Consider the following 55,530-nt stretch of genomic DNA (forward strand, 5'->3'; position numbering starts at 1 on the left):
CGAAATACCTGTGGCTGTATCTGCTTGCCCAGGATCTTGCCCTTTGACGAGATCGTGCCGCTCGTGTCGTCGAACAAGGTGGCGAGACCCGCGCTGGAGACGGTGCCGTCTATGGAATAGTTACCGCCTTCGTAGTGGCTGGAAAATGTCGCCTTGGCCACGGAAAGGCCGAGGAACGACACCGTGTATTCGCCCTTGAAGGACTGTGCGGTGGCTGCGGGCGCGGCAGCAAGGGTTGATGTCGGCAAGGCGGCGACAAGTATGGCGACAATGGCATGTGACGGGCGAAGCATGGCGGGCTCGGTCCTTGATTTTTTTTAACCGGAGGCGGGCGACTCCGGCTTGAGATGTCCCTGTCCGACCGCTTATAGGCTGAATTCCGGCCTTTATGTGAAACGCTCGTCACAGTCGTGGGTAAGCCGGAGCTTGACGCATTGGCGAAATGCAACTATGGAACGCCAACTTTTCCATAAGGCCGCCTGACTGAAACCGCGCGCCACCCGGCGCGGGCGAACAAGGTTTGGCAGGCTAGACAGAACTGAAGGTTAGAACCATGTCCCGCACCTGCGAACTCACTGCCAAGGCAGTCCAGACCGGCAACAATGTGAGCCACGCCAACAACAAGACCAAGCGCCGCTTCCTGCCGAACCTCGTCAATGTGACGCTGATTTCGGAAGCGCTGAACCAGAATGTGCGCCTGCGCATTTCGGCCAACGCGCTGCGTTCGGTCGAGCATCGCGGCGGCCTCGACGCCTTCCTAGCCAAGGCCGACGCCAAGGAATTGTCGCAGCGCGCGCGCCTGTTGAAGAAGCAGATCGCCAAGAAGCTGGCTGACCAGCCCGCCGCTTAACGATATCAAGGCGGGGGACGACCGCCCTGAGCATCGGAGCAATCCGATGCTCAAAACATTAAAGGCAGCAGCATCGGAGCAATCCGATGCTCAAAACTTGCAAGGCAGCGCGATCCGGATTTCGGCTAGCGCCTGGCTGGTTCCATTACCCAGAATAAAAAAATGACTTCCTTCTCGCGATATCTGCCCTTTGTGGCCGCCATGGCGCTTGTCGTCGTGGCATCGAACATCCTCGTGCAGTTCCCGATGCAGGGCCAGGCCGGCGGTCTGTCGCTGGGCGACATCTTGACCTGGGGCGCCTTCACCTATCCCTTCTCCTTCCTGGTCACCGACCTTGCCAACCGCCGCTACGGGCCGACCGTGGCGCGCCGCATCGTCCTTGTCGGCTTCATGACCGCTGTGGTCTGCTCGATCCTCGTCCCGCCCTTCCTGTTTCGCCACGGCCTGATCGAGTTCGAGACATCAGCCGACCGGCTGGTGCGCATCGCCGCAGCTTCCGGCGCGGCTTTCCTTTGCGCGCAATTGCTCGACGTCACCGTGTTCAACCGGTTGCGCCGGCAGAGCTGGTGGCGCGCGCCGATCGTCGGCACGCTGGTCGGCTCGGTGCTCGACACCCTGGTATTCTTCAGCATCGCCTTTTCGGCCGCCTTCGCTTTTGCCGGCCCGAACGACAGCTTTGCGCTGGAGACGGCGCCGCTGATGGGCGTGCTGCCGGTCGAGACCATGCGCTGGGTCTCCTGGGCGCTGGGCGACCTCTCGGTGAAGCTGATCATCGCTGTTGTGGCCCTGATCCCCTACCGGCTGCTCGCCGCCCACTGGAGCCAGCCGACCGTGGCTGTCTAGGCCGTGATCCCTTGGGTCCAGCTCGGCTCGGCCAAAACGCCTGACGGCGGACAGGAACTGCGCCTCAAGCAGCGCGGCAGCGAATTCTCGATCATGCTCGGCACCAATGAGCTGATGAACAGCCGCCTCAGCGGCTCCGAAGAAGCGCTGGCCAAGCTCTCCTGTGAAAAGATCGGCGGCCGCGCCCAACCGAAAATCCTGATCGGCGGCCTCGGCATGGGTTTTACGCTGCGCGCTGCGCTTGCCCAATTGGGCGCCGACGCAGGCATCACGGTTGCCGAGCTTGTCCCCGCCGTCATCGCCTGGGCGCGCGGCCCCATGGAGGCGGTCTTCGCCGGCTGTCTCGACGATCCCCGTGTGACGGTTCGCGAAGCCGACGTCGGGCACATCATAAGATCCGACAAGGCAGCCTGGGACGCCATCCTGCTCGATGTCGACAATGGCCCCGAAGGCATCGTCTACAGGGGCAACGACGCCCTCTATGGCGCTGCCGGCCTCGGCGCGGCGCGTGCAGCGCTCAGGCCCGGGGGCGTGCTGGCTGTTTGGTCGCAAGGCCCCGATGCCGGCTTCACACTTAGGCTCAAGCAGGCGGGCTTTGTCGTGGACGAGGTGAAGACGCGCGCCAATGGCAAGCGCGGCGCGCGCCACGTCATCTGGATCGCCACCAAGCCTTAGGGCTCTCAATCCTGGTGCAGGATGAATTCCAGATAGAGGTTGCGCTGCAGGATCGAGTGGTTGTCGTCCGAGATCAGCGACACCATCAGCGCTCCGTCATCGCGGGTCCAGACGTCGAGTCCTTCCATATTGTCGATCTGGTAGCCCATGTCGGCTTCCATCAGCACCGGCCCGTCGGCAACCGCGCCCTTCTCGACGCTTTCGCCATAGATGCACCTTAGCCGCATCCTGACACCGCCGGCCATCGAGAAACTGCGCTCCAAAAGCAGCAGGTCGCCATCCGGCAGGAAGGCGCCGTCAGTGATGTCGAAATCACCGTTGCGCTTGACCGTGAAGACGCCCTTGTGCGGCCCTTCGATGATGGCGGCATAGATGTTGCCAGCCTTGTCCAAGCTCTTTTCCGAGACCACGACGAGGCCGCCCTCGTGCTGGCCGCTAGGATTGGCGTGGGTGACCGTCTCGAAACCGCGGTTCTGTCGCAGTTCGCGGGCTGGAATCAGAAAGTTCAGTTGCTTGAAAGGCGCCGTCATGTTGCTGGGGTCGATCTTGAACTGGGCGACGCGGTGATCGCGCTCGAAGCCGACGGTGGCGATGCCGTCCTTGACTGCAAGGCCCTCGGCATCGACTTCCCATTTCCTGTCGATCGGCCGGCCCTTCTCATCGACCATCTGCTGCATGCGGAAATTCTGGATGCCGGACGGCCGCTTGTCGGCATCATGGGTGATCGAGCCGAAGAACCAGAAGCCCGTATCGGCGACGCCGATGAAATCGCTACCGGGTTTGACGAACCGAAATGCCGACAGCGCGCCGAAATCGCGCGTCGTCGAGTTCATCTCAAGACCGCCGACGAATTCCAGCGGCCCAAACTGCTTGTCGGCGCTGCCGATATGGAAGGTGGTGATCGGCCGCGCCGAGACTTCGACCGGCTCGACCGCGCTTGGGCCGGCGGCGATGGCCGGCGCAAACGCCATGCCGGACAAGGCAGTGACCGCGAAGAGCATCTGCCGAAACCCGCCGCACAAAAAAATCATCCGGCGCGCCGGTAGCCGCCGCGGCGTGTATCGCGCACGTTTTCCTCGGCGAACAGCGAGGCCAGCTGCTCGGTCATGGCGCCGGCCAGTTCCTCGGCATCGACGATGGTGACGGCGCGCCTGTAATAGCGGGTGACGTCGTGGCCGATGCCGATGGCCAGAAGCTCGACCGGCGAGCGCGTCTCGATCAGCTCGATGACGGCGCGCAGGTGGCGCTCGAGATAGTTGCCAGGATTGACCGACAGCGTCGAATCGTCAACCGGCGCGCCGTCCGAGATCATCATCAGGATCTTGCGCTGTTCGGGCCGGGCGATCAGCCGGTTGTGCGCCCATAACAACGCCTCGCCGTCGATGTTTTCCTTGAGCAGGCCCTCGCGCATCATCAGGCCGAGATTGCGCCGGGCGCGGCGCCACGGATGATCGGCGGATTTGTAGATGATGTGGCGCAGATCGTTGAGCCGGCCGGGGTTCGGCGGCTTGCCGTCCTTCAGCCATTTCTCGCGCGCCTGTCCGCCCTTCCACGCCCGCGTGGTGAAGCCGAGGATCTCGACCGAGACGCCGCAGCGCTCCAGCGTGCGCGCCAGAATGTCGGCACAGGTGGCGGCAACCGTGATCGGCCGGCCGCGCATCGAGCCCGAATTGTCGAGCACCAGCGTCACCACCGTGTCGCGGAATTTGGTGTCGCGCTCCTGCTTGAACGACAAGGGCTGCATCGGATCGATGACGACACGAACCAGGCGTGCCGGATCGAGATAACCCTCTTCGAGGTCGAAATCCCAGGAACGGTTCTGCTGCGCCATCAGGCGGCGCTGCAGCCGGTTGGCGAGCCGGCCGACGACGCCGGAGAGATTGGCCAACTGCTTGTCGAGGAAGGCGCGCAGCCGGTCGAGTTCTTCCTCCTCGCACAGCTCTTCCGCACCGACCGTCTCGTCGAAGGCGGTGGTGAAAACCTTGTAGTCGATCTCTTTCGGCAGATTGGTGAAGGGGTTGTCGTTGCGGCGGGCTTCGCCCGGCGTTTCGGCGTCCGCATCGTCATCGTCGGAAAGATCGTCGGCGGTGGCGTCGGACGCCTCCGTCTCGGACGACTGTTCGTCGTCGGCCGAGGCCTCGGCATCCTCGGACTGCGACTGCTCGGAGCCGGAATCCTCTTCGCCGCCCTCCTCGCTCTGCTCCTCGCCTTGCGGCTGGTTGTCGTCATTGTCCTCGGAGTCTTCGGTCTCCTGATCGTCGCCGAGTTCCTCGGCCATCTCCATGGACGCCAGCATCTCACGCACGACGCGGGCGAAGGCCTGCTGGTCGCCGAGCTTGGCCGACAGTCCGTCGAGATCGGCCTTGGCCTTCTCCTCGACCCAGGGTCGCCAGAGGTCGACCAGACGCTCGCCGCTCTTCGGGATCGGCCGCCCGGTCAGCTTCTCGCGCACCATCAGCGCCAGCGCTTCCTCGATCGGCGCGTCGGCCTTGTCCTTGACGTCGACAAGGTTGGCCTTGGCGTATTTGTCCTCCAGCATCGAGCCGATATTGTCGGCGACGCCTTGCATGGCGCGGCTGCCGATCGCCTCGACGCGGGCCTGTTCCACGGCGTCATAGATCGAGCGCGCCAGCTTGCCTTCCGGCGCCAGTTTGGTGTGGATGCGCTGATCGTGGCAGGCGCGCTTCAGCGCCATGGAATCGCCCAGGCCACGAGTAATCGCGATGTCTGTCTTGGACGCTTTCTTCGGCAGTTCGGGCAGTCGGGCGCGGCTGCCGGCGAGCGCCGGGCGGTCCTTGGCGAAACCGACTTCGAGCTCCTTGTCGCCGGCGATGGCGCGCATGCAGACGGTGACGGCACGCTTGAAGCTGTCGGCTTCAGACCCCGTCTTCGACTTGTTGCGCGTGTTGTCGCCCGGACCCGCCATCGAGGCTCAGCTTACCCCAGCACCACGTTGGCGGCGCTCTCGGGCAAATCCTCGCCGAAGGCGCGCTGGTAGAACTCGGCCACCACCGAACGCTCCAGCTCGTCGCACTTGTTGAGGAAGGTCAGCCGGAACGCCATGCCGATATTGCCGAAGATCTCGGCATTTTCGGCCCAGGTGATGACGGTACGCGGGCTCATCACGGTCGACAGATCGCCATTGATGAAGGCCGAGCGCGTCATGTCGGCGACGCGCACCATCTTGTTGACGATGTCCTTGCCCTTGCCGTCGCGATAGTGCTTGGCCTTGGCCAGCACGATGTTCACCTCATTGTCGTGCGGCAGGTAGTTCAGCGTGGTGACGATCGACCAGCGATCCATCTGCGCCTGGTTGATCTGCTGCGTGCCGTGATAGAGGCCGGTGGTGTCGCCGAGGCCGACCGTGTTGGCGGTCGAAAACAGCCGGAACGCCGGATGCGGGCGGATGACCCGGCTCTGGTCGAGCAGCGTCAGGCGGCCCGACGATTCCAGCACGCGCTGGATGACGAACATCACGTCCGGACGGCCGGCATCGTACTCGTCAAAGCAGAGCGCGACATTGTGCTGGTAGGCCCAGGGCAGGATGCCGTCGCGGAATTCGGTGATCTGCAGGCCATCCTTGACGACGATGGCGTCCTTGCCGACGAGGTCGATACGGCTGACATGGCTGTCGAGGTTGACGCGCACGCAGGGCCAGTTAAGGCGGGCGGCGACCTGTTCGATGTGCGTCGATTTGCCGGTGCCGTGATAGCCAGACACCATGACGCGGCGGTTGTAGGCAAAGCCGGCAAGGATCGCCAGCGTCGTCGCCTTGTCGAACAGATAATCCGGATCGATGTCCGGCACATGTTCCGAGGTTACCGAATAGGCCGGCACCACCATCTTGGACTCGAAGCCGAATTTGTCTTTCACCGACACCGTCGTGTCGGGCAAATTGGCGATGTCGCGATCGACCTTGTTCATCTCTATCCAAGTCTCCACGGGCGAAATGCCTGATTTCGCCGGCAATCGATTTTGTCCGGGGGCGGTCTTAGAGCCTTTTCCACCCTTATGAAAGTTGGAAAACGACACGAACCGTTAGGTTGCTCAGCACAAACCCGCCTGCTTGAGCACGCGATAGGCCTGCAGCACATCGCGGAACCGGTCTTCCGAACCTCTATCGCCGCCATTCGCATCCGGATGGTGGCGCTTCACAAGTTCCTTATAGCGCGCCTTGATGTCCTTGCCAGTCGCCTTTGTATCAAGGCCAAGCGTTTCCAGTGCCTTGGCCTCAAGCGGCTTGGCCTTGCGTTCGCGCGCCTCGCGCGGGTCCTTCGGCCCTTTGAACAGATCGAAGGGATCGCGCATGCGGTTGTAATAGCCGGCGCGACCGGAACGCTGCTGGGCGAAATCGGGCGAGGAGCGCGTCGAGGCGCCGGCGACGCCCATCTTCCATGTCGGCCGGTGGCCGGTCATCGCTTCCTTCTGGAAGCGGGCGATCTCGGTGTCCGGCACGCCGGAGAAGTAGTTGAAACCCTTGTTGTATTCGCGCACATGATCGAAGCAGAACTGAAAATACTCGCCTTCCTTCATGCGTCCGACCGGCGCCCGGTGAGTACCGGCCTCCTTGCAGCCGTCCCACTGGCAGATCGGCGAGTGCGACTTCAGCTCCGCATCCTTGTCGGGACGGACCCGAATTTTCTCGAAATATTTGGGGTACGGTTTCATCTCACCCATTTATGGGCTGTTCGCACGTGCGAAACAAGAATTGACATTTTCGCGATCATCGCCCTAACCGCTGAATCGCGGCATAAAGCAGGGCGAATGGCGATTTTTGAGGCGGCCCGGCGGGATCGATCCCGATTTCCCGATCACGCCTTGCAGATATGGTGAAGGGAGATGGCGATGTCCATACAGGCGACGATGGAAGACAAGCTGAACAAGGCGTTTTCGCCGGAGCGGCTGGCGATCGTCAATGAAAGCCATCTCCATGCCGGTCATCACCACCACGGCTCCGACCATCACGGTGCCTATGACGGCACTGGCGAGACGCATTTTCGCGTCCGCATCGTCTCATCCGTCTTTGCCGGCATGAGCCGCATCGACCGCCACCGCGCCGTCAACGAATTGCTAGCAGCGGAGTTGCAAGGCGGCGTCCATGCGCTGGCAATCGAACCGGCTGCACCCGGCGAAAAGACCCGCTGGTAAGTCTCTTCCGCCTCAGATCACCGCTTCGATGAGAAACGGTCCCGGACGCGACAGCGCACTGTCGAGCAGCGCGTCGAACCGTTCGCACGTGTCGGCGCGGGCCGCCTCGACGCCCATGCCTTTGGCCAGCGCAACCCAGTCCAGCGCAGGATGGTCGAGATCGAGCATGCGCTTGGCGTTCTCGCCGATTTCATTGACCCCGACATTCTTCATTTCGCCATGCAGGATGGCGTAGGTCCGGTTGGAAAAGATGATGGTCAGCACGTCAAGCTTTTCCCTGGCCTGGGTCCACAGTCCCTGCACCGTGTACATACCGCTGCCGTCGGCTTCGAGATTGATCACCTTGCGGTCCGGGCAGGCGATCGCCGCGCCGGTAGCCATGGGAATGCCGCCGCCGATCGATCCGCCCGTACCCATCATGTAGTCGTGCGGCGCCGCAAAGGCGGATAGCGTGAAGAACCGTCTCGCCGAGGTGACCGCTTCGTGCAGACGATGGCATTGGCCGGAAGTTTGCGCGCCACCGACAGCGCGATGGCATCGCCCGTCAGGCTGCCGCTCAGCGTCGGTTCGTCTGGAAAGGCGGTTGCGGCGGCGAATTGCTGCGTCGGCTTGATGCCGAGCTCGTCGGCCAGCGCCTCCAGCGCCGCTTTCAGATCCTGGCCATGCGCCGCCAGCGAAAGCACCTTGCAATCGTCCCGAACCAGCCGCCCGGGCTTGCCGGGATAAGCGAAGAAGGCAACCGGCTCCTTGGCGCCGACCAGCACCAGCAAATCGATATCCCGGAGCGTGGCCGTCGCCGCATCTACCGGATAGGGAATGCGGGTCGGGGCGAACCGCCCGCGGCCGCGCTGCATGCGGGCGATCAGAACCTCACTGAACAGCCTGACATCGCTTCCCGATGAGATTCTGCCTGCGATTTCAAGTCCATCGGCGCGCGCCGCCTGCCCACGCACCATCATGCCGACACGGCCCGGCGCGGCGCGGATTGCTTCGGCGATCGTGCGCACAACAGCCATGTCGACGGCGGGCGGCGGCTCCAGCTCCACCTTGCCAGGTGAAATCGCAGCAACTTCGCCCCAGGCGGCATCCGCAGGCAGGATCAAGGTCGTGACGCCAGGCGGCGTGAGTGAGGCGCGGAAAGCCGCCTCTGCGGCCGGCACAATATCGGCCGGCCCCTTGACGCGGCCAACCCAGTTCGACATCGGCGACGCCAGGCCTTCTATGTCGCTGGTCAGCGGGGCATCGAGCGGCAGATGGTAAGAAGCATGGTCGCCGACAATGTTGATCATCGGGCTGCGCGCACGCCTTGCGTTGTGCATCTTGGCCAAACCGTTGGCGAGACCCGGTCCGGTATGCAGCAACGTTGCTGCCGGGCGGTCGGTCATGCGCGCATAGCCGTCGGCGGCGCCGGTCACCACGCCCTCGAACAGGCCGAGCACGCAACGCATCTGAGGTTTGCGGTCCAGTGCGGCAACGAAATGCATTTCGGATGTGCCAGGATTGGCGAAGCAGACCGTGACGTCATTGGCCAGGAGCACGTCGCACAGCAGATCGGCGCCATTCATGATTTTCTTTCCCAATCGACAATTCAGGAACAATTGCACCTGTAGGCGCCGGGTCGGCAATGTCCCGCCGGGGCTTTTGGTCTGATCCAGGACGCCTCGCGGGGATCCGGCGATCAACCGATGGTCCATTCAGGAAGGCCAGCATCGCGGCGGTCAACGCGTCGCCGTCCTCGCCGAAGTCGTGATTGATCGACATATGCGTGTAGGCGTTGCCGTCGAACAGCGTCACTTCAGTGCCGATGGCGCGCAGGCGTTTGGCAAAGCCTTCGATTGGTCGTCGCGGCCTTCGGCGCGCGAATAGGCGATGAAGGTCGGCGGATGCTTGTGTCCATCGAGATAGCTGGCCGGCGACAACGCCGCCCATCAGCGCCGCAGCACCGGGCAACCCGCCATTCCAGCCACTCCGAATGTTTCCTCCCAAGCCTTCTACCCGGATTGCAGCCACTCTCCTTCATGTGAAGGGAACCAACAATGCTTTCCGACAGTTGAAGGTGATGAGGCGATTGGAATCCAGATCGGCTCCGAGGGCAGAACATCATGCGTGCAACCCAATCCGACGTCTTCGATCTTTTTTCGGAAATTTATGCCAATGCGGCGGACGAAGAGGTCAGCATCCAACAGTATCTTCTTGCCTGTCGGGAAGACAAATCGATGTACGCTTCGGCGCCCGAAAGGATGGTCGACGCAATCGGCGAACCAAAACTGGTTGACACCAGCAAAGACGAGCGCCTCGGCCGCATTTTCGCGAATCGGACCCTCAAGATCTACCCTCATTTTTCTGACTTCTATGGAATGGAGGATACGATCGAGCGCATAGCTGGATATTTCCGCTATGCCTCGCAGGGGCTCGAAGAACGCAAGCAGATCCTCTATCTCCTCGGCCCGGTCGGCGGCGGCAAATCCTCTCTGGCCGAGCGCCTGAAGAAACTGATGGAGCAGCGCCCGATCTACACGCTGAAGGTCGGCAACCAGATCAGCCCGGTTTTCGAGTCGCCGCTTGGGCTGTTCCATCCCGATCACATGGGTGATCTGCTAGAGGATAAATACGGCATAGCCCGGCGCCGGCTGAACGGATTGATTTCGCCATGGGCGGCCAAGCGCCTCGACGAATTGTCTGGCGACATTTCCAAATTCAGCGTCGTCAAGCTGATGCCTTCGCGGCTGCGCCAGATCGGCATTGCCAAGACCGAACCTGGCGATGAGAACAATCAGGATGTCTCGGCCCTGGTCGGCAAGGTCGACATCAGGCAATTGGAAAATTTTAGCCAGTCCGACCCCGATGCCTATTCCTATAGCGGTGGCCTGAACCGAACCACGCAAGGTCTGCTTGAATTCGTCGAGATGTTCAAGGCACCCATCAAGGTTCTGCATCCGCTGCTGACCGCGACACAGGAAGGCAGCTACAACGGCACTGAAAATTTCGGCGCCTTTCCCTACCAGGGGATCATCGTCGCCCATTCCAACGAGTCGGAATGGCAACAGTTCAAGAGCAACAAGAACAACGAGGCGTTTCTCGATCGCATCCTGGTGGTCAAGGTACCCTATTGCCTGCGGATCACCGAAGAGAGGCAGATCTATGAGAAATTGCTGCGTGAGAGCGAGTTGGCCGCCAGCCCCTGTGCCCCTGAAGTTTTGGACATCCTCAGCCGCTTTGCAGTTTCGACGCGCTTGGCCGAGCACGACAACTCGCCGCTCTACACCAAGATGCGCGCCTATGACGGCGAAAATCTGAAGGAAGTCGATCCCAGGGCAAAGTCGGTCCAAGAATATCGCGACGCCGCCGGCGTCGATGAAGGCATGACGGGCGTCAGCACGCGCTTTGCCTTTAAGATCCTTTCGCAGACATTCAACTTCGATAATGAGGAGGTGGCCGCCGATCCTGTGCATCTGATGTACATTCTGGAGGAGGCGATCAAGCGGGAGCAGTTCCCGAAGGAAACGGAAGCGGCCTATCTTGAATTCATCAAGTCGGAGCTTGCGGCGCGCTACGCCGAGTTCATCGGCCACGAAATCCAGAAGGCCTATCTGGAGTCCTATAGCGAATACGGCCAGAACCTCTTCGACCGCTACATCGCCTATGCGGATGCCTGGATTGAGGACCAGGACTACAAGGACCCCGACACCGGCCAGATCCTCAACCGGGAGATCCTGGACAACGAACTTTCGCAGGTCGAGAAACCGGCAGGCATCGCCAATCCCAAGGACTTCCGTAACGAGGTGGTGAAGTTCACTCTGCGCGCTCGCGCAAGAAACCACGGCCGCAACCCGTCATGGACCAGCTATGAAAAACTGCGCGAGGTCATCGAGAAGCGGATGTTCGGACAGGTCGAGGACCTCTTGCCGGTGATCAGCTTCGGCTCCAAGCAAGACAGCGTTACGGAAAAGCGCCACAACGAATTCGTGCAGCGCATGATCGAGCGTGGCTACACAGAACGGCAGGTACGCCGGCTGGTGGACTGGTACATGCGGGTGAACAAGGCGGGTTGACAGAGCCGGATGGTTCCATGCCGATCTTCATCGACCGTCGCCTGAACCCCAAGGACAAGAGCCTTGGCAATCGACAGCGCTTCCTCAGGCGTGCTCGCGAGGAGTTGAAGCGGAGCATTCGCGATCAAATCCGCACTGGCAGGATCGCCGACGTGGATACCGAGCACGCCGTGCCCATGCCTGAAAGGAAAACGGCCGAGCCGAGCTTCAACGATGACAGGGCCAGCGGACGGCGCCGACACATCCTTCCGGGCAACAGGCATTTTTCCCCTGGAGACCTGCTCCCGAAGCCGCATGGGGGCGGCGCGGCGTCGTCGCCAGGAAACACGGCGTCGGAAGACGATTTTCGTTTCGTGCTGTCACGCGAGGAGGTGCTCGAACTCTTTTTTGAGGATCTCGAACTGCCCGACCTGGTTAAGCTCAATCTCAAGGAAATCCTTGCCTTCAAGCCGCGCCGGGCCGGCTTCGCGGCAACCGGTTCCCCGACCAACATCAATGCCGGCCGCACCATGCGCAACAGCCTAGGCCGGCGCATTGCGCTGAGGCGCCCCACGCAGCAGGAACTGGAGGCGATCCTCCGGGAAATCGTCACGCTTGAGTCGGCCCCGGCCGGCGCGGCGGTGCGCCAGCGCATCGCGGAATTACGCGACGAGCTTGACCGGCTGGAGCGACGGCGCAGGCGAATTGCCTTTGTCGATCCGGTCGATATCCGATTCAACCGCTTCGACGCCCGGCCGGTGCCGAATGCCAATGCCGTCATGTTCTGCCTTATGGACGTGTCCGGATCGATGGGCCAACGCGAAAAGGACTTGGCCAAACGCTTCTTCGTGCTGCTGCACCTGTTCTTGAAACGGCGCTACGAACGCACGGAGATCGTCTTCATCCGCCATACCCATGAGGCGCACGAAGTGGATGAGGACACGTTCTTCTACAACACGCAGAGCGGCGGTACGATCGTCTCCACCGCGCTCGACGAAATGCACCGCATTATCGACCAGCGCTATCCTGCCAGCGAGTGGAACATTTACGCCGCGCAGGCCTCTGACGGGGACAATTTCACCACCGATTCCGAGCGATGCATAGAGCTCATGAACGGCAAGCTCATGCGCCTGTGCCAGTATTTCGCCTATGTCGAGATCATCGACGAACGCGAGAGCCACATATTCGGTGCTACCGAAAACGGGACGTCGCTTTGGCGCGCCTACAGTACGATCGAGCTGAAATGGCCCAACTTCCAGATGAGCCGCATCGCTGCTCCCGCGGATATTTACCCGGTCTTCCACCGGCTCTTCGCCAGGCAGCCGGCGGCCATCAAGAGCGCTTGAGAGAGAGATGGTCAGGCGAGCCAACGAAACGAATTTGTTGTTTTCCGGTTCTGACTGGAATTTCGAGAAATTATCGCGGGCTTTTGAAGAGATCGAGGCGATCGCGGTCGACGAGTTGCATCTCGATACTTACCCGGTCCAGATGGAGATAATCTCCTCCCAGCAGATGCTCGACGCCTACTCATCTATCGGCATGCCACTGATGTATCGGCATTGGTCGTTCGGCAAACATTTCCTTCACCAGGAGCTTCTTTACCGTAAGGGTGGTCGGGGGCTGGCCTATGAACTGGTCATCAACTCCAATCCCTGCATCGTCTACCTCATGGAGGAAAACACCATGGCGTTGCAGGCCCTTGTGACGGCCCACGCGGCGCTTGGCCACAATCATTTCTTCAAGAACAATCATCTGTTTCAGCAATGGACCGACGCCGGGGCAATCCTGGGTTATCTGGACTTCGCCAAGGGCTACATCGCCCGGTGCGAGGAGCGGCACGGCCTTGCAGCAGTGGAGGCCATTCTCGATTCCGCCCATGCGCTGATGGAACAAGGGGTGTTCCGCTACCACCGGCCGCCAAAGCTCTCGTCGGAGCGACAGCGCGAAGGGCTTCGCGAGCGCCTCGAATACGAAGAGCGCTCCTACAACGATCTGTGGCGCACGCTGCCGCCGTCGCAGAACAAAAACAAGTCCGGCAATGAGGATCAAGGGATGGCGGAGCGCAAGAGATCGCTCAACCTGCCCGAGGAAAACCTCCTGTATTTCCTCGAGAAGAACAGCCTGATCCTGGAACCCTGGCAGCGCGAGATCATCAGGATCGTCCGCGTCATCGCGCAATATTTCTACCCGCAGCGACAGACTCAAGTGATGAATGAAGGGTGCGCCACCTTCGTGCATTATACGCTCATGAACATGCTATTCGATCGTGGCCGGATCGGCGAAGGTGCCATGCTCGAAATCCTGCGCAACCATTCGAACGTGATCTTCCAGCCGGCCTTTGACGATCCCCGGTTTTCAGGCATCAATCCCTATGCCCTCGGCCTCGACATGATGCAGGACATACAGCGCATTTCGACCGAGCCGACGGCGGAGGACCGCGACTGGTTCCCGGACATTGCAGGACATGGCAACTGGCGCGAGGTCCTGCTTGAGGCCTGGGCCAACCACCGCGACGAATCCTTTATCCGCCAGTACCTCAGCCCGAGCTTGATCCGAAAATGGCGGTTCTTCGTGCTTGGCGATGGAGCCGACAAACCGCATTTCGAAGTCGCGTCGATCCACAACGAACGTGGCTATCACAAGATACGCGCCCAGCTAGCCCACAGTTACGACCTTGGAGCGAATCGGCCGGACATCCAGGTGATTGATGTCGACCTGCTCGGCGACCGGCAGTTGCGGCTGCAACACAGGGTAAAGGATGGTGTTGTGCTCGAAGGGGCCAGCCGTGACGCGACGCTGCGCCATGTCCGCAGCCTCTGGGGCTACGAGGTCAGCCTGGTCGCAGTTGACGCTCAAACCGGTGCGACCATCCACGAACGGTCTACGAGCCAGATCGCGGCATAAGCTCGGCAAAGAGCGTCATGTGGCGGGCCTGCTCGGTACCTTTAAGATTCGCCCGCCGGCCTGATCCTGATTCTGGCGATCCGGTTTTTGTCGCGCTTCATCACCACGAAGCGCTTGCCGTGGAAGGTGAAAGCCTGCTTTTCCTCGGGGATCGACTGCGTCTCGTGGATGACCAGGCCGGCAATGGTGGTCGCTTCCTCGTCAGGCAGGTTCCAGTCGAGCGCCCGGTTGAGATCGCGGATCGGCACGGTGCCGTCGACGACCACGGAACCGTCCGCCTCCTGCTTGACGCCCTGAATGTCGGCATCGTGCTCGTCGGCGATCTCGCCAACGATCTCCTCGATAATGTCCTCCAGCGTCACCAGCCCTTCGACCTCGCCATATTCGTCGACGACGATAGCGAAATGCGCCTTGGCACGCAGGAAGGCGTTGAGCTGTTCCTGCAGCGTGGTGGTGTCGGGCACGAACCAAGGCTTCGACGCGATCTTCATCACGTCGATCCGGGAAAAGTCGTTGCCGACCTCGTTCAGCGCTCGCAGCAGGTCCTTGGCGTGCAGCACGCCGACAATGTTGTCGAGAGAGCCTTTCCACAACGGCATGCGGGTGTGCGGGCTCTGCAGGATCTCGCGCACCACGGCTTCCGGCCCATTGTCGGCATTGACCGAGCGCATATTGGTGCGGTGGACCATGATGTCGGAGACTTCGAGCTCGGCGAGATCGAACAGCCCGCCGACACGGTCGCGGTCCTCACGCACCATCTGGCCGTCGCGGCGGAAATCGTCGACCGCGCCGCGCAACTCGTCCTGGGTCGAGCGCTGCGGCTCGATGCGCGACAACTCATAGCCGAACATGGCAAGCAGGCGCGTGCGCACGGCCAGGACAAGCAGGATGAGGATGGCAAGGACGGCGACGACGGTCCAGCCGGGCTCGTTGATCATCGCGGCCGGCTTTCCTGGCCCGGGTGGTTTTCGCTGAGGAACGAAAGCACTTCCGACGCCGGTACATCCTTGGCAATAAAAGCCTGGCCAACGCCGCGCGTCAGGATGAAGGTCAGCGCGCCGCGCGACACTTTCTTGTCCTGGGTGATGAAGCCAAGAAGCGCCTCGGCATCGGGCAACTCACCAGGGATGTCGGCCATCCGCCAGGGTAGACCGACGGCGCGAAGATGCGCCTCGACCCGCGCCGCGTCGTCCGGGCTGGCCAGATTGAGCCTTGCGGAAAAGCGGTGCGCCAGCGCCATGCCGATGGCGACGCCTTCGCCATGGACGAGGCGGGCGCCGTCATACTGTGTGGCGCCTTCCAGCGCATGGCCGAATGTGTGGCCAAGATTGAGCAGTGCGCGGTCGCCGGTTTCGAACTCGTCGCGGGCGACGACATCGGCCTTGGCGCGGCACGCCTCGGCAATGGCCTCGGTCCGCTCCGGTCCGCCAGCGAACACCTTTTCCCAGTTCGCTTCCAGCCAGGCGAAAAACGCCGGTCGGTCGATCAACCCGTATTTGGCAAGCTCGGCATAGCCGGCGCGAAATTCGCGGATCGGCAGCGTGTCGAGCACTTCGGTGTCGGCCAGCACCAGTTTCGGCTGGTGGAAGACACCGACCAGATTCTTGCCGCGCGGACTGTTGATGCCGGTTTTCCCGCCGACCGAGGAATCGACCTGCGCCAGCAGCGAGGTTGGAATCTGGACGAAATTCATGCCGCGGCGCACGATGCCGGCGGCAAAGCCGGTGAGGTCGCCGATGACGCCACCGCCGAGCGCAATGACGACATCGCCGCGCTCCAGCTTGGCGGCGAGCACGCCGTCGACCACCTCTTCGAGATGGGCAAAGCTCTTGGTCTTTTCGCCGGCCGGCAAAGTGATGACGGCAGGCTGGATGCCGCCTGTTTCCAGACCGGCCTTCAGCGCGTCGAGATGTGCCGCCGCGACATTGTCGTCGGTGACCACCGCCGCTCTCGTGCCGGGCAGGCGGCGCGAAATCTCGGCGCCGGCGCGCGCCAAAAGGCCGGGACCGATCAGGATGTCATAGGCACGCTCGCCAAGGCCGACCTCGACAGTGACCGGTTCGCTCACAGCCGCACCTCGCCCGGCGCAGTCGGAGCCGGAATGCCGAAATGCCCGCACAGCGCGTCGACAACCTCGGTCGCAATGACCTCCTTGCGGTCGTCGCGTGTCGGCACCGTGATGTTGGACGTGGCATAGACCGGGTAGCGCTCGCCCATCAGCCGCTCGAGCACGGCGCGCGGATCGGCGCTTTTGAGCAACGGCCGGTTCTGCTTCTTGGACACGCGTTCCATCAACAGGTCGATCTCGGCCTTCAGCCACACCGACACGCCATGCCCGGCGATCGCTTCCCGCGTCTGCGCATTCATGAACGCGCCGCCGCCGGTCGACAGCACCTGCGGCCCACTCTCCAGCACGCGCAGGATGACGCGCTGCTCCAATGCCCGGAATTCGGTCTCGCCATAACGTTCGAACAGTTCCGGCACCGTCATGCGCGACACGGTTTCGATCTCCTGGTCGCTGTCGACGAAGGGCAGCGACAGCATCGTCGCCACCTTGCGGCCGATCGCCGTCTTGCCGGCGCCCATCAGGCCGACAAAGACGATCGAGCGGCTGCCCAGCCTGTCGAGCAGCGCGGCATGGCTATCGCCGGGAGGATTTGCTGGTAACGCGTTCATGAGACCATGCTGTTTCTAAGCCGTCTTTGCCGGCGTATCGACATCAAAAGCCCGTTTGCGTCAAGCATAGCGCCTTTCGCACGCAGAGCCCTTCGTCCTTGAATTGACGGAATTAGCGTCCCATAAGGACACGGGCTTGGAATCGCAGAGCAAGAAGACGGGCGAAGATTGATGCCGACACTGTTCCGCTTTGTCGTGACGATGATGATTCTTGCCGGCATTGCCTATGGTACGATGGTGGCGCTGGCGATGTTCGTCGAGCCGAAAAAAGCCGAAATCACCGTGCGCATCCCACCGGAAAAGCTGAACCCCAAGAAAAACTGACCCAAACTGACCCCTGGAACATGAACAGCGCGGCTCGCATCGAAGCCTTTCTCGAGATGATGAGCGCCGAACGCGGTGCCGCTGCAAACACGCTGTCTTCCTACCGCCGTGATCTCGAAGACGCTTCGCAGCAGATTGCCGGCGGGCTTGCCGCTGCCGCCGCAGCCGACATCCGCGCCTATCTCGACGATATCGCGGCGCGCGGCTTTGCGTCGACGTCGCAGGCGCGCAAACTGTCGGCGATCCGCCAGTTCTTCAAGTTTCTCTACGCCGAGGGCTTGCGCGGCGACGACCCGACCGGCACGCTGGACAGTCCGAAAAAGGGCCGGCCGCTGCCCAAGACGATGAGCGAGGCCGATACCGGTCGGCTGCTCGACCGTGCGGCGCTTGAGACAGGCGATGGCGTCAATGGCGACCGGGTGGCGGCACTGCGCCTGCACGCTTTGGTCGAGGTGCTCTATGCCACCGGCCTGCGCGTCTCCGAACTTGTTGGCCTGCCGGTGACCGTCGCCCAGCGCGACGACCGCTTCTTCATGGTGCGCGGCAAGGGCGACAAGGAGCGCATGGTGCCGCTGTCGGCCAAGGCCCGCATGGCGATGCGGGCATGGCTCACGGCCCGGGCGTCGGTGCCGGCTTTCGCCGACAGCCCGTTTCTGTTCCCGGCCGCCGGCGACAGCGGCTTTCTCTCCCGGCAGGTCTTTGCCCGCGACCTCAAAGGCCTTGCCGCGCGGGCCGGCATATCGGCGGCCAAAATTTCGCCGCATGTGCTGCGCCATGCTTTTGCCAGCCATCTCCTGCAGAACGGCGCCGATCTCAGGGCAGTGCAGCAGCTGCTCGGCCACGCCGATATCTCGACCACGCAGATTTACACGCACGTGCTGGAAGAGCGGTTGGTGCGGCTGGTCAACGATCATCATCCGCTTGCCGACTAGGCCTCATATCGCTATGTGAGGGCAACGTGCCCGCGCGGAGCCTACATCTGCGCGATGTTTGCCTTCCGACGCATCGGTCCGCTCAAGAATGTACAATTACCTCGATTTCGAAAAGCCGGTGCAGGACCTTGAACTCAAGATCCTCGAGCTGAAGAAGCTTGCCGAGAATGGCGAGGCGGTCGACGTCGGCGACGAAATCAGCCGGCTCGAGAAGCGCGTGCGCGACGCGCTGCGCGACATCTACAAGGCGCTGACGCCGTGGCAGAAGGTGCAGGTCGCGCGCCACACCGACAGGCCGCATTGCCTCGACTACATCAAGGGTCTGTTCAGCGATTTCACGCCGCTCGCCGGCGACCGCAATTTCGGCGAGGACCAGGCGATCATCGGCGGCTTCGCCCGCTTCCGCGGCGAACCGGTGGCCGTCATCGGTCAGGAAAAGGGCTCCGACACGGCGAGCCGGCTCAAGCACAATTTCGGCTCGGTGCGCCCTGAAGGCTACCGCAAGGCCGTGCGGCTGATGGAACTTGCCGACCGTTTCCAGATCCCACTTCTGACGCTGGTTGACACCGCCGGCGCCTACCCCGGCGTTGGCGCCGAGGAACGCGGCCAGGCTGAAGCCATCGCCCGCTCAACCTCGGCCTGCCTCGGCCTCAAAGTGCCATCGATTTCGGTTGTAATCGGCGAAGGCGGTTCGGGCGGCGCCATTGCGATCGCCACCGCCAACCGCGTCTACATGCTGGAACACGCCATCTATTCGGTGATCTCGCCGGAAGGCGCTGCCTCGATCCTGTGGCGCGACACCACGCGCTCGAAAGATGCGGCGACCAACATGAAGATCACCGCCCAGGACCTTCTGGAAATGAAGATCATCGACGCCATCATTGCCGAGCCGCTCGGCGGCGCCCAGCGCGCGCCCGAAACGGTGATCGCCGCCACCGGCGACCTCATCGCCAAGACGATGAAGGATTTTGCCGGCGCCAACACCGATTTTCGCGAACAGCGCCGCGAAAAATATCTGGCGATGGGCCGCAGCCTCTGATTTTTGCCGGCAGCGCACCGCAATGTGGCGTCAAGGAGCAATTTCGCCACAAAAATGCCGCCGCATTCGGCTCAATAAAAAATCCGTGACACCGAGCGAATTGCCGTGGGGGGCGCCTTCCGATGCTTGCGGTAAGGAATTTTCAAGGTTAACGGGCTTAGGGTCCGTCGGTGTTCAGCATGCAGGCCCGGGCGCTATCCGGCCGTGACGCGAGAAAAAGACATAGCCGTATCCATGTTTACCAAGCTTGCCCGCACTGGACTTCTGATCGCCGCGCTTGGCGTTGCCGGCTGCAACGATTCCTCGATGAAGAATTTTGCGCCGGAAGCCAGCAAGCCGCTGCCGGACAAGATCCTGGCCGACATGAAGGCCAAGGGCATGATCCGCACCTCGTCGGTGATGGCCCGCATCTTCAAGGAAGAAGGCAAGCTCGAAATCTGGAAGGCCAAGACCACCGGCCGCTACGAGATGGTCGCCAGCTACGACATCTGCAAATGGTCGGGCAAGCTCGGCCCAAAATACACCGAGGGCGACCGCCAGGCGCCGGAAGGTTTCTATACGGTCCGCCCGTCGCAGATGAATCCGCGCTCGAACTATCATCTGTCCTTCAACATCGGCTATCCCAACGCCTATGACCGTGCCAATGGCCGCACCGGCGCCAATCTGATGGTGCACGGCGCCTGCTCGTCGTCGGGCTGTTATTCGATGACCGATCCGCAGATCGAGCAGATCTACGCTTTTGGTCGCGATGCCTTCCAGGGCGGCCAGACCGAGTTCCAGATCCAGGCCTTCCCGTTCCGCATGACCGCCGCCAACATGGCGCGCTACCGCAACGACCCGAACTATGAGTTCTGGAAGATGCTGAAGGTCGGTTACGACAATTTCGAGATCACCAAGGTGCCACCGAAGGTCGATGTCTGCGACAAGCGCTATGTCTTCAACCAGGTGGCCCCCGAGGGCACGACATTCGATCCGACCGGCGCCTGCCCGGCGACCACGCAGCCGGATTCGCTGAAGAGCGCACTCAACGCCTATCAAAGCAGCTATGACGCGGCCTTCACCGGCGCGGTCAAAGCCAGCGTGCCGGCGCCCAAGCCGACCATTGCCGGCATCAAGGAAGCCGCCATCGTTTCCGAATGGTCGAAGCGCCGCGCCCGGGGCGAGCGCGTGCCGATCGAACCGCCGTCGCTGAATTCCGACGGCACGCTGACCGAGACGGCGCGCATGGGCCGCATCGATTCGCCCGCCGGCCGCAAGATGGCGGCGCTGGACGCAGAGAAGGAAGCCAAGCGCAAGGCCGAGGAACAGCGGGTTGCTGCCATCGAGGCTGCGAAAGCCGCCAAGGCCCAGGCACTGGCTGAAAAGCAAGCCGCAAAGGCCCAAGCGCTGGCCGAAAAGGAAGCAGCCAAGCAGGCCCCCCAGCAGCCGGTCGCCACTGCGAGCGTCGAGGCGGTGCCTGCAGAACCGCCGGCGGACGAAAGCCGGATGTCGAAGATCAAGAACAAGCTGCTAGGCATGTTCGGCGGCTGAGGTTTTTCGCCTTGCCGATGCATGTCGCCCAAAAGTGCGCAGCGGTTTTGGGACAAAGACATGCATGAAGACAAACAAACAAATCACACCGCGATCTATGACCTCAAGGGCCTGAACTGCCCCCTGCCCGTTCTCAAGGCGAAAAAACGCTTGGCGGCAATGCAGCCGGGCAGCCGGCTTTGGCTGGAGACCACCGACCCGCTGGCGGTCATCGACATCCCCGCCTTTTGCGCCGACGCTGGCCACCAGCTTGTTGAAACATCAGCCGTCAGCGGCGGCCACCGCTTCCTGGTCGAACGCGGCGCATAGCGAGCCTGACAATCAGCCCCCGGCTATCGCCAGCGGATTGCTCTCCAACGCCGCGCGATCCGGCGTGTCGATCGACGGCCGGTTGGTGAAGGCGGAAAACAGCCGGCGCACATAATCTTCCGGCATATCGAGCGTGATCAGCACCAGCCTGGTGCCGCGTTGGCCGTCCGGCCAGGCCAGCAGCCGCGCCGGCGGATGCAGGATCTTCTGCACCCCGTGGACGACAAGCGGCCGCGACGGGTCCTCCGCAAGCTCGATGACGCCCTTCATCCGCAAAAGCTTGTCGCCATGCGCAGAACGCAGCAGGTCGAGGAACATCTCGATCGCCGAAAACGGCACCGGGCCGTCATGGACCAGCGAGTAGGAGCGCACGCGGGAATCGTGGCGGTGGTGGTGCTCATGCTCGCCGTGGTCATGATCATGATGATGGTGGTGCTCATGGGCGGCTTCTTCGCCGAGCCAGCGCCGGACATCGGCGGATTTGGTCGCCGGATTGTAGAGGCCGCAATCGAACAGCGCCGTGACGCCGGTTCGGCCGTCGCCGGCGTCCAGCACCACGGCGCCTGGATTGAGCTGATGGAGTCGCGTTCGCAAAGCATCGACGTCGCCGGGATCGCTGGCCAGATCGACCTTGGTCAGCACGATGCGATCGGCGACCGCCACCTGCTTGACCGCCTCGACATGGCCGTCGAGCGTCGCATTGCCGTTGACCGCGTCGACCAGCGTGATGACGCCATCAAGTCGGAAGGCCTGCACAAGGGCGGGATGCGCCATGATCGACTGCAGCACCGGCGCCGGATCGGCGAGCCCGGTGGTTTCGACAACGACGCGGGCAAGGCGGGCGATACGGCCGGTCTGCAGCCGGTCGACGAGGTCAGCCAGCGTATCGACCAGTTCGCCGCGCACCGTGCAGCACAGACAGCCGTCGGACAACTGGATGATGCCGTCCGAGGCCTGCTCGACCAGCAGGTGGTCGATCGCCACCTCACCGAATTCGTTGATGATGACGGCCGTGTCGACCAGTGCCGGATCTTTGAGCAGCCGGTTGAGCAATGTCGTCTTGCCGGCGCCGAGGAAGCCGGTGACCACCGTGACGGGTATCGGAAAGCCAACCATCGCCTAGTTCGCGGCTTTGACCAGCTGGTCGCCCTGCACCGCGGTTGCCTGACCCACCACGGCCGGTTCGGCGCCCTTTGGCGCCGGAATGTCTGGCCGCCAGCTCGGCAGCGGCACATCGGCGTATTCCTGGCCGCCCTGGTCGCGCATCGCCTTCGGCGCCGGCCCGGTGGCGCCGCCGAGGCCGACTGCAACCAGCGTCGGCACGTGGTCGAGCTTTTCCTGATAGGGCGATTTCGGCACGTCGGCGCCCTTCGCGGCCACCGGCGGAGCCGCCTCGGACTGCTCGTGCGGCGCCTTCTTCCTGCAGATCTCATCATGCATGTCGTTGGGTGACATTGTATCGCCATAGGAAGGCATGGCCGCGACCGTGAGCCAGTTCGGGTCGGGCATGGCAAAGCCCTGGTCAAGCAGCCTGGCGGCGGTCTCGGCACGGCTGATCGCCGATTTTTCGCCGAGCACGACCGCGACCAGCGTGCGGCCATTGCGTGTCGCCGAGCCGATCATGTTGAAGCCCGAGGGACAGACGAACCCGGTTTTCATGCCGTCGGCGCCTGGATAGCGCCCGATCAAGAGATTGTAGTTGGAGATCGCCTTCTTGCCGACGGCAAGGCCTTCGATCGAGAACCAGGGGGCGTATTGCGGGAATTCCTTGCGGATCGCCATCACCAGCAGGGCAAGATCGCGCGCCGTCGTGTACTGCTCCGGCGAAAACAGGCCGTTCGGATTGACGAAATGCGTTCCGGTCATGCCAAGCCGCGCCGCCTCCGCATTCATGCGAACGGCGAATCCGGCCTGCGAGCCGCCTATGTTTTCGCCGATGGCCATGGCGATATCGTTGGCCGATTTGACCAGCATCATCTTCAACGCATTGTCGAGCCGCATCACCGAGCCCGGCTTGAAGCCCATCTTGCTCGGCGGTTCGCCCGCCGAATGCTTGGTCACCTTGATCGGTGAATCGAGCTGGACCTCGCCGGCGGCAATCGCCCGGAAGGTGACATAGGCGGTCATCAGCTTGCTCAGCGAAGCGGGATACCAGCGCTTGAAGGCGTCCTGGTGCTGCAGAACCTTGCCGCTGTTGAGGTCGAACAGGATCACCGGATTGGCCAAAGCTGGCCCAGCCAGCATAGGTAGCGCCAAGCCGCCCGTTAGCAGTAATTTGAGGATATGGCTGTGCCGCATCATGGAATCCGAAATCGCCTCTTGCCGTAGTCGCCCCTGGCTCCGTAAGATTTCGTTACGCGATGGCCAGCATGACCTGATCCGGCCCTCAATTTCCGGATCACATTGTCTGGGGTGCTATTTACCCTATGTGACGCCAAGATGGCAAAGTGCCAAGATGGCAACAAGCATGGCAATCACAATTGCAATCAAGCAGGCCAGATCGTCTGCTCCAACAGCGAGATGGAACCATTATGCCGATTCTCAACCGCGCCGCCGAGATGCAGGATGAAGTTGCCGGCTGGCGACGCCATCTGCACCAGACGCCAGAACTGAATTTCGATGTCTTCAAGACCGCCGCCTTCGTCACCGAGAAGCTGAAGGAATTCGGCTGCGACGACGTGGTGACGGGCCTCGGCAAGACCGGCGTGGTCGGCATCATCCATGGCCGCAAGGGGCAAGGCGCGACCATCGGCTTGCGCGCCGACATGGACGCGCTGCCGATCAACGAGATCACCGGCAAGCCCTATGCCTCGACCGTTCCCGGCAAAATGCACGCCTGTGGCCATGACGGCCATACGGCGATGCTTTTGGGCGCCGCCAAATATCTGACCGAAACGCGCAATTTCGCCGGTTCGGTCGCGGTTATCTTCCAGCCGGCCGAAGAGGGCGGCGGCGGCGGCAACGAGATGGTCAAGGACGGCATGATGGAGCGTTTCGACATTTCGCGCGTCTTTGGCATGCACAACATGCCGGGCCTGCCGGTGGGCCAGTTCGCCATCCGGCCGGGTCCCATCATGGCGGCGACCGCCGAGTTCACCATCACGGTCAAGGGCCGCGGCGGCCATGCGGCGATGCCGCACGGCACGATCGACCCGATCGTCATCACCAGCCAGCTGGTCGGCGCCCTGCAGACGGTCGCTTCGCGCAGCACCGATCCGGTCGAGGCCGTGGTGGTTTCGGTGACGAAGTTCCACGCCGGCGACGCCTACAACGTCATTCCCGAGACCGCCGAGATTGCCGGCACGGTGCGCACACTGAAGAAAGAGATCGCCAAGAAATCGGAAGAGCGCATCCGCACCATCTGCGAAGGAATAGCCACCGCCTTCGGCGCGACGATCACTGTCGACTATGACGCCAACTATCCCGTGACCTTCAATCATCCGGAAGAAACGGTCTTTGCCGGCGATGTCGCGGCAAATGTCGCCGGCGACACCCAGGTCCACCGCGCCATCCAGCCGGTGATGGGCGGCGAAGACTTCTCCTACATGCTGGAAGCCCGACCTGGCGCCTTCATCTTCATCGGCAATGGCGAGACCGCCGGCCTCCATCATCCGGCCTACGACTTCAACGACGAAGTCATACCGCACGGCATGAGCTACTGGGTGAAACTGGCCGAAACGGCGCTGGCAGCCTGACCTGCCCCGACGAAAGGCCGGCCGATTAGCCTTCGGCCGGCCTCTTCATTGCCTTCGGCGAGCCTCTTGGCGAAACGATCGGAAGCGGCTATGTGTCGGGCCGCGTGGTCCCGTAGCTCAGTAGGATAGAGCGGCAGATTCCTAATCTGTAGGTCACAGGTTCGATTCCTGTCGGGATCACCACTCAACGAAACCAATCAGTTCTGGTGATCATGTCGCTTCCATGTTGCAAGCGGCTACCGTTGATTTCCAAGGGTTTCCTGCGAAACTCGGCCATTCCACGCGACATGTGGTGCGACATCAGAAGAGTAGTATGTCAGCGCCGCCGAACTGGCCGCAGCAGAGAGCGTCGTTTTTCAGTGATCTCAACCTATCCTATCATCGATATTGAAGCCGAGGCTGAGATCCCGGAGAGCCTAGGCACGAAAGAGAAATTCTGGGTAGCCCACGGCGAGAAACTGTGCCTTGTGAAATTTGGACGCCCGGATACCGGCGAGGATTGGGCGGAAAAGGTGGTTTGCGAACTCGCAACGCTCTTGGGACTATCCCATGCGCACTACGATTTGGCGACATTTGAAGGCAGACGATGCGTCATCACACCATCCCTCGTAGAGGAAGGCGGTCGTCTAATCCTAGGGAACGAACTGATCAACCAATCCACAAAAAGCGGAGATGGAACCCGAGAATACCTGCAGCGCGAGCACACTGTCGGGCGCGTGCTTGCTGCGCTCGCCGTTAGTCTCCGGCCCTTTTTTCGCACCGCATGGCACAATTTCATTGGCTATCTGCTTCTTGATGCTTGGACAGGCAACACTGATCGCCATCACGAAAATTGGGGTGTTATTCGATCTAGCGATGGAACAGTTCGTCTCGCACCGACATTCGATCATGCCTCCAGCCTGGGCAGGGAGTTATCGGACAAAGAGAGAGGAAGGCGTCTTGCGACCAACGACACCCGATACACGGTCGAAGCTTTCGCAAACCGAGCTCGCTCCGCCTTATTCGCTGAGGTGACGGATCGACGACCGTTGAGCACGATTGATGCGTTCGCGCTGACTGCTAGAGCAAATCGGAGCAGTCGCAACTATTGGCTTAAAAAGCTCGAATCCATTTCTGAAGCCTCCGTCACCGAGATTCTCGACATGGTGCCATCGCTTGTCATAAGTGATGCTCAAAAAGTGTTCGGCCTTCGCCTATTGTCAGCTAACAAGCGTAGACTGCTCGAACTGCGGGAGCGTGCCGGTGAGTGACGTTTTCTTCATCAATTGGCAGGACCCGGTCACTCGGCGATGGTATCCGGTGGCTAAGCTTCAACGAGCTTACGGGCAGTACATTTTTGCCTACACATTCGGAGCGTTGCACTCCCCTAACTTTTCGCCGTTCGCGGGGCTGACCGACCGAAACGCGGTCTATATCTCGAGTGAGCTTTTCCCGATTTTTGCGAACCGTGTGATGAACGAGCGAAGGCCCGAATTTGGCCAATACGCGCGTTGGTCCGGAATTCATGTTGATCAGAGTGCTGACCCACTGTTGCTCATGGCACGGATGGGAGGAGAACGAGCCACAGACACGCTTGAGGTTCATCCCGTCCCGGAGTTGAGTCCCAAAGGACACTACGAAACTGTCTTTTTTTGTCATGGTATGCGGCACGTGCTTGAGCAAGCTCAAGCTCGCACGCTCGCGCTTCGCCCTGGCGAACATTTGTTCCCAATGCTCGACATGCAAAATCCGTTCGATCCTAATGCTATCGCACTCAGATCGAGCGACCCGGCCGCCATGATTGGCTACTGTCCCCGCTATCTCGTTGGTGATCTGAAGAAGCTCGCCGCTGCGACTCAGAACTCCGTAAGACTCTCGGTTCGGCAGGTGAATGCAGATGCACCGGTTCAATTTAGACTTTTGTGCGAGCTAGTGAGCTGGTGGCCGCCAGGCTTTACGCCATGCGACGACGAGGAACATCGAACCATCGCACGCTTCCAGATCGAAGATCTGGACCCCGACCTCCATAAGCGCCTTCGCAATTTCTAGGCTTTGACCGTAGCTCGGCCGAAACGACAATCACGGGTACACTGAAGGGGCGTCTGATCGGAATGGATTTTGATTGGCAAAGCATCAACGCTTCAGGTTCGTTTGCCGAGCGCGACTACGTGACGAACAAGCTTTCGACGTGGATGCCCATTCTTGAACCGCTGCGGGACACGCCCCTTTCGGTTCTGGAAATTGGCTCCATGGAAGGTCGCTCTGCGCTTTTCTTTGCCAGCTATTTGCGAAAGCCGTCATCACCTGCGTCGATCCTTTCCACAAACGGGAGAAAAGGTTCGACAACAATCTGAAGCGCTTCGCCGATCGGGTCACGAAGGTTCGGGACTTCTCGCTGCCCGCGCTGATCAGGCTGCGCCAGGTAGGAGCGGAATTCGACTTGGTTTATATCGATGGTTGCCACCAGCGCGAAAGCGTCTTGATGGACAGCGTCCTGGCATGGGGATGCTCGAGTTTGGCGGCATGCTCATTTGGGACGACTACACCGACTACAAGGACGACAAGGCAAATTGGGAGCGTCCCACGTCCGCCGTCGATGGCTACCTGGTTGCCTACAGCCAGGAGTTTCAAGAGATATCGCGCACCAAACAACTCATAGTAAGGAAGACCGCCGATACACCGCGCTGCCCGGTAAAGGGGAAAGATCGGCTCACGCCGCCTCAGGAACTTTGTGCAATCCTTCCGGGGCTGGCTTTGAGGGCCACACGCCCGAAACCAACCACTCCAGCCACGTTCAGTCCGTGAGGCGCCCACGAAACAACGTGGTGCCGTCGGTCAGCTGCGACCTGGAGATATCCCGGAATCCAGCCTCGGTCATCCACGCGCGATACTGACCTTCTGTGTACGATTCGCCTGCGCGATAGAGGTTCAGGAAGGTGAGATTGAGAAAGACACCCTCAGGCGGGCCGAGGCGGTCGTCATCGACGACACCCCACCCCGCAATTGCGATCTCGCCTCCTTGGGTGAGGCAACGCGCCGCGTTCAGGATCGAACTCCGCGCCTGGTCCGGCGGCAGGACCTGGACGACGGCCTTCAGGATTGCCAAGTCATGCCGGCCGGTCGATGGCGCGACCGTTATGTCGCCTTCTTCGACAACCACATCGCCGGCACCGTATTCCGACAGGATCGCTGGTGCGACCGCCGCGACCGTCGGGAGTTCCATCAAAGTCGCCGCAATATGCGGCCATCGCTCGCGAAGACCGACCAGAATGGTCCCGGCGCCGCCGCCGATGTCGATCACCGAACTGACCGCCGAGAAGTCCAGTTCACGGGCGAGATTTCGGCCGAAAATCACCCCTCCCGGTGCGAGCATGCGGCTGAAGGCCGCTGCGGATTCTGGCCCCGCTTCGGAAAAGTCGTGCAGCGCGGCCGGCCGGTTCTGCCGCAGCGACTCTGCGGTCAAAAGGTCGGCTCCCCAGAGTTCGCGCAGCAGCACATGATCGCCGCCGCGATAGGTCGGCTTGGACGCGTCAAGAAACTCCGACGCTTCGGCTCCGTTGCGAAACTGACCATCCTCGACCTCGAGGAGACCGATGCTGGCGAGCGCGTAGAGGAGCCGCGACAGACGAGCGGGCTCGACTTTGAGCGCTGCCCCAAGGCTGTCGGCAGTCGCAGCATCGCCGCCGAGCCAGGTGAAGATGCCAAGGTCCAGCCCGGCACGAAGCGCCAAGGCGGGGGGCACCCCTGCGATCAGCTTGTCGATCCGATCGGAATCCACCATGTCATATCCCGTTGTGCGATCCAGGATCGACTTTGAACAGCTCGGCCAACCTCGTCAAATCAGTTCGCCAGCGCGCCGCTCTCCGCGTCGAGCAGGTTCAGCTTGGCGGTATCGGGTTCGACGTAAAGGGTATCTCCGGGGCCAGCGCTGATCCTACCAGCGCCCGCGACCGTTGTGCGCCGGCCCGGCATACCTCAAAAATCCGGCTGTGATAATGGCTGGTCGCGCCTTCGGACGCTACGCAGGCAAGGCCAGCAGCGCCAGTCCGGCCAGCGCCGAGCCGGCCAATGTCGGCAGCATGCCGATCCTCAGTTTCAGCATCGCGACCATAGCGGCTGCCGCCAGCAGCGCGGCACGCCAATCCAGCGACGACAGCACCGGCACCTCCATGCCCAGGCCAACGCGGTGCACCGCGCCGAAGACGACATGCAGTGCGAACCACAGCGCAAGGTTCATCACCACGCCGACGACAGCCGCCGTGATCGCACTCAGCGCCGCCGACAGTGCCTTGTTGCCGCGCAGCGCCTCGATGTAGGGGGCACCGAGAAAGATCCAGAAGAAGCACGGCACGAACGTCACCCAGAGCGTCAGCAATGCGCCGAGCGATCCGGCCACAAGCGGTCCCATCGCACCGGCGTGACGATAGGCGGCGACGAAGCCGACGAATTGCAGCACCAGGATCAATGGTCCCGGCGTCGTCTCGGCCAGGCCAAGCCCATCGACCATTTCACCCGGCGCCAGCCAGCCGAACGAGGTCACCGCTGCCTGCGCGACATAGGAGAGTGCGGCGTAGGCGCCGCCGAATGTGACCACCGCCATCAGGCTGAAGAAGCCGCCAAGCTGTGCCCAAACACTGGCAGGGCCGGTCAGCGCCAGGATCAGTACGACCGGCCCGAGCCAGATCGGCAGCCAGATCGCGATGGTGCGCGGCGCGTGCCATTTCGTCGGCTTGGTGTGAGCGAGTTCGCCGCGTTCGAACATGACGTCGACGGCGCCCCTGACATCGGGCAAATTGTCCTTGCCACGTGCGGCTCCGGAAAAACGCGCCGGTGCCAAGCGGTTGCCGATCCAGCCGGTCAGCCCTGCAACCAGGATGATCAGCGGAAACGGCAGCCTTATGACATAAATGGCAAGGAACGCGGCCACCGCGATCGCCATCACCACCCGGTTCTTGAGCGCCCGTTTGCCGATGCGGAGGACCGCCTCGACGACGACGGCCAGCACCGCCGCCTTGATGCCGAAAAACAGCGCCTCGATGACGGGCGCATCATTGTAAAGCACGTAGAAGATGCTGAGGCCCAGCATGACAAACGCACCGGGCAGCACGAACAGGATGCCGGCAACGAGGCCGCCGGCGGTCCGGTGCAGCAGCCAGCCGATATAGATGGCGAGCTGCTGTGCCTCGGGGCCTGGCAGAAGCATGCAGTAGTTGAGCGCATGCAGGAACCGCTGCTCGCCGATCCAGCGGCGATCCTCGACCAATTCCTTGTGCATCAGCGCGATCTGTCCGGCCGGCCCGCCGAAGGAGAGCAGGCCGATCCTTGCCCACAGTTTCGCGGCTTGGCGGAAGGTCGGGACCATCGGAGCCTCGGTAGCCTGTGCATCGTCGTCCGCGGCGAGGGCGCTCATGGCGCTTTGCCCGCGCTGGGCCAATTGTGGGTTTCGTCAGTGGCATCGCGGCACCATCTGAAGAACGCATCGTAGAGCAGCATGCCGGCATCAAGCTGTTCGAGATCGTCGCGGAACATGCGCGACAGCCCGAGCGATGCAGCGAGGAACCCGGCCGCCTGCGGTACGAGATCGAGGCGCGCCGTATCGGCTGCACGCACGATCAGCGCAAGGCGATCGAGCGCTTCGGACCGCAACCCGAACTCTTCGATCATCGTGTCGAAGGTGCAGCGCTCGCCGCGATGGCTCCAGAACACGTCGTCGATGTCGAAGGCAACCGCCCCAAACCGATCGGCGGCCGCCAGCACTTCAGACGGCTCGACAAACAGGAACACCGCCGAGGGATCGACGAAGCGGCGGATCAGCCAGGGACAGGCAATGCGGTCGACCTTGGGGCGGGCACGCGTCACCCAGACCGTGCGGCCCTTGTCGTCGCGGGGCGGTATCTTGTCGGCCTTGACCAGAAGTCCCTTGGCCGCCTGCCACGCCTCGAAGCCGCCTTCAAGGGATTCGGCAGCAATGCCCTCATGGCGCAGCCATGCGGCAACGCCTTGCGAGAGCTTCAGCCCCTTCTGGCAGATGACGACAGCATGAGCCCCCGTGAACTCGGCCGCCCAGCTCGAAACAGACTTGAAGTCGCGCCGGCACGAGGCCGGAAGCAGCCGCGGATCGGCGTCGTAGTCTTCGTCGATGCGGACATCGACAAGAACAGGCGCGTCGGACAGACCGACAAGGCGGGAAAGCTGCGCTACGGTGATTGCGGTTGTTGACGGCATGGCGTCCACCTCCAGAGTGAGAGTTTGGACGCGATCATTGGGCTGACGCCTCACGGGGTCGTCGCGAAGGAACCCCTTGCCACAATGCTGGATTGATCCTTCGTCTTTGTCAAGGAAAGAGCGGCGCCGGGGGACCGCGCCTACTGCGCCGTCCAGCCGCCATCCATCGGCAAAGTCGTGCCGGTAATCTGCCTGGCCGAGTCCGAGCACAGAAACAGCGTCAGCGCGGCGAGCTCCTCGACGGTTACGAATTGCTTCGTCGGCTGTGCCGCCAGGAGCACGTCGCGCTTGACCTGTTCCTCGGTCATGCCGCGCGCCTTCATCGTGTCGGGGATCTGCTTTTCGACCAGTGACGTCCAGACATAGCCGGGCGCGATGGCGTTGACGGTGATGCCGTCCTGCGCGACTTCCAGCGCTACCGTCTTGGTCAGACCCGCTATGCCGTGCTTGGCCGAGACGTAAGCCGACTTGAACGGCGAGGCGACCAGTGCGTGCGCCGACGCGGTATTGATGATGCGGCCCCATTTGCGCGCCTTCATGCCGGGCACCACCGCCTTGATCGCGTAAAAGGCGGCCAGCAGATTGATGCGGATGATGGCTTCCCACTTGTCATCGGGAAACTCCTCGATTGGCGCGACATGCTGTATCCCGGCATTGTTGACCAGAATGTCGAGGCTGCCCAAGGCCTGCTCTGCTTCGTGCACCATGGCGGTCACCGCTGCGCCGTCCATCATGTTGGCGCCGGAGTAGCGGCACCGGACGCCGAAATCCTTCTCGATGCCGGCGCGCTCCTGTTCGATCGCCGCGGCTTCGCCAAGGCCGTTGATCGTGACGTTGGCGCCCTCGGCGGCAAGGGCGCGCGCAATGGCCACACCAATGCCGCTGGTCGATCCGGTGACGAGCGCATTCTTCGAAGACAGGGAACCCATGGAGATCTCGCGACTGTTGTGAGGACTACAAAGGCACATAGTTTGTGCGCCGCAACATGACAATGCCATAACCATATGTCGGCGCCATCACAGCCCTAAAACGCGCTTTGCCGGCCTCGCCGAGCGCCGTCTCAAGGCTGACACGGCAGTGTTATGGTGCGGCGCAACATAGTCGGCCGCGCATTCGCGCAGTCATTCCTGAACCATCAATCCAACGAATCAGGGGGCTGTAGCTTGAAATCGCCGATGTCGTGATGCGTGCCTATGCCATGCCGCTCACCAACCGTCCTTTCCGCCCGGCCCGTATCGCTTCTTCGACCCGACGCCTTGAGCTATCCCGCAATCTCCAGCAGGGCCGATACCAGCAAGCGGCGTTCGTCGGCGGAAAGCACGTCGGAATCGAAGAGGTTCATGCTGCGCAGCCCTTCGATGGCCAGAAAGCAGACCAGCAGCGTCTTCAGGTCCGGCGTCTCGCTCTTCAGCCGCTGCAGCAGCTGCGACTTGAAGGCTTTTATCGGCGTCAGGAAATCCGGATCCTCGGCGATCGCCGAGAATATCCACGAAGCCGTCGGCTTCGGCTCCTCGCAATCATCCGCCGAGAGCCGGATATAGGTGGCGAGCAGGTTCTCACCGCTGGCGCCGGCGACACGGCCCGATTCCAGCGCCAGCTCGAACGCGCGCAGGTAATTCTCCACCAGGCCCTGCATCAGTTTGGCCTTGGTCGGAAAGTTATATAACAGGCCGCCTTTTGACACGCCGGCGCGGCTGGCGACGGCGTCAAGCGACAGGCTGCCGGGACCGGCCTCACGTGCGACATCGGCGGCGGCGGCGAGTATCTTGTCGCGCGAATTTGCCCTTTGGGTCTTCATCGATCCCTTCCCCCGCACCAGCCTAGGCGGAATTGACAAGACCGTCCAGACGGTACAGTAAGTTCGCCGTCATTTGTAATCGGGACCTGGCGTCGATAAGTGTCCCGCTATTCGGCTATTTTGCCGGAAACCGGCCGAGGGGACAGTTCGTGAAGCGCTTCATCTCTATCACCGCAATTCTGCTTCTGCTCGCTCTGGTGTGCGTCGGCGTTGTCGGCTTCAACCTGTTCCGCGACAACGCTATCAAACAGTATTTCGCCACCATGAAGCCGCCGGCGACGACCGTATCGACGGTTGTCGTCAAGCCTTCCGACTGGACGCCGGGCGTCGAGGCGATCGGCACGGTACGCGCCGTGCGCGGTGTCGACCTTACCGTCGAGACCAGCGGCATCGTCAAGGACATCCTTTTCCACGCCAACCAGAAGGTGCCTGTCGATTCGGTCCTGCTGCAGCTCGACGATGCCGTCGAACGCGCGGATCTCGTCGCGGCCAAGGCGCAGTCCGTGTCCGACAAGACGGCGCTCGAACGCGCGCTGGAACTGCAGCGGCGCGGCGTCGGAACGGATGCCACGCTCGACACCGCTCAAGCCGCTGCATCGGCCTCCGCCGCGCAGGTCAACAAGCTGCAGGCCGTGCTTGATCAGAAGCAGCTGACGGCGCCTTTCGCCGGCACCGTGGGCATCCCCAAGATCGACCTCGGCCAATATCTCTCGCCCGGCAACGCAGTGGTGACCTTGCAGGATCTGGACACCATGCGGGTCGATTTCTCGGTACCCGAACAGCAGCTGCCGCTGCTCAAGATAGGCCAGGCCGTGCGGCTCGGCCTCGGCGGCACCGGCGGCGGCGCCGACATGCCGTTTGCCGGCTCCATTCGCGGCATCGATCCCAAGATCGACGCTTCAAGCCGCCTGGTGTCCGTGCGCGGCGAGGTCGCCAACCCCGACGGCAAGCTGACGCCCGGCCAGTTCGTCCAGGTTCGCGTCGAGCTGCCGCAGGAGAAAAACATTCTGTCCTTGCCGCAGACGGCATTGACGTCGAGCCTCTATGGCGACTTCGTCTTCGTCGTCGTTCCGGCGAAGCCGGCGGAAGGCGCCCCAGCCGCGAAACCCGAGGAAAAGCCTGCTGCAGGGGCCGACGCGGCAAAGCCGGCGGCAGATGCAAAGCCGGCCGGCGCGAAACCGGCTGCCGAAGACGCCGCGGCGAAGCCCGCGGACAAGCCGGCTGTCGACCCCGCGAAGCCCGCGGCAGAACCGGAAAAGCCGGCGCTCGTGCTGTCGCAGGTGTTCGTGAAGCCCGGCCGCCGCAACGACGGCATGGTCGAGATCATCGAGGGCATCAAGGCCGGGGACGAGGTCGTCACCGCCGGTCAGAACCGTCTCTTCAACGGCATGTCCGTCGCTGTCGACAACACCATTGATCCCAGCAAGTCGGCTAACCAGCAGGCTCAGCAATGAACTTTTCCGACATCTTCATTCGCCGGCCGGTCCTCTCCACCGTCCTCGCCTGCATGATCCTGCTCCTCGGGTTCCAGGGCATCTTCAACCTGTCGATCCGGCAGTATCCCAAGGTTGACGAGACGGCGATCACCATCACCACCGCCTATCCCGGCGCCAGCGCCGACCTGATCCAGGGCTTCATCTCCGCCCCGATCGCGCGGGCCGTCGCCTCGACCGAGAACATCGACTACGTCACCTCGTCCAGCCGGCCGTCTTCGAGCACTGTGGTCGTCCAGATGAAGCTCGGCTCCAATCCGGATGTCGCGCTGACCGAGGTCCTGTCGAAAGTGCAGGGCGTACGCGGCACCTTGCCGGATGCATCCAAGGACCCGGTCATCGTCAAGGGCACCGGCCAAGAGTTCGCGATGATGTACATCTCGATGCAGAATCCGAACATGAGCAAGGAGCAGCTCACCGAATATATCGAGCGTGTCGTGCGGCCCCGCATGTCGACGGTCGAAGGTGTCGCCGACGTGCAGATCTTCGGCGCCGAGGAATATTCGATGCGGGTCTGGATCGACCCGGTCAAGCTTGCTGCGCGTGGCGTCACCGCCGCCGAAGTGCTGGCGGCGATCAACAACTCCAACTTCCTGTCGGCGCCCGGCAACACCGAGAACGAATATGTCGTCTCCTCGATCACGGTTCGCTCGACGCTGCAGACGCCTGAGGCCTTTGCCGAGCTTCCGCTGCGCTCGACGGACGGCCAGGTGGTGCGCTTGCGCGACGTGGCGCGAGTCGAGCTTGCCGCCGAGAGCACCGACACGAGGGTGAGCTTCAATGGCAAGCCCGGCACCTTCCTCGCCATCTTCCCGACGCCGGCCGCCAACCCGCTGACAACGGCGGAGGCGATCCACAAGATCGTGCCTTTGATTCAAGAGACGCTGCCGAAAGGCATGACCATCGAAATCGTTTACGATTCCACCGAACAGATCAGCGCCTCGATCGATGAAGTGTTCAAGACCATCGCCGAAGCCGTCGCCATCGTCGTCGTGGTCATCCTGTTGTTCCTCGGCTCATTCCGCTCGGTGATGATGCCGATCGTGACCATCCCGCTGTCGCTGGTCGGCGTCTGCTTCCTTTTGTTTGCGGTCGGCTATTCGATCAACCTTCTGTCGCTGCTGGCCATGGTGCTGGCCATCGGCCTTGTCGTCGACGACGCTATCGTGGTGGTGGAGAACATTCATCGCCACATGGAGGAGGACCACATGTCGCCGATGCAGGCGGCCTTCAACGGCATGCGCGAGATTTTCTCCGCCATCGTGGCCATGACCATCACGCTCGCCGCCGTGTTCGCGCCGCTGGCCTTCACCGGCGGCCTGACCGGCGCGCTGTTCCGCGAGTTCGCGGTGACGCTCGCCGGTTCGGTGGTGCTGTCCGGCCTCATAGCCGTCACCATCACGCCGATGATGGCGGCGCGTCTGCTCAAGGCGGGATCGCACAGTCGCTTCCAGCGCGTCGTCGACGGAACCTTCAGCCGTGTCGAGCATGTCTATGAGCGGGCGGTAACCGCCTCCTTGAGAAATCGACCGGTGACGCTGCTGATGGTCGTGGCGCTGGTTGCGCTCACCGGCTTCATGTTCACCAAGACCTCGAGCGAACTGGCGCCGGAAGAGGACCAGGGCTTCCTGTTGTCGATCGTGACGGCACCGCGCTACGCGACCTCGGACTACACCGAGACCTACGTCAACCAGATCCTCGGCCTGGTGAAGGACATTCCCGAAACCAGGGCGCAATTCTCCGCCGTTGCCTTTGGCGGCGCCACCAACGGCGCCTTTGTCGGCTTCGCCTTCAAGGATTGGGCCGAGCGCCAGCGCAACTCAAAGGAGCTTCAAGCCGATATCCAGGGACGCCTCGGCAAGGTGGCCGGCGTCGAGGCCTTCGTCTTCGCGCCGCCGACGCTGCCGGGCTCCGGCGGCGGCCTGCCGATCTCCATGGTGGTGCGCTCGACCGGTGGTTCCGCCGAGGTCTACGAGGCGGCCGAGCAGATTAAGAACAAGGCGCAGGCCTCCGGCCGCTTCATCGTCGTGCAAAACTCGATGTCCTTTGACGCTCCGCAGGTGACGGTGACCATCGACCGCGACCGCGCGGCGGCTCTCAACCTGCCGATCGCCGACATCGGCCAGACGCTGACGCTGCTGGTCGGCGGCGCCGAAGTGGCTCAGTTCGACCGCGACTCCAACAGCTACGACATCATCCCGCAGGTGCCGAAGGAATTCCGCGACAATCCCGAGAAGCTCGGCGAATATTTCGTGCGTAGCGTGACCGGCGAAATGGTGCCGCTTTCAGCGGTGGTGAAGATTTCGACCAACGCCGCGCCGGCCGCGATCGAGCAGTTCAACCAGCTGAACTCGGCGACGATATCAGCGCTGCCGCTTCCCGGCGTCACCACGGGCGACGGGCTGCAGACCCTGGAGAACCTTGCCAAGGAGAGCCTGCCCGATACCTTCTTCATCGATTATTCCGGCCAGTCCCGGCAGGAGAAGGAGCAGGGCAACACGATCCTTATCGCGTTCGCAGCCGCCGTAATCGTCATCTATCTGGTGCTGGCGGCGCAGTTCGAAAGCTTCCGCGACCCGCTGATCATCATGATGGCGGTGCCACTGTCGATCTTTGGCGCCATCGTGCCGCTCAATCTGGGGCTTGGAACGCTCAATATCTACACGCAGGTCGGCCTGATCACACTGATAGGTCTGATCACCAAGCATGGCATTCTTCTGGTCGAGTTCGCCAACCAGCAGCGCGAGCTGCATGGCATGAGGCGGCGCGATGCGATCGTCGCCTCGGCCAAGGTGCGCTTGCGGCCGATCCTGATGACGACAGCGGCGATGGCGCTCGGCGTCGTGCCGCTGATCGTGTCCAGTGGTGCTGGTGCGGCGGCGCGCTATTCGATGGGCCTCGTGATCTTCACCGGCATCCTGGTCGGAACCATGTTCACCCTGTTCGTGGTGCCGATGTTCTACACCTTCATCGCCAGCAAGGACCTGCCGCACCACGCCGAAAAGCCAGACCCGAAGCTGATGCCGGTGCACGCGGACTGAGCTGCGAACGGCGTTAGCGAACAAACGAAAAGAGGCCGGAAATTTCCGGCCTCTTTTTTGACTGGATTGATTTACCGCGAAGCTCTGATGGAGCTTCAGGCGGGAACTTGCGGTGCGGCATGACCTGGCCGGCTGCGCTGCACCATCGCTCCAAACGCAGTCTGCTACTTGACGATGACGATGCTGGTGTTGGTCGGGCCGAAGGTTTCGACCAACTGGTAGAAGTCGGCGGCATTGTCGGGATGCAGCCGCACGCAGCCATGCGACGCCGGCCGTCCCAGCCGCTTGATGGCGTTGGTCGCATGCACGGCGTAGCCGCCGCTGAAGAAGACCGAGTGCGGCATCGGCGCGTTGTCGTATTTCTTCGAATGCCACATCTCGTGCATGCGGGTCGGCTTGAACGAGCCGGTCGGCGTGACATGCGCACTGTCGCCGGTCGAGACCTTCCAGGCGAAAGTCGGCCGGCCATCGACCAGCACTTCCATGGTCTGCTGCGACAGCGAAACACGCGCGACGATCTGGTTTGCCGCGGCATGGGCGGTGCTATTGGCAGCGCCAAGCAGAAGCGCGGCGCCGGCAGCGGCGGCGGCGACGTTGATGAGTTTGGCGGAAATGGCTTTGTACATGATGGCTCCCTTTGCCGGTCCTGCCGGCGTCAATTCGGTGGCCGCCTTATCCCTGCGCCATGTTTCAGACTGACTTCGCTGAGGCTCGTTTGTGTTTCGAATCTGTTTCCTCTGGTTAACAAGCAAGGTGGACAAGGAGCGTGCTCCCGTCTTCGCTGCGCACTCCCGATCACCCACCGCCCCCCAAACGAAAGTGCTGATGTCCTCATATGAAAGAAGATTGGCTTCGCTCGAAACCGACTTGCAACAAAGCGCGGCCTGGGCGGCATGATCTGGTTACAGGCTCGCGGCACAGTCATCCCAACGAGAACAGCCGGCGCCAACGAAAAATGAGCATCAAATCGACAACCCTGTCCTGGCTCTTCAGGATAAGCATCGCCGCATTTGTCGTCGGCGGCATCGGCACAGTAGCCGGCACCCCGATGACGAAACTGGCGGTGATGAATTCGGGTGAGATTTCGACGCTGCATGCCGCGCTGTTCATAGCCTTGGTCTGGATTGTCTCCAGTCTGCGCATCAACCGTCTCAGGGCCCTCTGGCGGGTCGGCCTCGGGTTGAAGTGGATGCGCGGCCCCTCCGGCAACTTGCTGCCGAGAGGACCGAAGGCCCGCGTCGCAACGGGGGGCTCCGTGGGCGACGCGGGCACTTCGGGTTTATCCTGAAGCACCCGCGGTTCTGATTTTTGGGGACACCGATGAAGACGAAATCTGCAGCCTCCGTGCTTTCGGTACTGCTCTATGCACAAGGCCTGCTCGGCTTTGCCGGTCTCGCCACGGTTCTCCTGAAGGACCGCGCGCATGCCGCCAGCGAAATCGTAGTCGCCAGCGAATTGCCGTCGGGACCATCGCTTCTGGTGGTGCGCTGACGCCTATGCATGGCGCCCGAGATTGCGCAGCTTTTTTGGGCGAGCCGAGGAACAATCCAGCCTCCCGACCCTCAGTCGGCGCGCTGCGTCGGCGGGTCGAACCGGTAGCCTGCGCCGCGTATAGTTGTGATGGTTTCGGTGTCGAGCTTGCGGCGCAGCCGCACGATGCGCGAATCGATCGAGCGGTCGAAGGCATCGGCATTTTCGGCGGGCGCCGCCGCAATGATGTCGTCGCGCGTCAGCACCTTGCGCGGGCTGGCCAGAAACAGCCTGAGCAGCGCCACCTGGCCCGGCGACAGCTGTTCTTCCGTACCCGAACGGTGCATGACGATGGCCGACCGCAAATCGACGGTGGCATTTTCCAGCACGATCAGTTCCTGGGCGGACCTGCCGCGCCGCGTCAGCAGGCCGCCGATGCGCGCGGCAAGCTCCCTGACATTGAGCGGACTTTCGACGACATCTGCGGCGCCAAGCTCGAGCGCCAGCACCTTGTCGACCAGATCGGCCGGCCGGCAGATCAGGATGAAATCCGGCCCCGCCTTCCCGTCCGCGCTCTGGCCGCCGCCATAACGCCTGAGCAGGTCCCGCCCTTCCGCCTGGCTGAGGCTGTCGCCGACGATGACGATATCGATGCCTCCGGCCGAAAGCAGGGATTCAGCTTCCCAGGGCTGCCGCGCCTCGCGCACGTCATGGCCGCGCCGGTCGAGATGATCGGCAAGATCGCCGGCCACCACATCGGCGACGGAAACCAGCGCGATGACGGATCGTGCAGCCATGTTTTTCTTCCCGTTCCCCCGCAACCGGATATGAGTGCTGGACATCATGTTTATACCCAATCTACTTTCCGCTGAAAGCGGGAGCGAGGCCATAGTGCGGGCACGGATTGTCATCGTCGAGGACGAGCCCGATCTCCGGGACGCGGTCGCCGAGTATCTCGGCGCCAACGGCTACGATGTGACCCAGGCCGGAAGCGCGGCCGAGGCGCGCGCCTTGCTGGAGACGGAATCGTTTCATTTGGCCATTCTCGACATCGCCATGCCGGGCGAGGACGGACTGTCGCTCGGCCGCTGGCTGCGCTCGAAAATACCGGTCGGCATCATCTATGCCACGGCTGCCGGCACCGCACTCGACCGCATTGTCGGGCTGGAGCTTGGCGCCGACGACTACATCGTCAAGCCCTACGAGTTGCGTGAGGTGCTGGCTCGTGTGCGCAGCGTGCTGCGCCGCGTTCCGCAGCCGAGCCCGCCCCAGGCGGCGAAGACACAAGCCGATGGCGGCCGCCGCCTGACCTTCGGCCCGTTCCAGGCCGACCTCGACGGCAGGCTTGTCACCGGCGCCAACGGCGCCGTCATCGACATGGCCAAGAGCGAGTTCGATGTGCTGGAGGTTTTCCTGACCCGCGCCAACCGGCTGTTGACGCGATCGGCGATCTCCGAGGCGATTGGTTTTGTCGAGGATCCTGAATCGTCGCGCGCCGTCGACATTCGCATCATGCGGCTGCGCAAGAAGATCGAAACCGATCCGGCCAATCCGAAATTTTTGCGCACAGTGCGCGGCGAAGGCTATATCTTCTCGCTGCCGACCGGTGACGGGCACTAGAGCAATTACAGGAAAAGTGTACGCGGTTTTTCCGCCCGGAATGGCGTAAAAACAAAGAGATAGAGCGCTTCTCCGTTTCCGTGAAACGGTGAAACGCTCTAGCAATTCCAGGAACAGTACGTAGCGATTTTCCGTTCGGGATTGCATTGAAACATGGAGCGTTTCACCTTTTTCGTGAAATGCTCCATAGCTGCCTAATCCGACGGCCCTTTACTGATGGCTGACATGACCGCTGAACCAGCACCACGCATGGACCCGCAAGGCGCTCGCCAGAGCGCCGCGATGACGGCTGTGCGAGTCGTCCGCCGGTTGCGCGATGCCGGCGACTGGCAGCGCGAGATGGAAACCATCCTCGAAACGCTCTGCAGCGCCATGAATTGCCAGCGCGGCATCCTGTTCAGGCTGCGCGAATTACCCGGCCAGGGCTTCGCCCAATCGGTCGCCGCCTACTGGATCGATCCTCGCTTCGGCGGCGAACTGGCTTCGCCGACGGTGATCATGCAGTCGATCGTCGATACCGATCCGCTGCTGGAGCGGATTGGAGAGGACGAGCGGCAAGGCAAGATCTTCGCCGGCCATACGCGCGATCTCGACGGGTTCCTCAGGGCCGATTTCGAAAAGCAGCACATCAAGTCGTTCCTGTCGGTATCGGTGTTCGCGCACGGTCATCTGTGGGGCACGTTCGCGGTCAACGACTGCCTAAACGAGCGCGAATGGACCGAAGAGGAAGAGGCGACGATGCACATCATCGCGCTCGCCATCGGCGACGCCATCGAGCACTCGCCGTCCGACGCCCATGCCAGCGAAGTCATCCGCCGCACCATGCTGCAGGCGTCGCTCGACGCCATCATCGTCATCGACGAGACCGGCTCGATCATCGAATTCAATCCGGCCGCCGAAAAGATGTTCGGCTATCAGCGCAGCGACATCCTCGGCAAGGACCTGCTCGATACCGTGGTGCCGGAATATTACCGCAAGGGCTATGTCTCGGGCGCCGAATACATGTCTGGCCGCGGCGCGCCGATGGTTGGCCAGCGGCTTGAGACCGTGACACAGAATGCGGCCGGCGAGGTGTTTCCCATCGAATTGACGGCGACCGAGATGCGGGTGGCCGACCGTCAGCTCATCTTCGGTTCGATCCGCGATCTGCGCGATAAGCTGCGCGCCGAAGAAGAGATCAACCGCCAGCGCGAAAAACTGCACCAGAACGAGAAGATGGCGGCGATGGGTTCGCTGCTGGCCGGTGTTTCGCACGAGCTCAACAATCCGCTCGCCGTGGTCGTTGCTCAGTCGACGCTGCTGCATGAATTCGCCACCGACCCGCAGACCAAGGTTCGCGCCGAGAAAGTGCGCGCCGCTGCCGAGCGCTGCGGCCGCATCGTCAAAAGCTTCCTGTCGATGGTGCGCCTGCATCCGGCGGCGCAGGCCGAGACCGATCTCAACCAGGTGATCCGCGCGGCACTCGAAGTGACCGCCTATGGCGCACGCTCGAGCGGCATCATCATCGACACCGATTTCGCGCCCGGCCCGCTGCTGGCGATGGCCGATGCCGACCACGTCACGCAGGTGGCCGCCAATTTCCTGATCAACAGCCAACACGCTCTGGCCGGTATCGGCGGCGACCGCCTGATCAAGGTGCGGACATTCCGCAGCGATCGCGGCAACCCCGGGTTTTCGGTCGAGGACAACGGACCGGGCATTCCCGAGGCGATCCGCAGCCGCATCTTCGAATCCTATTTCACCACCAAGCCGGTCGGCGTCGGCACCGGCATCGGCCTGTCGATCTCGAAATCGATCGTCGAGCGCCACAACGGCAATATCTGGTTCGAGGAGGTGCTGCCGCGCGGCGCGCGCTTCGTCGTCCAGCTGCCGGTAATCACCGGCGGCGCGGCAGCAGCCGGCGACAGCCCGGCTCGTTCCAGCGGCTTGCGCTATGCGCTGATCATCGACGACGAACCCGACGTCGCCGGCTCCCTCTCCGACATCCTGGAACTGATGGGTATCAAGTCGCGGGTTGTGCCGGCCTGGACGTCGGCGGCGGCGACCTTGACCGGCCACATGCCGCCAGACATCGTCTTTTCCGACTTGCGCATGCCCGGCACCAGCGGCATTGCCATCTACCGCGAATTGCTCGCCGACAACCTGGCGCTGGCCAAACGCTTCGTGCTGGTCACCGGCGACCTGATCGGCGCCAAGGCCGAGATCGAAGCCTTGCCGGCGCCGCAGCGCCCGCAAATCCTGGAAAAGCCGTTCTCGACGCTGGACGTCCGCGGCGTACTCTCGGCAATAGCCGACCAGGTCGCCGCCGCCGGCTAAGTTTTCGAAGCACCCACGTAGGGTCTATCGAGATTCGGGTCAGGCCGAGTCGAGAATGGTGGTTCCCGAGAACCGGAGCGGAGCGTACTTGAAGTACGCGAGCACCGGAAGCGCAGGGAACCTCCATGCGCAGGCCGGCCTCACCCGAATCTCGATAGACCCTAAAAAAGAGGCTCCCGACCGAGGGAAGCGGCGGGAGCCAAGAACGAGCGCGGGAGGAAGCGCTCGGGAGGTTCAGAAAACGTTGGGTGTCGTGGTCAGCGGCGCTGCGTTGGCGATCATGCGGACGGCACGCGCCTTGTGCACGCCGGACTGGGCGGCGATGACGCGCAGGCACTCCGCGCTCTCGGCGCCCCAGGCCTGGCCCTGGCAGGCAAAATCGATTTCCGGCTCCGGCAGCCGGGCGGTCTTGATGGTGGTCAGCGCGCCCTGGACGACATTGGCCGGCGGGTTGAGCGAAGCGAAGGCCGGACCGGAAGCCGGTGTCAGGAACATGACGGCCAGAGCGCAGGCGCCCAGCATGGAGAACATCGCAACCGGATGGTCGCTGGCGCGCTGACGCAGTGCCGGTTTGGCGCGCCGTTCGTTGCTGGTGATCTCGATTTTCGTATGCATTGCTGCTCCCCTTCGTTTTCTTATGAAACGAACCTAAGCGCGCCTGGTAACGGGCGAATGATGCGCTTGGCTTGCCCGCGTAACAGGTTTGAAACAAGAAATTCGGGCATATCCGGACAGATCCGGTCATGTGCCGACGGCAAGATGCATTTGCGAAGCTGTTTCATGCGCGCAATCAAATGTTGACGACAGGCGGGCCGCGAACGCACCAAGCCCGCTTCCTGTCGGCCGCACTATGAACAAGCTCACACTGCGGATCGAATTTGCGGACGCCAGGTATTTTTCGTCTCGGAGCGGGCCGTGTTTGCAAGCTCGGCACGGCCAAATCCGCATGCCGGACAGCTATTTCACGACCCCGGTTAACGCCCGGATATTCCGGGATTTTCTGGCTTTCAGCCGGCCCTGTTGTGCCGACTTGAAAAGTTGAGATTTCTACAAGCCATTGCATTTCAACGCAAAATATGGTTTTATTGAATGAGTATTCAATAAAAGAAGAGCTTTTTTATGAACCCGCACCTCCGTGACGTGGCGATCCCCAATGATTGGGACCGGCGGGGTCTGCCGGGCTGGAGTTATCACTCCGACGCGCTTCTCGAACTTGAGAAGGAATACGTCTTCCGCAACCATTGGCAGATCGCCGGCCATGTCTGCGACGTGCCGAATGCCGGCGACTATCTGACTATGGACGTGGTCGGCGAGCGGGCGCTCATCGTGCGCGGCAAGGACGGCGTCTTGCGCGCCTTCAACAACATGTGCCGGCATCGCGGCAGCCGCGTCGTCGCCGACAGCCAGGGCACCTGCAAGAACGCGCTAGTCTGCCCGTTCCATGGCTGGGTCTACAATCTCGACGGCACGCTGCGCGGCGCCGCCCGGCCGCGCTCCTTCCCCGAGCTCGACAAGACCGAATTCGGCCTGATGCCGCTCGACCTTGAGATATGGATGGGCTTCATCTTTGTCCGCTTTCGCAAGGGGGACCCGCAGCCTTCGGTGGCCGAACTGTTGAAGCCGATCGAGGCCGAGATGGCCCACTACAATGCGGCCGAGATGGTGCCGTCCTGGGGCATCTGGACACAGAAAACGCCGGTCAACTGGAAGTCGGTGCGCGACGTCGACAATGAAGGCTACCACGTCGCCATGGCGCATCCGGCGCTGCAGGATCTCTACGGCTCGACCTATTTCGATGAGCCGTTCATCAACGGCGTGTCGCGCTCGTTTGCCACCTACAATCCGCATGCCGGCCGGCGCTGGAGCGTGCGCGAATACATCAAGCTCACGCCCGATGCCTCACACCTGCCGGAGCATCTGCGCAGGGCCTGGATCTATTACGGCATCTTCCCCAACAACGCGCTGTCGATCATGCCGGAATCGGTGCAGTTCTATCAGGAGTTCCCGCTGTCGACCGGCGAGACGCTGCTGCGCGGCGCCATCTACCGCTACCCCGACGAGACCCGGGAACAGGCGGCCGCCCGCTATCTCGCCTACCGCATCGACCGCGATACCATGAACGAGGACGTGCAGCTTTCCGTCTGGTCAAACGAGTCCATGATCTCGGAGGCCTTCGAGGGTTTTTATCTCTCCGACCTCGAATACGGTGTGCGCACCCACCACGACCATCTGCGCAAGCAGATCCCGGTGCTGGGCCTGGAGACGGCGCCGGAGGAGAAGGACATGTGGAACCTCAATGAGGCTATGCGCTCGCAGGTGTAGGGGCGGAACTGCCAGTCACCCCTGCCACACGCCCTCTTTGCGCAGATCGTCCATGGTCCGCGAAATGCCTTCGCGCAGGATCGCCACCATGTCGTCGATCTGCTCTCGCGTGATGATCAGCGGCGGCGACATCACGCACATGTTGATCAGCGGCCGGACCAGGAGGCCGAGTTCGTGGCAATGCGCGTCGATGCGCTTGCCGACATCCTTGTCGAGCTGCAGCGGATCCTTGCTTTCGCGGTCGGCTACGCACTCGACGCAGCCCATCAGGCCCATGCCGCGGACTTCGCCAACCAGCGGCAGTTCCTCCAGCGTCTTCAACTGCGCCTGGAAATAGGGCGCGACATCGCGCGTGTGGGCCAGCACGCTGTCTTCCAGGATATCGAGGTTCTTCAGCGCCACCGCGCAGCCGATGGGATGACTGGTATAGGTCAGGCCATGGCCGAACATCGCATCGGGATGGTTGGAACGGCGCATTTCCTGAAGCAGCCGCTCCGAGATGATGACGCCGCCAAGCGGGAAATAGCCTGATGTAACGCCCTTGGCGAAGGTGATCATGTCGGGGTCGATGCCGAAGCCATAGCCGGAGGCAAAGACATGGCCGAGCCGCCCGAAGCCGGTCACCACCTCATCGGAGATATAGAGGATATCGTTGTCCCTGCAGATTTCGCGAATGCGCTTGAGATAGCCATCCGGCGGCACGACGACGCCGCCGGATGCCTGCACCGGTTCGCCGACGAAAGCACCGATCTTCTCTGCGCCGACGCGGGCGACCGCATCGCGAAACTGATCGACCAGGAAATCGCAGAAGGCGGCGATGTCAATGCCTTTCGGCCGCCGGAACGGGTCTGGCGAGGACAGTTTGACGACCAGATCGTCGGCGCCGTCCATCCAGTCGCGGTCGCGCGGCCGGCCGTTGAGCGAGGCCGACAGATAGGTCGAGCCGTGATAGGCGCCGCCGCGGCTGAGGATCAGCTTCTTTTCCGGCCGCCCGCGCACATTGTTGTAGAACTGCATGAAGCGCAGTGCCGTCTCGACAGCCGACGATCCGCCGGTGGTGAAGAAGGTATGGCTGAGATCGCCCGGCGCATGATCGGCGAGGCGCTTGGCGAGCTCGGCCGACGGCGCATTCATCGTATACCAGGGCGTGTTGTAGGACAGCATCATCGCCTGGTCGTACATCACCCTGGCCAGCTCCTCGCGGCGGTGGCCGACATTGATGCACCACATGCCGGCCGGCCCGTCGATCAGTCGCTTGCCTGTTACATCGGTGATGTAGATGCCATCGCCCTCGCCAATCAGCGCACGCGCTTCATTGCCGACCGAGCCGGCATAAGGCCAGGGCTGGATGAGATGGCGCTTGGCCAGCTCGACCGCATCGCCACCGTCAGCTATTTCCATCGCTCTTAGGTCTCTTGCAGCCGCCATCATTGCCTCGCATCGTCTGAGCGTAATTTCACCGGACAGAAAGCGAAGCGCCAAGGGCAGGAAAGCCGGCATTCTTCACTTCATTTTGAATGTCCGTTCAATCAATATTACAGAAATAGCGCTTGATTTCAATGCACGGATGCGCTCATGATGAAAGAAAGCCGGCAAGCTTGGAGCGCGCAACCAGCAAAGCGCGCTCCGCAAAAATTGGGAACAGGCAGCCGGCCCGGTGAATGGGAGCATCATGGCGGAACAGTTCGAGCCAGCAACCGAGATCACGCCCGGGTCGCTGCAATGACGGTAGCTGCCGAAGGGGTGCCCACGCGACGCATGACGCGAGCAAGGCGAAACGCCCTTCTGCAGTCCGAATCCGTCCAGGGCCTTGCCCTGATCAGCCCGACCTTGGTCTACGCTTTGATCCTGCTGCTGGTGCCGATCCTGGTGGTCTTCGCCCACTCCTTCTGGACGCAGAACTACCTCACCATCGACCATACATTCACGCTGGAGAATTATCGCATCGCGCTGACCGAGCCGATCTACCGCGATCTTCTGTGGCGCTCGCTCTACATTTCCCTGACGGTGAGCTTTTTCACCGTCATCCTCGCCTATCCGATCGCCTATTTCATCTCGTTCCATGGCGGTCGCCACAAGAGCCTGTGGCTGTTCCTGATTACCATCCCGTTCTGGACCAGCTATCTCCTGCGCGTGATGTCATGGAAAGTCATCCTCGGCTATAATGGCGTGCTGAATTCCGGCCTGATGGGCCTCGGCATCATCGACGAACCATCGACCGCGCTACTCTACAATTCCAGCGCCGTCATCATCACGCTCACACACGCCTGGGCGGCCTTCGCCATCCTGCCGATCTTCGTTTCGCTCGAGAAGGTCGACCGCACCTTGGTCGAGGCTGCCACCGATCTCGGCGACGGCCCGCTGCGCTCCTTCCTGCGCGTGACGCTGCCGCTGTCGGCGCCGGGCGTCATCTCGGCCGCTCTCATCGTCATGATCCCCACCGTCGGCGACTACGTCACCCCAAGGCTGGTCGGCGGCAAGGATGGCGTGATGATCGCCAATGCCATCGAGTCGCAGTTCCATAAGGCCTCCAACTGGCCACTCGGCGCGGCACTGTCCGTGACCACCATGCTGGTCGTGACGCTGATGGCGGGCGCCACCGTGCTCATCATCCGCGCGCTGCAGAGGCTGGCGCGATGACAGCGAGGCGGCGCCTTTTTCCCGGCGGCTGGCTGTCCGCCTACGCCTTCCTCTACGTCGCCTTTCTCTATCTGCCGGTGATCTTCCTGCCGATCTTCTCGATCAACACCGCGCCGACGCCAAAATTTCCTCTCACCGGCTATACGCTGAAATGGTACCAAGACCTGCCGAAGACGCCAGCGCTGCTTGACGCCGCCTGGAACAGCCTGATCGTCGGTATCTCGGCATCGGTGCTGTCGACGCTGCTCGGCATCCTCGCCGCCCGCTCGATCACCCGCTACCGCTATCCCGGCCGCCGCACAATCAATGGCCTGATCATGGCGCCGCTGGTGCTGCCGGAAATCATCCTCGCCATCTCCATGCTGCTGGTCATGCTGCAGTTAGGCCTGAGCCTGTCGCTGTTCACCGTCGTGCTCGGCCATGTCCTGATCTGCATTCCCTATTCGATGACGGTGCTGACCGCCGGTTTCGAGGGCTTCGACCGCAGCCTCGAAGAAGCCTCCGCCGATCTCGGCGAGAGTGCCTTCGGCACCTTCCGGCGGGTGACGCTGCCGATGGTGGCGCCGGCGATCATTTCCAGCCTCCTGGTCTGCTTCACCATCTCGCTCGACGAGTTCGTCATCGCTTTCTTCCTCACCGGCACCGAGACGACGCTGCCGATCTATATCTGGGGCCAGTTGCGCTTTGCCGCCAAGCTGCCGGGTGTGTTGGCGCTGGGCACGCTGCTGCTGGTTGCCTCTTTCGTTTTGATGACCGTTGCCGAGATCCTGCGCCGCCATGCGGCCAGACGCACCCAGAGCGAGGGAGGCCTCTATGCCTGAGCAGTCCCGGGCCGAACGGCCTCAGGATGAGCCATCCAAGCAAGATAAGTCCGAGCGGGCCCAATCTGATCGACCCCAAACCGACCGAGCAATGATCGAAATCCGCAGCGTTACCCGCAGCTATGGGGCGTTCAAGGCGCTCGACGACGCCTCGCTGACCATCAAGGAGGGCGAGTTCTTTTCGCTGCTCGGCCCTTCCGGCTGCGGCAAGACCACGCTGCTGCGCATGATTGCCGGTTTCGACAACCCGACCAGCGGCTCGATCTCGGTCGGCGGCCAGTCGATGGAAGGCATCCCCGCAAACCGCCGGCCGACCAACATGGTATTCCAGAGCTACGCCATCTTCCCGCATCTCAATGTCGAGCAGAATGTCGCCTATGGGCTGAAGCGGCTCAGGCTGGGCGGACCGGAAGAAAAGCGCCGCGTCGAGGAAGCGCTGGCGCAGGTGTCGCTCACCGGCCTCGGCAAACGCCTCGCCACCGAGCTTTCCGGCGGCCAGCGCCAGCGCGTGGCGCTCGCCCGCGCCTTGGTGATGCGGCCCAAGGTGCTGCTGCTCGACGAGCCGCTGTCGGCTCTCGACAAGAAATTGCGCGAGCAGATGCAGGTCGAACTGCGCCGCCTGCAGCAGGCGGTCGGCATCACCTTCGTGCTGGTCACCCATGACCAGTATGAGGCGCTCGCTATGTCCGACCGCATCGCCGTAATGTTCGGCGGCAAGATCGCCCAGGTCGCCTCGCCCAAGGAAATCTACCAGCGGCCGGTCAACCGCCAAGTCGCCGATTTCCTCGGCGGCATGAATTTCGTAAAAGCGCAGATCGTCGAGGAGAGCAGCGCCTCGCTGGTCGTCGACACGCTGGGCTTCGGCCGGGTCAGGACCGACAAGCCGAAGGCCTTCGTGCGCAATGGCGGCGGCGCCACTCTGGGCATCAGGCCGGAGCGATTGCGCGTGCTGTGGGACAATGCGACGGCGAAATTCGAAGTGGCCGGCAAGGTGGTCGAACGCCACTATTTTGGCGAGATCACCCACCTGATCGTCGAGATACCCGGATTGGAAAAGCCACTGTCGGTCACCGAGACCAACGACTTCGGCGCCGACGATATCCCCGTCGGCACTTCGATCCGCCTCGGCTACGATCCCGAGGCCCTGGTGGCGATGGCGGACTGAGCATGATCCCGAAAAGTGGGAACCGGTTTTCGGAATAAGATCATGCTCCACTAACTAAGAATTTTAAGTTCCGTCGCGATCTGTTTGGCTGCGATCCGCCCCATCACGATGGCGCCTTCGACATAGCCCGGGAATGACGGCGACAGTTCCGACGAGGCGAAATGAACCGGGGCAGCGCCGGCACGGATCGTGCGCTCGGCATCCCGTGCCGTCACATCGACAATAAGGTCGCTGTAGGCGCCGCCGCTCCAGCGGTCATCGATCCAGTCGCGCTGGCTGAAATCGATAATATCGGCCGCCTCCGGGCCAAGGGCATCAACGAGCCTTGCCGTGACCTCCGCACGCAGCGCCGCGTCCGCGAGCGGACGCCAACGCAACGCCAGTGGTCCGCCGACGAAGACGACCAGCGCGGCATGTTGCGCATCCTTGCTGGCGTCACAGGCGAACAGGCCCGGCAGGTCGCGCCACATCACCATGCCGCACAGGTCGCGCTCGCGCCAGAACGGCGTGGGATAGCGCACCAGGATCTTGATCATCACACCGCTTTCCCAGACGCCGAGCGCCTTTGCGAGAGCCGGCGGCAGAGCGGGCGCGAAATCCAGCTTCGCGGCCGTCGCCGGCGGCAGCGCGACCAGCACTTTTCGCGCTTCGATGGAGCTGCCTGCCGAGACGGCACGAACCCCTTGCGGGCCGTGCTCGATGCGCGTAACCGGCTCGTTCAGCCAAACCCTGTCGCCGAGATCTCCGGCCATATCCTCGGCCAGCGACTGCATGGTTTCGAGCAGCGAATATTGCAGCTCAGGCACCTCGTTGGTGATGCGCCGGTCATTGTCGATGAGGTACCACAGCGGCACCTTGTCCATCGCCAGGCACCACAGGCCTTCGATCATCGAGCGGAAAGCCGTCTTGGCGTCAGTGGGATCATGCTGGCGTTCGAGCCAGGCGGCAGCGCTCATGCCGGCGATCGAGGGATCGTCCGGCTCGATCGCATTCATCCGCTCGCGGATTGCCATCGCGCCATGATAGGTCCGTTCGGCCTCTTCGACCGACAGCGATGGATGGGTGATGAAATCGCCATTCACATAAGTTTCGACGAAGGCCTTGCCACGGGACGCGGCCAGCGCCGTCACCTCCGGCATGTCTTCGCAGAAAAACTGGCCGCCGCTGTCGATGCGCTCGCCAAGCCCGTTGCGAATAGCCTCGACCCTGCCGCCGACGCGGTCGCGTGCTTCGAGCAGCACGACATTGATGCCGGCCTTTCTCAGCTCAAGCGCAGCCGACAGGCCGGTGAAACCGGCGCCGACGATAACGACATCGGTTCTTTCAGTCCTGTCGCTCAATAGCCGGCCTTGATCTTCTCGAATTCCGTGACCATGCGCTGCTTGAGCTCAGGCGGCACCGGCTGCTGGAACAGCGTCTTGTCCAAGAACTTGTCGAGATTGTCGAAGCCACGGTCGCTCAGCACCTGATGGTCGATCGCGGCCATCCCGGCGCTGTTGCCGTGGCCGTAGCCGAAGGTCTTGACCAAGTAATCGGACACGGCATGCGCGTTGACCGCACTGAGGAAATCATAGGCCTGATCGAGCTTGCCCGGCGCATCCTTCATCAGCACATAGCCGCACACCCAGGTGGATATGCCTTCCCTGGTGTCGCGGTTCATGGCGATCGGCATGCCTTGGCCCTTGAGCGTCACGAAGGTCTCATTCCAGCCCCAGACGAGGTCGACCTCATTGCCGGTAAAGGCCTGGTTGAGGTCGGTGTCGTCGGTCCAGTAAAAGCGGATGTTCTTGTGGACGTCACGCAGGAAGGCGGACGCCTCCTGGAACTGCGCGTCGGTCATCTTGGTCCAGTCCTTGAGGCCGATGACCAGGCTGGCCAGCGCATAGGCGTCATCGACATTGTCGCCGATGGTGACGCGGCCCTTGAATTTAAAATCGGCGAAAATCTTCAGCGACTGCGCTTCCTCCGCCGTGACCTTGTCGGTGCGGTAGAGCAGCGAAGTGTTGCCCCAGTCGAACGGCATGAACCAGGCCTTGCCGTCGGCGGTGACGGCGAGATCCTTCATCGCCATGATGCCGGGATTGAGATCCTTCCAGCCGGCGATCCGGGAGGTGTCGAGCGGTTGCAGAATGCCGGCCGCGCGCCACTTGGTCACGCTTTGCGAGCAGGGGTGGGCGATGTCGGCCTTGAAGCCGGCGCGCATCTTCTGGAACGCTTCCTCCTCGTCGCCGAAGAAAGCAAAGGTCGGCTCGGCGCCGTATTTGGCGGTGTAGTCGGGGTGCAGCAACGGATCTTCATAGCCTGACCAGTCGAACACGACGAGGTCGCCGCCGCCTTCGGCATAAGCAAGCACGGCGCCGGCGCCGACTGTAAGAGCAGCGGCAAGGGCGAGGCGGCGAAGCATGGAATTCATGGCGCGAAACTCCTCATCGCGAAAAGCGGCCGGGCGACGTTACGGAATTTCAGCGGCCTTGGCGAGACCGTCTGCCCGGCGCACTGACAGGCAGACGGAGGAGGCCGGACAGAGCTTTAGTAGCCTGCCTTGATCTTCTCGAATTCGGCGATCATCTTGAGCTTGAGCGACGACGGCACGGGCGATTGGAACAGGGTCTTGTCGACGAATTTCTGCACGTCGTCATAGCCCTTTTCTTTCAGGATCGCCGGGTCGACGCCGGCCATGCCCTTGGCGTTGGCCTGGCCATAACCCCAGTCCTTGACCAGCACCTTGGCGGTCTCGGGATCGTTGATCGCATTGAGGTAGTCATAGGCCTTGTCGACATTGCCGGGTGCGTCCTTGAACAGCACGTAGCCGCAGACCCAGGTCGAGATGCCTTCGTCCGTATCCTTCTTGGACTTGATCGGCACACCGGCAGCGACGGATTGTACCGTGGCATCGTTCCATGCCCAGGCGAGATCGACCTCGCCGCCGCTCAGCAACTGGACGACGTCCGTGGTGTCGGTCCAGTAGGAGCGGACATTCTTGTGCACTTGGCGCAGGAAATCGGACGCCTGCTTGAACTGGTCGTCCGTCATCTTGGTCCAGTCCTTGAGCCCGATGGCAAGGCTGGCCAGCGCATAGGCGTCGTCGACATTGTCGCCGATCGAGACCCGCCCCTTGAACTTGGGATCGGCGAAGGCCTTCAGCGACTGCACATCCTTCGCGTCGATCTTGTCGGAGTTGTAGGTGAGCTGGGTGTTGCCCCAGTCCCACGGCATGAACCAGGCCTTGCCGTCCGAAGTGGTGGCCAGATCCTTCATCGCCATGATGCCGGGATTGAGATCCTTCCAGCCGGTGATCTTCGAGGTGTCGAGCGGCTGCAGCAGCCCCGCCTCGCGCCACTTTGTCACGCTCTGCGAGCAGGGATGACCAAGATCGGCCTTGAAGCCGGAGCGCACTTTCTCGAAGGCTTCGTCCTCGTCGCCGAAGAAGGCGAAGGTCGGCGAGTCGCCGTTCTTCTCGACATATCTGGGGTGGAAGCTCGGGTCCTCATAGCCCGACCAGTCGAACACGATCAGGTCCTTGTCGGCGGCGACCGCAAGCGCAGCGGCCGAAGCCGCCAGCGTCGCCGTCAGCGCCAATGTCAGTGTCAGGCGTCGGGTTATTCTTTTCATGCTGTTCCATCCTCTTTGTTTTTGATTGTTCGCTCCGGCTTGGATCCGCCGGTTGTTGTCAACGTCCGCTGTCTGGCGGGTAGTGCTTCGGAAAGGCGGCCGACAGGAATTCGTTTGCCGCCTGCAGCGCGCTCTCACGGGTGACGTCCTCGGTCCCCATCATCAGCCGCAGCCACAAGCCCTCCAGCATGGCGCTGAGCGCCAGCGCCATGACCTGCGGCTCATAGGCATAACCACCGCCCTGCTTGAGCGTGGCACAGAGGTCGATGAAGATCTTCTGGTAGGCCGCGTCGCGCGCGCCGCACAGCGCCTGGTAGGTCGGCCGCGACTTGGCCTCGCCCCAGAACGCGCACCACGCCGCGAGCTTGCGCTTGTTGCAGATCGAACGGTCGAAATCGGCGGCGACCAGCGCCCGCAGCTGCCGGGCTGGATCCTCGCCGGCCTTGGTCAGCGCGACGCGCCAATGCGCCGCATATTCGTCGGCCATATAGGCAAGCGTGGCGACGAGCAGCTTCTCCTTGCTCTCGAAATGGAAGTTGACGATGCCGCGCGACAGGCCGGCGCCGTCAGCGACATCGGCCATCGTCGTTTCCGAATAACCGCGCTTGGCCAGCGAATCGATGGTCGCTTCGATCAGCTGCTGTTGCCTGACCTCCTTCGACGCCTTGCGGCCGCGTTTTTCCGGTTCGGTTTTTCCAGACGTGTCGGAGGATCGCTCTTCGCGCGCTGCAGCTTTCATCGGTGCCGTCATGCTCCACATTGCCGGCTATCCCACCACAGCCGGCTTCCACCCGCGAAGATGAGTGGGACGGTGCTCGCCACTGTCAAGCACCTTCTGCATGGCTTCCCAGGTCTTGATGTTCTTGTCGACATAGGCCGCTCCGACCGCGACTGCCGCCGTCTCGTAGAGCGGGCCTTTCAGCCTTTCCAGTTCGCCGCGCGCGACCTTGCGATACCAAGAATTGCGGTCTCTGACGGCGACATCGGCAAAGCCGGCGCTGCGCATCGCTTGCGCATAGCGTGCCGGCGAGGCCATGGCGAAGGACAGGCCTTCGGCCGCGACATAGGCCTTCATCTCAGATGACGGCTCGCCGTCATGGCCGATCAGCCAGTCGGAGGCGGCAAAGACGCCGTCCGGCTTCAGCACACGGAAGATTCGGCAAACAGCGCGTCCTTGTCGGGCACGTGCACCAGCGCATCCTTGGAGAAGACGACATCGAACGAAGCGTCGGCAAAAGGCAGCGGCCCCGGCGGCGCCTGGACGAAGCTGGCGCGGTCTGAAAGCCCTCGTACAGCGGCACGCTTTCTGGCCGCCTCGATCACCGGCCGCTCGATATCGAAGCCGGTGGCATGAGCGGCACCGTGGCGCTCCACCAGATGCAGCGCGATGCCGCCGGAGCCGCAGCCGATGTCGAGGATCGTCTTGCCCCTGAGCGACAGCCCTTCGACCACCCGGTCGACCTCGTCTGGTCCGCCGGGCGACAGATAACCCTCGCCCCACAGCGCCTCGAGGAAGCGGATCGCGGCGTCGTCATATTCCGGCTCGCCATCTGCCGTTTCGATCATCAGACCTTAAGTCCCGTCAGCCGAATTGCGAGGTTCGAATGCCGGCAAAGCGTAGCGTATTAACAGGAAAACGCAATATCATTTGTTGAACATTCATTCAGAATGGCTGGACAGAATAGCCGCTGCCGTGCCAAATTCCGCGCATTCGGCGACAAATCACGCGAAAATGAAGGGTCGAGCACCATGAAGGCTGGGCGCGAATGAAAGCTTGGGATGCGATCGTCATCGGCGGCGGACACAACGGCCTGGTCAACGCCTGCTATTTGCAACGCGCCGGGCTCGACGTGCTGGTGGTGGAAAAGAACGACTGGGTCGGCGGCGCCGCCACCAGCCGCGAGCTGACGCCGGGCTTCCTCTACTCCAACTGCTCCTATGTCTGCTCGCTGTTTCGCCCCGAGATCATGCGCGACCTCGAACTGCCGCGTTTCGGCTTGCAGGTTATTTCCTATGAAGGCGGCGCCGTGTTCACCCGCGACGGCGACTACCTCGCCAACTACCGTGACCAC

General features: G+C 62.3%; 54 protein-coding genes, 1 tRNA gene and 2 pseudogenes (2 of these 57 only partly in view). 30 read left to right on the top strand and 27 right to left on the bottom strand.

Going from position 1 to position 55,530, the window contains the following annotated elements:
* A protein-coding gene (locus AC3CCE_RS08685) for a DUF3108 domain-containing protein (protein ID WP_352511827.1) crosses the window boundary here: on the bottom strand, positions 1-293 show its 5' portion. 508 nt of this gene lie to the left of the window's left edge; only the first 293 of its 801 coding nucleotides appear in the window; it begins with the start codon at positions 291-293; its stop codon lies off the left edge, out of view.
* A 260-nt stretch (positions 294-553) separates the two neighbouring features.
* Here AC3CCE_RS08685 and rpmB point away from each other — a divergent pair, with 260 nt between their 5' ends.
* From rpmB to AC3CCE_RS08700, 3 genes are all read left to right on the top strand, one after another.
* A complete protein-coding gene (gene rpmB / locus AC3CCE_RS08690) occupies positions 554-850 on the top strand; it encodes a 50S ribosomal protein L28 (protein WP_023670682.1) in 297 nt (98 codons plus the stop codon).
* Positions 851-1,012: 162 nt separating this feature from the next.
* Positions 1,013-1,693, top strand: coding sequence for a queuosine precursor transporter (locus AC3CCE_RS08695; RefSeq protein ID WP_352511829.1), 681 nt, complete (start codon positions 1,013-1,015; stop codon positions 1,691-1,693).
* Between the two features lie 3 nt (positions 1,694-1,696).
* On the top strand, positions 1,697-2,368 hold the full coding sequence (locus AC3CCE_RS08700; protein WP_023714983.1) for a polyamine aminopropyltransferase: 672 nt from the start codon (positions 1,697-1,699) through the stop codon (positions 2,366-2,368).
* A gap of 5 nt (positions 2,369-2,373) precedes the next feature.
* On the opposite strand, the gene AC3CCE_RS08705 is transcribed toward AC3CCE_RS08700, so the two are convergent.
* The 4 genes from AC3CCE_RS08705 to AC3CCE_RS08720 all read right to left on the bottom strand — a co-directional run bounded on the left by AC3CCE_RS08705 (position 2,374) and on the right by AC3CCE_RS08720 (position 7,045).
* Entirely contained in the window at positions 2,374-3,399 is a 1,026-nt protein-coding gene (locus AC3CCE_RS08705; RefSeq protein WP_352511830.1) for an esterase-like activity of phytase family protein, read from the bottom strand.
* Positions 3,396-5,294: a cobaltochelatase subunit CobT gene (gene cobT / locus AC3CCE_RS08710; protein ID WP_023694051.1), complete on the bottom strand. Its 1,899-nt coding sequence runs from the start codon at positions 5,292-5,294 to the stop codon at positions 3,396-3,398. Before cobT ends, AC3CCE_RS08705 begins: the two co-directional genes overlap by 4 nt.
* 11 nt (positions 5,295-5,305) lie before the next feature.
* Positions 5,306-6,292, bottom strand: a complete 987-nt coding sequence (cobS, locus tag AC3CCE_RS08715; RefSeq protein ID WP_023670677.1) for a cobaltochelatase subunit CobS — start codon at positions 6,290-6,292, stop codon at positions 5,306-5,308.
* Positions 6,293-6,415: 123 nt separating this feature from the next.
* Positions 6,416-7,045 carry a J domain-containing protein gene (locus AC3CCE_RS08720; RefSeq protein ID WP_032887126.1) on the bottom strand — a complete coding sequence of 210 codons (630 nt, stop codon included), beginning with the start codon at positions 7,043-7,045 and terminating at the stop codon, positions 6,416-6,418.
* A 168-nt stretch (positions 7,046-7,213) separates the two neighbouring features.
* On the opposite strand from AC3CCE_RS08720, the gene AC3CCE_RS08725 reads away from it, so the two are divergent.
* Positions 7,214-7,516: a BolA family protein gene (locus AC3CCE_RS08725; RefSeq protein ID WP_023694052.1), complete on the top strand. Its 303-nt coding sequence runs from the start codon at positions 7,214-7,216 to the stop codon at positions 7,514-7,516.
* Positions 7,517-7,528: 12 nt separating this feature from the next.
* Here AC3CCE_RS08725 and AC3CCE_RS08730 read toward each other — a convergent pair.
* Both AC3CCE_RS08730 and AC3CCE_RS08735 read right to left on the bottom strand, forming a co-directional pair.
* Positions 7,529-9,081: pseudogene (locus AC3CCE_RS08730) on the bottom strand (acetolactate synthase large subunit).
* Positions 9,038-9,445, bottom strand: a complete 408-nt coding sequence (locus AC3CCE_RS08735; RefSeq protein WP_352623540.1) for a hypothetical protein — start codon at positions 9,443-9,445, stop codon at positions 9,038-9,040. Before AC3CCE_RS08735 ends, AC3CCE_RS08730 begins: the two are co-directional and overlap by 44 nt.
* A gap of 173 nt (positions 9,446-9,618) precedes the next feature.
* Between AC3CCE_RS08735 and AC3CCE_RS08740 the strand changes: the two genes are divergently transcribed.
* Genes AC3CCE_RS08740 through AC3CCE_RS08750 form a run of 3 tightly spaced genes read left to right on the top strand, consistent with a single transcriptional unit; the run spans position 9,619 to position 14,451 of the window.
* Positions 9,619-11,568, top strand: coding sequence for a PrkA family serine protein kinase (locus tag AC3CCE_RS08740; RefSeq protein WP_023686732.1), 1,950 nt, complete (start codon positions 9,619-9,621; stop codon positions 11,566-11,568).
* A 17-nt stretch (positions 11,569-11,585) separates the two neighbouring features.
* A complete protein-coding gene (locus AC3CCE_RS08745) occupies positions 11,586-12,893 on the top strand; it encodes a YeaH/YhbH family protein (protein ID WP_352511833.1) in 1,308 nt (435 codons plus the stop codon).
* Between the two features lie 7 nt (positions 12,894-12,900).
* Positions 12,901-14,451 (top strand): SpoVR family protein, encoded by a 1,551-nt coding sequence (locus AC3CCE_RS08750; RefSeq protein WP_023670670.1) that lies wholly within the window; start codon positions 12,901-12,903, stop codon positions 14,449-14,451.
* A gap of 41 nt (positions 14,452-14,492) precedes the next feature.
* Here the strand turns inward: AC3CCE_RS08750 and AC3CCE_RS08755 are convergent, their stop codons facing one another.
* From AC3CCE_RS08755 to AC3CCE_RS08765, 3 genes are read right to left on the bottom strand one after another with little or no spacing between them, the layout of a single operon-like run.
* The gene (locus AC3CCE_RS08755; protein ID WP_352511834.1) at positions 14,493-15,389 is read right to left on the bottom strand and encodes an HlyC/CorC family transporter; all 897 of its coding nucleotides are present in this window, start codon (positions 15,387-15,389) and stop codon (positions 14,493-14,495) included.
* Positions 15,386-16,519 carry a 3-dehydroquinate synthase gene (aroB, locus tag AC3CCE_RS08760; RefSeq protein ID WP_352511836.1) on the bottom strand — a complete coding sequence of 378 codons (1,134 nt, stop codon included), beginning with the start codon at positions 16,517-16,519 and terminating at the stop codon, positions 15,386-15,388. Before aroB ends, AC3CCE_RS08755 begins: the two co-directional genes overlap by 4 nt.
* A complete protein-coding gene (locus AC3CCE_RS08765) occupies positions 16,516-17,127 on the bottom strand; it encodes a shikimate kinase (RefSeq protein ID WP_023670667.1) in 612 nt (203 codons plus the stop codon). The genes aroB and AC3CCE_RS08765 overlap by 4 nt, the downstream gene beginning before the upstream one ends.
* Positions 17,128-17,298: 171 nt before the next feature.
* Between AC3CCE_RS08765 and AC3CCE_RS08770 the strand changes: the two genes are divergently transcribed.
* From AC3CCE_RS08770 to AC3CCE_RS08790, 5 genes are all read left to right on the top strand, one after another.
* Positions 17,299-17,451, top strand: coding sequence for a hypothetical protein (locus AC3CCE_RS08770; RefSeq protein WP_023670666.1), 153 nt, complete (start codon positions 17,299-17,301; stop codon positions 17,449-17,451).
* A gap of 20 nt (positions 17,452-17,471) precedes the next feature.
* Positions 17,472-18,383 (top strand): site-specific tyrosine recombinase XerD, encoded by a 912-nt coding sequence (locus tag AC3CCE_RS08775; protein ID WP_286439652.1) that lies wholly within the window; start codon positions 17,472-17,474, stop codon positions 18,381-18,383.
* 88 nt (positions 18,384-18,471) lie between these two features.
* Entirely contained in the window at positions 18,472-19,422 is a 951-nt protein-coding gene (locus tag AC3CCE_RS08780; RefSeq protein ID WP_023685389.1) for an acetyl-CoA carboxylase carboxyltransferase subunit alpha, read from the top strand.
* 234 nt (positions 19,423-19,656) lie between these two features.
* Complete coding sequence (locus AC3CCE_RS08785; RefSeq protein ID WP_352498132.1) at positions 19,657-20,952, top strand: L,D-transpeptidase family protein; 1,296 nt, start codon at positions 19,657-19,659, stop codon at positions 20,950-20,952.
* Positions 20,953-21,012: 60 nt separating this feature from the next.
* Entirely contained in the window at positions 21,013-21,261 is a 249-nt protein-coding gene (locus AC3CCE_RS08790) for a sulfurtransferase TusA family protein (RefSeq protein WP_027050749.1), read from the top strand.
* Between the two features lie 12 nt (positions 21,262-21,273).
* Here AC3CCE_RS08790 and AC3CCE_RS08795 read toward each other — a convergent pair whose 3' ends face one another.
* Entirely contained in the window at positions 21,274-22,377 is a 1,104-nt protein-coding gene (locus AC3CCE_RS08795) for a CobW family GTP-binding protein (protein ID WP_352511838.1), read from the bottom strand.
* Between the two features lie 3 nt (positions 22,378-22,380).
* A complete protein-coding gene (locus tag AC3CCE_RS08800) occupies positions 22,381-23,559 on the bottom strand; it encodes a D-alanyl-D-alanine carboxypeptidase family protein (RefSeq protein WP_352459792.1) in 1,179 nt (392 codons plus the stop codon).
* Between the two features lie 233 nt (positions 23,560-23,792).
* On the opposite strand from AC3CCE_RS08800, the gene AC3CCE_RS08805 reads away from it, so the two are divergent.
* The 7 genes and pseudogenes from AC3CCE_RS08805 to AC3CCE_RS08835 all read left to right on the top strand — a co-directional run bounded on the left by AC3CCE_RS08805 (position 23,793) and on the right by AC3CCE_RS08835 (position 27,740).
* Positions 23,793-24,956 (top strand): M20 aminoacylase family protein, encoded by a 1,164-nt coding sequence (locus AC3CCE_RS08805; protein ID WP_023714991.1) that lies wholly within the window; start codon positions 23,793-23,795, stop codon positions 24,954-24,956.
* Between the two features lie 106 nt (positions 24,957-25,062).
* A tRNA-Arg gene (locus tag AC3CCE_RS08810) sits at positions 25,063-25,139 on the top strand.
* A 176-nt stretch (positions 25,140-25,315) separates the two neighbouring features.
* Positions 25,316-26,206, top strand: coding sequence for a HipA domain-containing protein (locus AC3CCE_RS08815; RefSeq protein ID WP_352511839.1), 891 nt, complete (start codon positions 25,316-25,318; stop codon positions 26,204-26,206).
* On the top strand, positions 26,199-26,984 hold the full coding sequence (locus AC3CCE_RS08820; protein ID WP_352511841.1) for an HIRAN domain-containing protein: 786 nt from the start codon (positions 26,199-26,201) through the stop codon (positions 26,982-26,984). Before AC3CCE_RS08815 ends, AC3CCE_RS08820 begins: the two co-directional genes overlap by 8 nt.
* A 62-nt stretch (positions 26,985-27,046) precedes the next feature.
* Positions 27,047-27,289, top strand: coding sequence for a hypothetical protein (locus AC3CCE_RS08825; RefSeq protein ID WP_352511842.1), 243 nt, complete (start codon positions 27,047-27,049; stop codon positions 27,287-27,289).
* A pseudogene (locus AC3CCE_RS08830) lies at positions 27,235-27,378 on the top strand (hypothetical protein); the annotation flags it as partial. The gene AC3CCE_RS08825 and the pseudogene AC3CCE_RS08830, both read left to right, overlap by 55 nt.
* Before the next feature lie 56 nt (positions 27,379-27,434).
* Positions 27,435-27,740 carry a hypothetical protein gene (locus AC3CCE_RS08835; RefSeq protein WP_352511843.1) on the top strand — a complete coding sequence of 102 codons (306 nt, stop codon included), beginning with the start codon at positions 27,435-27,437 and terminating at the stop codon, positions 27,738-27,740.
* Here AC3CCE_RS08835 and AC3CCE_RS08840 read toward each other — a convergent pair.
* The 5 genes from AC3CCE_RS08840 to AC3CCE_RS08860 all read right to left on the bottom strand — a co-directional run bounded on the left by AC3CCE_RS08840 (position 27,730) and on the right by AC3CCE_RS08860 (position 32,958).
* Positions 27,730-28,716, bottom strand: coding sequence for a methyltransferase (locus tag AC3CCE_RS08840; RefSeq protein ID WP_352511844.1), 987 nt, complete (start codon positions 28,714-28,716; stop codon positions 27,730-27,732). The genes AC3CCE_RS08835 and AC3CCE_RS08840 overlap by 11 nt on opposite strands.
* A 237-nt stretch (positions 28,717-28,953) precedes the next feature.
* The gene (gene chrA, locus AC3CCE_RS08845) at positions 28,954-30,345 is read right to left on the bottom strand and encodes a chromate efflux transporter (RefSeq protein WP_352623546.1); all 1,392 of its coding nucleotides are present in this window, start codon (positions 30,343-30,345) and stop codon (positions 28,954-28,956) included.
* Entirely contained in the window at positions 30,342-31,160 is an 819-nt protein-coding gene (locus tag AC3CCE_RS08850) for a chromate resistance protein ChrB domain-containing protein (protein WP_023670055.1), read from the bottom strand. The genes chrA and AC3CCE_RS08850 overlap by 4 nt, the downstream gene beginning before the upstream one ends.
* A 140-nt stretch (positions 31,161-31,300) precedes the next feature.
* A complete protein-coding gene (locus AC3CCE_RS08855; protein ID WP_352511847.1) occupies positions 31,301-32,089 on the bottom strand; it encodes a 3-hydroxybutyrate dehydrogenase in 789 nt (262 codons plus the stop codon).
* Between the two features lie 332 nt (positions 32,090-32,421).
* Entirely contained in the window at positions 32,422-32,958 is a 537-nt protein-coding gene (locus tag AC3CCE_RS08860) for a TetR/AcrR family transcriptional regulator (RefSeq protein ID WP_023824982.1), read from the bottom strand.
* 149 nt (positions 32,959-33,107) lie between these two features.
* On the opposite strand from AC3CCE_RS08860, the gene AC3CCE_RS08865 reads away from it, so the two are divergent.
* Together AC3CCE_RS08865 and AC3CCE_RS08870 are read left to right on the top strand one after the other, a co-directional pair.
* Positions 33,108-34,412 carry an efflux RND transporter periplasmic adaptor subunit gene (locus tag AC3CCE_RS08865; RefSeq protein WP_023735209.1) on the top strand — a complete coding sequence of 435 codons (1,305 nt, stop codon included), beginning with the start codon at positions 33,108-33,110 and terminating at the stop codon, positions 34,410-34,412.
* Positions 34,409-37,492, top strand: a complete 3,084-nt coding sequence (locus tag AC3CCE_RS08870) for an efflux RND transporter permease subunit (protein ID WP_023696405.1) — start codon at positions 34,409-34,411, stop codon at positions 37,490-37,492. Before AC3CCE_RS08865 ends, AC3CCE_RS08870 begins: the two co-directional genes overlap by 4 nt.
* Before the next feature lie 164 nt (positions 37,493-37,656).
* On the opposite strand, the gene AC3CCE_RS08875 is transcribed toward AC3CCE_RS08870, so the two are convergent.
* Positions 37,657-38,118 carry a L,D-transpeptidase gene (locus tag AC3CCE_RS08875; protein ID WP_023730774.1) on the bottom strand — a complete coding sequence of 154 codons (462 nt, stop codon included), beginning with the start codon at positions 38,116-38,118 and terminating at the stop codon, positions 37,657-37,659.
* A gap of 329 nt (positions 38,119-38,447) precedes the next feature.
* Here AC3CCE_RS08875 and AC3CCE_RS08880 point away from each other — a divergent pair, with 329 nt between their 5' ends.
* Both AC3CCE_RS08880 and AC3CCE_RS08885 read left to right on the top strand, forming a co-directional pair.
* Positions 38,448-38,780 (top strand): hypothetical protein, encoded by a 333-nt coding sequence (locus AC3CCE_RS08880; RefSeq protein WP_023670061.1) that lies wholly within the window; start codon positions 38,448-38,450, stop codon positions 38,778-38,780.
* 32 nt (positions 38,781-38,812) lie between these two features.
* The gene (locus tag AC3CCE_RS08885) at positions 38,813-38,983 is read left to right on the top strand and encodes a hypothetical protein (protein WP_023670062.1); all 171 of its coding nucleotides are present in this window, start codon (positions 38,813-38,815) and stop codon (positions 38,981-38,983) included.
* A 71-nt stretch (positions 38,984-39,054) separates the two neighbouring features.
* Here the strand turns inward: AC3CCE_RS08885 and AC3CCE_RS08890 are convergent, their stop codons facing one another.
* On the bottom strand, positions 39,055-39,759 hold the full coding sequence (locus AC3CCE_RS08890) for a response regulator transcription factor (protein WP_023670063.1): 705 nt from the start codon (positions 39,757-39,759) through the stop codon (positions 39,055-39,057).
* Between the two features lie 94 nt (positions 39,760-39,853).
* Between AC3CCE_RS08890 and AC3CCE_RS08895 the strand changes: the two genes are divergently transcribed.
* Positions 39,854-40,582, top strand: a complete 729-nt coding sequence (locus AC3CCE_RS08895; protein ID WP_023670064.1) for a response regulator — start codon at positions 39,854-39,856, stop codon at positions 40,580-40,582.
* 225 nt (positions 40,583-40,807) lie between these two features.
* Positions 40,808-42,898 carry a PAS domain S-box protein gene (locus AC3CCE_RS08900; protein ID WP_352511850.1) on the top strand — a complete coding sequence of 697 codons (2,091 nt, stop codon included), beginning with the start codon at positions 40,808-40,810 and terminating at the stop codon, positions 42,896-42,898.
* Between the two features lie 234 nt (positions 42,899-43,132).
* Here the strand turns inward: AC3CCE_RS08900 and AC3CCE_RS08905 are convergent, their stop codons facing one another.
* Positions 43,133-43,513 (bottom strand): hypothetical protein, encoded by a 381-nt coding sequence (locus tag AC3CCE_RS08905; RefSeq protein WP_023701367.1) that lies wholly within the window; start codon positions 43,511-43,513, stop codon positions 43,133-43,135.
* Between the two features lie 504 nt (positions 43,514-44,017).
* Here AC3CCE_RS08905 and AC3CCE_RS08910 point away from each other — a divergent pair.
* The gene (locus AC3CCE_RS08910) at positions 44,018-45,220 is read left to right on the top strand and encodes an aromatic ring-hydroxylating oxygenase subunit alpha (RefSeq protein ID WP_352623551.1); all 1,203 of its coding nucleotides are present in this window, start codon (positions 44,018-44,020) and stop codon (positions 45,218-45,220) included.
* Positions 45,221-45,235: 15 nt separating this feature from the next.
* On the opposite strand, the gene AC3CCE_RS08915 is transcribed toward AC3CCE_RS08910, so the two are convergent.
* On the bottom strand, positions 45,236-46,648 hold the full coding sequence (locus tag AC3CCE_RS08915; protein WP_352511853.1) for an aminotransferase: 1,413 nt from the start codon (positions 46,646-46,648) through the stop codon (positions 45,236-45,238).
* A gap of 294 nt (positions 46,649-46,942) precedes the next feature.
* On the opposite strand from AC3CCE_RS08915, the gene AC3CCE_RS08920 reads away from it, so the two are divergent.
* The 3 genes from AC3CCE_RS08920 (at position 46,943) to AC3CCE_RS08930 (ending at position 49,846) form a co-directional block, all read left to right on the top strand.
* Positions 46,943-47,860, top strand: coding sequence for an ABC transporter permease (locus AC3CCE_RS08920; RefSeq protein ID WP_023701363.1), 918 nt, complete (start codon positions 46,943-46,945; stop codon positions 47,858-47,860).
* Positions 47,857-48,681, top strand: coding sequence for an ABC transporter permease (locus tag AC3CCE_RS08925; RefSeq protein ID WP_352511854.1), 825 nt, complete (start codon positions 47,857-47,859; stop codon positions 48,679-48,681). Before AC3CCE_RS08920 ends, AC3CCE_RS08925 begins: the two co-directional genes overlap by 4 nt.
* Positions 48,682-48,772: 91 nt before the next feature.
* Entirely contained in the window at positions 48,773-49,846 is a 1,074-nt protein-coding gene (locus AC3CCE_RS08930; protein ID WP_352511856.1) for an ABC transporter ATP-binding protein, read from the top strand.
* Positions 49,847-49,896: 50 nt separating this feature from the next.
* Here the strand turns inward: AC3CCE_RS08930 and AC3CCE_RS08935 are convergent, their stop codons facing one another.
* The 6 genes from AC3CCE_RS08935 to AC3CCE_RS08960 form a co-directional block, all read right to left on the bottom strand.
* Positions 49,897-51,186, bottom strand: a complete 1,290-nt coding sequence (locus tag AC3CCE_RS08935) for a flavin monoamine oxidase family protein (protein ID WP_352511858.1) — start codon at positions 51,184-51,186, stop codon at positions 49,897-49,899.
* Positions 51,183-52,259 carry an extracellular solute-binding protein gene (locus AC3CCE_RS08940; protein ID WP_352623553.1) on the bottom strand — a complete coding sequence of 359 codons (1,077 nt, stop codon included), beginning with the start codon at positions 52,257-52,259 and terminating at the stop codon, positions 51,183-51,185. The genes AC3CCE_RS08935 and AC3CCE_RS08940 overlap by 4 nt, the downstream gene beginning before the upstream one ends.
* Positions 52,260-52,375: 116 nt before the next feature.
* Entirely contained in the window at positions 52,376-53,458 is a 1,083-nt protein-coding gene (locus tag AC3CCE_RS08945) for an ABC transporter substrate-binding protein (protein WP_352511860.1), read from the bottom strand.
* Between the two features lie 58 nt (positions 53,459-53,516).
* On the bottom strand, positions 53,517-54,197 hold the full coding sequence (betI, locus tag AC3CCE_RS08950; protein WP_023670076.1) for a transcriptional regulator BetI: 681 nt from the start codon (positions 54,195-54,197) through the stop codon (positions 53,517-53,519).
* A 27-nt stretch (positions 54,198-54,224) separates the two neighbouring features.
* Positions 54,225-54,605, bottom strand: coding sequence for a hypothetical protein (locus AC3CCE_RS08955; RefSeq protein ID WP_352623555.1), 381 nt, complete (start codon positions 54,603-54,605; stop codon positions 54,225-54,227).
* Positions 54,599-55,024 (bottom strand): class I SAM-dependent methyltransferase, encoded by a 426-nt coding sequence (locus AC3CCE_RS08960; RefSeq protein ID WP_352623556.1) that lies wholly within the window; start codon positions 55,022-55,024, stop codon positions 54,599-54,601. Before AC3CCE_RS08960 ends, AC3CCE_RS08955 begins: the two co-directional genes overlap by 7 nt.
* Positions 55,025-55,224: 200 nt before the next feature.
* On the opposite strand from AC3CCE_RS08960, the gene AC3CCE_RS08965 reads away from it, so the two are divergent.
* Positions 55,225-55,530, top strand: partial view of a phytoene desaturase family protein gene (locus AC3CCE_RS08965; RefSeq protein WP_352623557.1) — the start only. The gene runs 1,314 nt beyond the window's last position; the window shows 306 of its 1,620 coding nt (coding positions 1-306); it begins with the start codon at positions 55,225-55,227; its stop codon lies beyond the right edge, outside the window.

Source organism: Mesorhizobium sp. P160187 (genome assembly GCF_057766425.1).

What these genes read in the sequence shown, in the direction of transcription:
- AC3CCE_RS08885 (WP_023670062.1), top strand. Translation starts at nt 38,813, where the DNA reads ATGAAGACGAAATCTGCAGCCTCCGTGCTTTCGGTACTGCTCTATGCA.
- AC3CCE_RS08940 (WP_352623553.1), bottom strand. Translation starts at nt 52,259, where the DNA reads ATGAATTCCATGCTTCGCCGCCTCGCCCTTGCCGCTGCTCTTACAGTC.
- AC3CCE_RS08790 (WP_027050749.1), top strand. Translation starts at nt 21,013, where the DNA reads ATGCATGAAGACAAACAAACAAATCACACCGCGATCTATGACCTCAAG.
- AC3CCE_RS08785 (WP_352498132.1), top strand. Translation starts at nt 19,657, where the DNA reads ATGTTTACCAAGCTTGCCCGCACTGGACTTCTGATCGCCGCGCTTGGC.
- AC3CCE_RS08890 (WP_023670063.1), bottom strand. Translation starts at nt 39,759, where the DNA reads ATGGCTGCACGATCCGTCATCGCGCTGGTTTCCGTCGCCGATGTGGTG.
- AC3CCE_RS08870 (WP_023696405.1), top strand. Translation starts at nt 34,409, where the DNA reads ATGAACTTTTCCGACATCTTCATTCGCCGGCCGGTCCTCTCCACCGTC.
- AC3CCE_RS08805 (WP_023714991.1), top strand. Translation starts at nt 23,793, where the DNA reads ATGCCGATTCTCAACCGCGCCGCCGAGATGCAGGATGAAGTTGCCGGC.
- betI (WP_023670076.1), bottom strand. Translation starts at nt 54,197, where the DNA reads ATGAAAGCTGCAGCGCGCGAAGAGCGATCCTCCGACACGTCTGGAAAA.
- AC3CCE_RS08960 (WP_352623556.1), bottom strand. Translation starts at nt 55,024, where the DNA reads ATGATCGAAACGGCAGATGGCGAGCCGGAATATGACGACGCCGCGATC.
- AC3CCE_RS08765 (WP_023670667.1), bottom strand. Translation starts at nt 17,127, where the DNA reads ATGAACGCGTTACCAGCAAATCCTCCCGGCGATAGCCATGCCGCGCTG.
- AC3CCE_RS08880 (WP_023670061.1), top strand. Translation starts at nt 38,448, where the DNA reads ATGAGCATCAAATCGACAACCCTGTCCTGGCTCTTCAGGATAAGCATC.
- AC3CCE_RS08725 (WP_023694052.1), top strand. Translation starts at nt 7,214, where the DNA reads ATGTCCATACAGGCGACGATGGAAGACAAGCTGAACAAGGCGTTTTCG.
- AC3CCE_RS08780 (WP_023685389.1), top strand. Translation starts at nt 18,472, where the DNA reads ATGTACAATTACCTCGATTTCGAAAAGCCGGTGCAGGACCTTGAACTC.
- AC3CCE_RS08910 (WP_352623551.1), top strand. Translation starts at nt 44,018, where the DNA reads ATGAACCCGCACCTCCGTGACGTGGCGATCCCCAATGATTGGGACCGG.
- cobT (WP_023694051.1), bottom strand. Translation starts at nt 5,294, where the DNA reads ATGGCGGGTCCGGGCGACAACACGCGCAACAAGTCGAAGACGGGGTCT.
- AC3CCE_RS08825 (WP_352511842.1), top strand. Translation starts at nt 27,047, where the DNA reads ATGGATTTTGATTGGCAAAGCATCAACGCTTCAGGTTCGTTTGCCGAG.
- cobS (WP_023670677.1), bottom strand. Translation starts at nt 6,292, where the DNA reads ATGAACAAGGTCGATCGCGACATCGCCAATTTGCCCGACACGACGGTG.
- AC3CCE_RS08840 (WP_352511844.1), bottom strand. Translation starts at nt 28,716, where the DNA reads ATGGTGGATTCCGATCGGATCGACAAGCTGATCGCAGGGGTGCCCCCC.
- AC3CCE_RS08835 (WP_352511843.1), top strand. Translation starts at nt 27,435, where the DNA reads ATGGGGATGCTCGAGTTTGGCGGCATGCTCATTTGGGACGACTACACC.
- AC3CCE_RS08800 (WP_352459792.1), bottom strand. Translation starts at nt 23,559, where the DNA reads ATGCGGCACAGCCATATCCTCAAATTACTGCTAACGGGCGGCTTGGCG.
- AC3CCE_RS08855 (WP_352511847.1), bottom strand. Translation starts at nt 32,089, where the DNA reads ATGGGTTCCCTGTCTTCGAAGAATGCGCTCGTCACCGGATCGACCAGC.
- AC3CCE_RS08705 (WP_352511830.1), bottom strand. Translation starts at nt 3,399, where the DNA reads ATGATTTTTTTGTGCGGCGGGTTTCGGCAGATGCTCTTCGCGGTCACT.
- AC3CCE_RS08755 (WP_352511834.1), bottom strand. Translation starts at nt 15,389, where the DNA reads ATGATCAACGAGCCCGGCTGGACCGTCGTCGCCGTCCTTGCCATCCTC.
- AC3CCE_RS08850 (WP_023670055.1), bottom strand. Translation starts at nt 31,160, where the DNA reads ATGCCGTCAACAACCGCAATCACCGTAGCGCAGCTTTCCCGCCTTGTC.
- rpmB (WP_023670682.1), top strand. Translation starts at nt 554, where the DNA reads ATGTCCCGCACCTGCGAACTCACTGCCAAGGCAGTCCAGACCGGCAAC.
- AC3CCE_RS08875 (WP_023730774.1), bottom strand. Translation starts at nt 38,118, where the DNA reads ATGTACAAAGCCATTTCCGCCAAACTCATCAACGTCGCCGCCGCCGCT.
- AC3CCE_RS08920 (WP_023701363.1), top strand. Translation starts at nt 46,943, where the DNA reads ATGACGGTAGCTGCCGAAGGGGTGCCCACGCGACGCATGACGCGAGCA.
- AC3CCE_RS08900 (WP_352511850.1), top strand. Translation starts at nt 40,808, where the DNA reads ATGACCGCTGAACCAGCACCACGCATGGACCCGCAAGGCGCTCGCCAG.
- AC3CCE_RS08945 (WP_352511860.1), bottom strand. Translation starts at nt 53,458, where the DNA reads ATGAAAAGAATAACCCGACGCCTGACACTGACATTGGCGCTGACGGCG.
- AC3CCE_RS08925 (WP_352511854.1), top strand. Translation starts at nt 47,857, where the DNA reads ATGACAGCGAGGCGGCGCCTTTTTCCCGGCGGCTGGCTGTCCGCCTAC.
- AC3CCE_RS08860 (WP_023824982.1), bottom strand. Translation starts at nt 32,958, where the DNA reads ATGAAGACCCAAAGGGCAAATTCGCGCGACAAGATACTCGCCGCCGCC.
- AC3CCE_RS08720 (WP_032887126.1), bottom strand. Translation starts at nt 7,045, where the DNA reads ATGGGTGAGATGAAACCGTACCCCAAATATTTCGAGAAAATTCGGGTC.
- AC3CCE_RS08915 (WP_352511853.1), bottom strand. Translation starts at nt 46,648, where the DNA reads ATGGCGGCTGCAAGAGACCTAAGAGCGATGGAAATAGCTGACGGTGGC.
- AC3CCE_RS08745 (WP_352511833.1), top strand. Translation starts at nt 11,586, where the DNA reads ATGCCGATCTTCATCGACCGTCGCCTGAACCCCAAGGACAAGAGCCTT.
- AC3CCE_RS08795 (WP_352511838.1), bottom strand. Translation starts at nt 22,377, where the DNA reads ATGGTTGGCTTTCCGATACCCGTCACGGTGGTCACCGGCTTCCTCGGC.
- AC3CCE_RS08750 (WP_023670670.1), top strand. Translation starts at nt 12,901, where the DNA reads ATGGTCAGGCGAGCCAACGAAACGAATTTGTTGTTTTCCGGTTCTGAC.
- AC3CCE_RS08770 (WP_023670666.1), top strand. Translation starts at nt 17,299, where the DNA reads ATGCCGACACTGTTCCGCTTTGTCGTGACGATGATGATTCTTGCCGGC.
- AC3CCE_RS08930 (WP_352511856.1), top strand. Translation starts at nt 48,773, where the DNA reads ATGATCGAAATCCGCAGCGTTACCCGCAGCTATGGGGCGTTCAAGGCG.
- AC3CCE_RS08905 (WP_023701367.1), bottom strand. Translation starts at nt 43,513, where the DNA reads ATGCATACGAAAATCGAGATCACCAGCAACGAACGGCGCGCCAAACCG.
- AC3CCE_RS08735 (WP_352623540.1), bottom strand. Translation starts at nt 9,445, where the DNA reads ATGGGCGGCGTTGTCGCCGGCCAGCTATCTCGATGGACACAAGCATCC.
- AC3CCE_RS08695 (WP_352511829.1), top strand. Translation starts at nt 1,013, where the DNA reads ATGACTTCCTTCTCGCGATATCTGCCCTTTGTGGCCGCCATGGCGCTT.
- AC3CCE_RS08775 (WP_286439652.1), top strand. Translation starts at nt 17,472, where the DNA reads ATGAACAGCGCGGCTCGCATCGAAGCCTTTCTCGAGATGATGAGCGCC.
- chrA (WP_352623546.1), bottom strand. Translation starts at nt 30,345, where the DNA reads ATGAGCGCCCTCGCCGCGGACGACGATGCACAGGCTACCGAGGCTCCG.
- AC3CCE_RS08740 (WP_023686732.1), top strand. Translation starts at nt 9,619, where the DNA reads ATGCGTGCAACCCAATCCGACGTCTTCGATCTTTTTTCGGAAATTTAT.